Source organism: Bifidobacterium sp. ESL0682 (assembly GCF_029392815.1).
Taxonomy (GTDB): domain Bacteria; phylum Actinomycetota; class Actinomycetes; order Actinomycetales; family Bifidobacteriaceae; genus Bifidobacterium.
Map to the genome: position 1 here is coordinate 978,359 of NZ_CP113942.1, position 57,671 is coordinate 1,036,029.

At 54.2% G+C, this 57,671-nt stretch carries 44 protein-coding genes, 5 tRNA genes and 6 pseudogenes (2 of these 55 running past the window's edge); 44 read left to right on the forward strand and 11 right to left on the reverse strand.

All coding sequences use genetic code 11. From position 1 onward, the window contains the following. The 8 genes and pseudogenes from OZX57_RS04125 to pyrE form a co-directional block, all read left to right on the forward strand. Positions 1-1,319, forward strand: a pseudogene (locus OZX57_RS04125) (bifunctional [glutamine synthetase] adenylyltransferase/[glutamine synthetase]-adenylyl-L-tyrosine phosphorylase); it begins 1,887 nt to the left of the window's first position. Positions 1,320-1,574: 255 nt separating this feature from the next. Then, the gene (gene pyrB / locus OZX57_RS04130) at positions 1,575-2,531 is read left to right on the forward strand and encodes an aspartate carbamoyltransferase (protein ID WP_277162932.1); all 957 of its coding nucleotides are present in this window, start codon (positions 1,575-1,577) and stop codon (positions 2,529-2,531) included. After that, positions 2,531-2,950 (forward strand): aspartate carbamoyltransferase regulatory subunit, encoded by a 420-nt coding sequence (locus OZX57_RS04135; RefSeq protein WP_277162827.1) that lies wholly within the window; start codon positions 2,531-2,533, stop codon positions 2,948-2,950. Before pyrB ends, OZX57_RS04135 begins: the two co-directional genes overlap by 1 nt. A gap of 143 nt (positions 2,951-3,093) precedes the next feature. After that, on the forward strand, positions 3,094-4,602 hold the full coding sequence (locus OZX57_RS04140) for a dihydroorotase (protein ID WP_277162828.1): 1,509 nt from the start codon (positions 3,094-3,096) through the stop codon (positions 4,600-4,602). 99 nt (positions 4,603-4,701) lie between these two features. Continuing rightward, on the forward strand, positions 4,702-5,688 hold the full coding sequence (gene pyrF / locus OZX57_RS04145) for an orotidine-5'-phosphate decarboxylase (RefSeq protein WP_348637178.1): 987 nt from the start codon (positions 4,702-4,704) through the stop codon (positions 5,686-5,688). A gap of 160 nt (positions 5,689-5,848) precedes the next feature. Then, positions 5,849-6,667 carry a dihydroorotate dehydrogenase electron transfer subunit gene (locus OZX57_RS04150; RefSeq protein ID WP_277162933.1) on the forward strand — a complete coding sequence of 273 codons (819 nt, stop codon included), beginning with the start codon at positions 5,849-5,851 and terminating at the stop codon, positions 6,665-6,667. A gap of 38 nt (positions 6,668-6,705) precedes the next feature. After that, positions 6,706-7,661, forward strand: a pseudogene (locus tag OZX57_RS04155) (dihydroorotate dehydrogenase). Positions 7,662-7,881: 220 nt separating this feature from the next. Further along, positions 7,882-8,574, forward strand: coding sequence for an orotate phosphoribosyltransferase (gene pyrE, locus OZX57_RS04160; RefSeq protein WP_277162829.1), 693 nt, complete (start codon positions 7,882-7,884; stop codon positions 8,572-8,574). A gap of 237 nt (positions 8,575-8,811) precedes the next feature. Here pyrE and OZX57_RS04165 read toward each other — a convergent pair. The 3 genes and pseudogenes from OZX57_RS04165 to OZX57_RS04175 all read right to left on the reverse strand — a co-directional run bounded on the left by OZX57_RS04165 (position 8,812) and on the right by OZX57_RS04175 (position 10,178). Next, positions 8,812-9,011: pseudogene (locus OZX57_RS04165) on the reverse strand (helix-turn-helix transcriptional regulator). Next, a complete protein-coding gene (locus tag OZX57_RS04170) occupies positions 9,008-9,565 on the reverse strand; it encodes a hypothetical protein (protein WP_277162831.1) in 558 nt (185 codons plus the stop codon). The pseudogene OZX57_RS04165 and the gene OZX57_RS04170 overlap by 4 nt, the downstream one beginning before the upstream one ends. Positions 9,566-9,608: 43 nt before the next feature. Beyond that, positions 9,609-10,178, reverse strand: coding sequence for a hypothetical protein (locus tag OZX57_RS04175; protein ID WP_277162832.1), 570 nt, complete (start codon positions 10,176-10,178; stop codon positions 9,609-9,611). Positions 10,179-10,393: 215 nt separating this feature from the next. On the opposite strand from OZX57_RS04175, the gene OZX57_RS04180 reads away from it, so the two are divergent. Both OZX57_RS04180 and OZX57_RS04185 read left to right on the forward strand, forming a co-directional pair. Continuing rightward, entirely contained in the window at positions 10,394-10,741 is a 348-nt protein-coding gene (locus tag OZX57_RS04180) for a metalloregulator ArsR/SmtB family transcription factor (protein ID WP_277162833.1), read from the forward strand. 11 nt (positions 10,742-10,752) lie between these two features. Beyond that, a complete protein-coding gene (locus tag OZX57_RS04185) occupies positions 10,753-11,562 on the forward strand; it encodes a DUF1648 domain-containing protein (protein ID WP_277162834.1) in 810 nt (269 codons plus the stop codon). Between the two features lie 93 nt (positions 11,563-11,655). Here OZX57_RS04185 and OZX57_RS04190 read toward each other — a convergent pair whose 3' ends face one another. The 4 genes from OZX57_RS04190 to OZX57_RS04205 all read right to left on the reverse strand — a co-directional run bounded on the left by OZX57_RS04190 (position 11,656) and on the right by OZX57_RS04205 (position 17,159). Then, positions 11,656-12,579: a LysR family transcriptional regulator gene (locus tag OZX57_RS04190; RefSeq protein WP_277162835.1), complete on the reverse strand. Its 924-nt coding sequence runs from the start codon at positions 12,577-12,579 to the stop codon at positions 11,656-11,658. 113 nt (positions 12,580-12,692) lie between these two features. After that, positions 12,693-13,355 (reverse strand): HAD family phosphatase, encoded by a 663-nt coding sequence (locus OZX57_RS04195; RefSeq protein ID WP_277162934.1) that lies wholly within the window; start codon positions 13,353-13,355, stop codon positions 12,693-12,695. Between the two features lie 105 nt (positions 13,356-13,460). Then, positions 13,461-15,449, reverse strand: coding sequence for a bifunctional ADP-dependent NAD(P)H-hydrate dehydratase/NAD(P)H-hydrate epimerase (locus OZX57_RS04200; protein ID WP_277162836.1), 1,989 nt, complete (start codon positions 15,447-15,449; stop codon positions 13,461-13,463). A gap of 108 nt (positions 15,450-15,557) precedes the next feature. Further along, the gene (locus OZX57_RS04205; protein ID WP_277162837.1) at positions 15,558-17,159 is read right to left on the reverse strand and encodes an ABC-F family ATP-binding cassette domain-containing protein; all 1,602 of its coding nucleotides are present in this window, start codon (positions 17,157-17,159) and stop codon (positions 15,558-15,560) included. 763 nt (positions 17,160-17,922) lie between these two features. Between OZX57_RS04205 and uvrA the strand changes: the two are divergent. From uvrA to OZX57_RS04250, 9 genes and pseudogenes are all read left to right on the forward strand, one after another. Beyond that, positions 17,923-20,345 (forward strand): annotated as a pseudogene (uvrA, locus tag OZX57_RS04210) (excinuclease ABC subunit UvrA). Positions 20,346-20,374: 29 nt separating this feature from the next. Next, complete coding sequence (gene uvrC, locus OZX57_RS04215) at positions 20,375-22,921, forward strand: excinuclease ABC subunit UvrC (protein ID WP_277162838.1); 2,547 nt, start codon at positions 20,375-20,377, stop codon at positions 22,919-22,921. 55 nt (positions 22,922-22,976) lie between these two features. Beyond that, positions 22,977-23,948, forward strand: coding sequence for a shikimate dehydrogenase (locus tag OZX57_RS04220; protein ID WP_277162839.1), 972 nt, complete (start codon positions 22,977-22,979; stop codon positions 23,946-23,948). Positions 23,949-24,013: 65 nt separating this feature from the next. After that, positions 24,014-24,925, forward strand: a complete 912-nt coding sequence (gene rapZ / locus OZX57_RS04225; protein ID WP_277162935.1) for an RNase adapter RapZ — start codon at positions 24,014-24,016, stop codon at positions 24,923-24,925. A 208-nt stretch (positions 24,926-25,133) separates the two neighbouring features. Continuing rightward, the gene (gene whiA / locus OZX57_RS04230; RefSeq protein WP_277162840.1) at positions 25,134-26,087 is read left to right on the forward strand and encodes a DNA-binding protein WhiA; all 954 of its coding nucleotides are present in this window, start codon (positions 25,134-25,136) and stop codon (positions 26,085-26,087) included. Positions 26,088-26,331: 244 nt separating this feature from the next. After that, a complete protein-coding gene (locus tag OZX57_RS04235) occupies positions 26,332-27,537 on the forward strand; it encodes a phosphoglycerate kinase (protein WP_277162841.1) in 1,206 nt (401 codons plus the stop codon). 199 nt (positions 27,538-27,736) lie between these two features. Continuing rightward, a complete protein-coding gene (gene tpiA, locus OZX57_RS04240) occupies positions 27,737-28,540 on the forward strand; it encodes a triose-phosphate isomerase (protein WP_277162842.1) in 804 nt (267 codons plus the stop codon). A 75-nt stretch (positions 28,541-28,615) separates the two neighbouring features. After that, positions 28,616-28,867 (forward strand): preprotein translocase subunit SecG, encoded by a 252-nt coding sequence (gene secG, locus OZX57_RS04245; protein WP_277159235.1) that lies wholly within the window; start codon positions 28,616-28,618, stop codon positions 28,865-28,867. Positions 28,868-29,008: 141 nt separating this feature from the next. Further along, positions 29,009-29,800, forward strand: coding sequence for an alpha/beta hydrolase (locus OZX57_RS04250; RefSeq protein WP_277162843.1), 792 nt, complete (start codon positions 29,009-29,011; stop codon positions 29,798-29,800). Between the two features lie 166 nt (positions 29,801-29,966). Here the strand turns inward: OZX57_RS04250 and tal are convergent, their stop codons facing one another. Both tal and tkt read right to left on the reverse strand, forming a co-directional pair. Beyond that, a complete protein-coding gene (gene tal, locus OZX57_RS04255) occupies positions 29,967-31,070 on the reverse strand; it encodes a transaldolase (RefSeq protein ID WP_277162844.1) in 1,104 nt (367 codons plus the stop codon). A 119-nt stretch (positions 31,071-31,189) separates the two neighbouring features. After that, a pseudogene (gene tkt / locus OZX57_RS04260) lies at positions 31,190-33,291 on the reverse strand (transketolase). A 286-nt stretch (positions 33,292-33,577) separates the two neighbouring features. Here tkt and hrcA point away from each other — a divergent pair. Together hrcA and dnaJ are read left to right on the forward strand one after the other, a co-directional pair. Beyond that, positions 33,578-34,663, forward strand: a complete 1,086-nt coding sequence (hrcA, locus tag OZX57_RS04265) for a heat-inducible transcriptional repressor HrcA (RefSeq protein ID WP_277162845.1) — start codon at positions 33,578-33,580, stop codon at positions 34,661-34,663. 81 nt (positions 34,664-34,744) lie between these two features. Next, complete coding sequence (dnaJ, locus tag OZX57_RS04270) at positions 34,745-35,890, forward strand: molecular chaperone DnaJ (protein ID WP_277162846.1); 1,146 nt, start codon at positions 34,745-34,747, stop codon at positions 35,888-35,890. A gap of 103 nt (positions 35,891-35,993) precedes the next feature. On the opposite strand, the gene OZX57_RS04275 is transcribed toward dnaJ, so the two are convergent. After that, positions 35,994-36,785: a fructosamine kinase family protein gene (locus OZX57_RS04275; RefSeq protein ID WP_277162847.1), complete on the reverse strand. Its 792-nt coding sequence runs from the start codon at positions 36,783-36,785 to the stop codon at positions 35,994-35,996. A 268-nt stretch (positions 36,786-37,053) separates the two neighbouring features. Between OZX57_RS04275 and uppP the strand changes: the two genes are divergently transcribed. Next, complete coding sequence (uppP, locus tag OZX57_RS04280) at positions 37,054-37,968, forward strand: undecaprenyl-diphosphatase UppP (RefSeq protein WP_277162848.1); 915 nt, start codon at positions 37,054-37,056, stop codon at positions 37,966-37,968. A 138-nt stretch (positions 37,969-38,106) separates the two neighbouring features. Here uppP and OZX57_RS04285 read toward each other — a convergent pair whose 3' ends face one another. Beyond that, entirely contained in the window at positions 38,107-38,985 is an 879-nt protein-coding gene (locus tag OZX57_RS04285) for a PAC2 family protein (protein ID WP_277162849.1), read from the reverse strand. 227 nt (positions 38,986-39,212) lie between these two features. Between OZX57_RS04285 and OZX57_RS04290 the strand changes: the two genes are divergently transcribed. The 22 genes and pseudogenes from OZX57_RS04290 to OZX57_RS04395 form a co-directional block, all read left to right on the forward strand. Continuing rightward, positions 39,213-39,285: transfer RNA gene (locus OZX57_RS04290), tRNA-Gly, on the forward strand. A gap of 31 nt (positions 39,286-39,316) precedes the next feature. Next, positions 39,317-39,387: transfer RNA gene (locus tag OZX57_RS04295), tRNA-Cys, on the forward strand. A gap of 36 nt (positions 39,388-39,423) precedes the next feature. Beyond that, positions 39,424-39,496: transfer RNA gene (locus tag OZX57_RS04300), tRNA-Val, on the forward strand. Between the two features lie 49 nt (positions 39,497-39,545). Beyond that, positions 39,546-39,618, forward strand: a tRNA-Val gene (locus tag OZX57_RS04305). 116 nt (positions 39,619-39,734) lie between these two features. Beyond that, positions 39,735-40,691, forward strand: coding sequence for a cation diffusion facilitator family transporter (locus tag OZX57_RS04310; protein ID WP_277162850.1), 957 nt, complete (start codon positions 39,735-39,737; stop codon positions 40,689-40,691). 432 nt (positions 40,692-41,123) lie between these two features. Next, on the forward strand, positions 41,124-41,678 hold the full coding sequence (locus OZX57_RS04315; RefSeq protein ID WP_277162851.1) for a hypothetical protein: 555 nt from the start codon (positions 41,124-41,126) through the stop codon (positions 41,676-41,678). A 228-nt stretch (positions 41,679-41,906) separates the two neighbouring features. After that, a tRNA-Gly gene (locus OZX57_RS04320) sits at positions 41,907-41,979 on the forward strand. A 336-nt stretch (positions 41,980-42,315) separates the two neighbouring features. Then, positions 42,316-44,348, forward strand: a pseudogene (thrS, locus tag OZX57_RS04325) (threonine--tRNA ligase). A 51-nt stretch (positions 44,349-44,399) separates the two neighbouring features. Beyond that, positions 44,400-45,056: a CDP-alcohol phosphatidyltransferase family protein gene (locus OZX57_RS04330; protein ID WP_277162852.1), complete on the forward strand. Its 657-nt coding sequence runs from the start codon at positions 44,400-44,402 to the stop codon at positions 45,054-45,056. Between the two features lie 378 nt (positions 45,057-45,434). Continuing rightward, entirely contained in the window at positions 45,435-46,226 is a 792-nt protein-coding gene (locus tag OZX57_RS04335) for a phosphatidylinositol mannoside acyltransferase (protein ID WP_277162853.1), read from the forward strand. An 82-nt stretch (positions 46,227-46,308) separates the two neighbouring features. Further along, positions 46,309-47,499 carry a glycosyltransferase family 4 protein gene (locus OZX57_RS04340; protein WP_277162854.1) on the forward strand — a complete coding sequence of 397 codons (1,191 nt, stop codon included), beginning with the start codon at positions 46,309-46,311 and terminating at the stop codon, positions 47,497-47,499. Positions 47,500-47,552: 53 nt separating this feature from the next. Next, positions 47,553-48,311: a YebC/PmpR family DNA-binding transcriptional regulator gene (locus OZX57_RS04345; protein ID WP_277162855.1), complete on the forward strand. Its 759-nt coding sequence runs from the start codon at positions 47,553-47,555 to the stop codon at positions 48,309-48,311. A gap of 6 nt (positions 48,312-48,317) precedes the next feature. Next, complete coding sequence (gene ruvC, locus OZX57_RS04350; RefSeq protein ID WP_277162856.1) at positions 48,318-48,899, forward strand: crossover junction endodeoxyribonuclease RuvC; 582 nt, start codon at positions 48,318-48,320, stop codon at positions 48,897-48,899. Positions 48,900-49,057: 158 nt separating this feature from the next. Further along, entirely contained in the window at positions 49,058-49,675 is a 618-nt protein-coding gene (gene ruvA / locus OZX57_RS04355) for a Holliday junction branch migration protein RuvA (protein WP_277162857.1), read from the forward strand. Positions 49,676-49,681: 6 nt separating this feature from the next. Beyond that, a complete protein-coding gene (ruvB, locus tag OZX57_RS04360) occupies positions 49,682-50,743 on the forward strand; it encodes a Holliday junction branch migration DNA helicase RuvB (RefSeq protein ID WP_277162858.1) in 1,062 nt (353 codons plus the stop codon). A gap of 79 nt (positions 50,744-50,822) precedes the next feature. Further along, entirely contained in the window at positions 50,823-51,341 is a 519-nt protein-coding gene (yajC, locus tag OZX57_RS04365) for a preprotein translocase subunit YajC (protein WP_277162859.1), read from the forward strand. A gap of 103 nt (positions 51,342-51,444) precedes the next feature. Further along, positions 51,445-52,026 carry an adenine phosphoribosyltransferase gene (locus OZX57_RS04370; RefSeq protein WP_277162860.1) on the forward strand — a complete coding sequence of 194 codons (582 nt, stop codon included), beginning with the start codon at positions 51,445-51,447 and terminating at the stop codon, positions 52,024-52,026. Between the two features lie 62 nt (positions 52,027-52,088). After that, positions 52,089-53,282 carry an ADP-forming succinate--CoA ligase subunit beta gene (sucC, locus tag OZX57_RS04375; RefSeq protein ID WP_277162861.1) on the forward strand — a complete coding sequence of 398 codons (1,194 nt, stop codon included), beginning with the start codon at positions 52,089-52,091 and terminating at the stop codon, positions 53,280-53,282. Between the two features lies 1 nt (position 53,283). Beyond that, positions 53,284-54,219 carry a succinate--CoA ligase subunit alpha gene (gene sucD, locus OZX57_RS04380; protein ID WP_277162862.1) on the forward strand — a complete coding sequence of 312 codons (936 nt, stop codon included), beginning with the start codon at positions 53,284-53,286 and terminating at the stop codon, positions 54,217-54,219. Between the two features lie 20 nt (positions 54,220-54,239). Continuing rightward, positions 54,240-55,577, forward strand: coding sequence for a DUF6350 family protein (locus OZX57_RS04385; RefSeq protein WP_277162863.1), 1,338 nt, complete (start codon positions 54,240-54,242; stop codon positions 55,575-55,577). A gap of 38 nt (positions 55,578-55,615) precedes the next feature. Next, positions 55,616-57,286 (forward strand): bifunctional phosphoribosylaminoimidazolecarboxamide formyltransferase/IMP cyclohydrolase, encoded by a 1,671-nt coding sequence (purH, locus tag OZX57_RS04390; RefSeq protein WP_277162864.1) that lies wholly within the window; start codon positions 55,616-55,618, stop codon positions 57,284-57,286. Positions 57,287-57,388: 102 nt separating this feature from the next. Continuing rightward, positions 57,389-57,671, forward strand: partial view of a DUF3017 domain-containing protein gene (locus OZX57_RS04395; RefSeq protein ID WP_277162936.1) — the 5' portion only. The gene runs 5 nt beyond the window's last position; only the first 283 of its 288 coding nucleotides appear in the window; its start codon is at positions 57,389-57,391; the stop codon falls past the right edge of the window.

Consider the following 57,671-nt stretch of genomic DNA (forward strand, 5'->3'; position numbering starts at 1 on the left):
GAACGTTTTGGCGGCGGAAGCCAGTATCTCGGTTTCCTACGCGATTCGCCGCAGGCGCTTATCAGGCTGTGCCATATTCTTTCGAATTCAAGACTATTGGGCGATTCGCTCAACCGCTCTATCGAATCGGTGACCTGGCTGGGCGATGATGAGATGCTCATGCCACGTACCCGCGAAAGTCTCGATGTGCGGGCAAAAGCCGCTGTCTCACGCTATGCCGACAATATGAATGATTTCGCCACTTCCATCCGAGCCATGCGTCGTCATGAAATCGAACGTGTCGGCTTGGGATGGACTTCGAACGTCTTTGATGATGGTGTTGGATTGGCCGGAATGACCGACGTGTACGATGCCGCCATCGAAGCCGCGTTGCAATGGGCCATTCGCCATCAATGTGCGGCGATGAAGCTTGATACCGCTCCGGCGGCCATCGCTGTTATTGCCATGGGGCGCTACGGCGGATGCGAGGTCAACTTCTGTTCCGATGCCGATGTCATCATGATGTATCGCCCTGTACATAGCGCAGAAGGCGGAAGCGATAGTGATAGCCAAAAGATTGTCGCGGAATTCGCACGCAACGTCGTCAACGATCTGCGCAACATCCTTCAAGGTCCCGCAAGTCTTGAACCCAAGATTGACCTTGACTTCGGGTTGCGGCCGGAAGGCAAGAACGGCCCGCTCATTCGTTCCTATGAATCCTGTCGCGATTACTACACCAAATGGTATAGCACCTGGGAGTGCCAGGCGTTGCTTCGGGCTCGTTATGCTGCCGGAGACCGGCAATTGGCAGAGGATTTCCTGACTCAGCTGGCCAATCCGCTACGCTACATGGACAGGTCTTTGACCGATGAGGAGATCGGTGAGATTCGTAAGCTTAAGGCGCGCATGGAAGCGGAACGCCTGCCGCATGGTGTCAAGCGCAGTCAACATCTGAAGCTCGGTGCAGGTGGGCTTTCCGATGTCGAATGGACGGTGCAGCTGATGCAACTCGAGCATGCGGGAGAGCATGAGAGTCTGCGGGTCAGCTCAACACTCAAGGCGCTTGATGAACTCGAGAACCTGGGATATATCGAAGCCAATGATGCTGATGCGTTGCGCAAGGCATGGAAAATGCTCACCGCCGCACGCAACGGCAACTATCTGTGGGGTGCGCGACTGTCGCAGGCCGATGTGCTGCCATCCGATTTCAACGGACTCGGGGAGTGGCAACGTTCTTGGGCTACGACGCGAACCGAGGCCAATACTTCGGCAACGACATCCAGGCCGTAATGCGCCGCTGCCGCGAGGTGATGGAGCGGTTGTTCTACGGACTGGAATGATTTGGTTGTGCAGCAATCGGATTCCGGGTTATTCGCGGCATATTGCGTGCATAAGAAGCGATATTACCCGTGATTGAAGTCGGATTAGTCACTTGTACCAGACATGCTCAGACATGAGAAACGTGTGATTCGTGTCGTTGTGTGCGGGTAAGTTGTCAATGGTCACACCAAGTGGCCACCTTGGTTAAGAAAGGTGAGCCGATGTCGATAACACAAAAACCTAAAAATCCCATTGACGGGGTTGGACGATCATCGTTGGTCGGTTCCAGCGTGGTGACGTTGGACAGTATACCGATTTCCGAGATTCAATCATTGCTTGACAAGGCGCAATACATTGATTCTCATCGTAAAGAAGTGGCGAACACCTGCAATGGCCGGGTGTTGGCCACTTTGTTTTATGAGCCCAGTACACGCACGCGTCTGAGTTTTGAGACCGCGATGCTGAGGCTTGGCGGCAAGGTCATCGGCTTCGCCGGCGCCCAACTTTCCTCGGCCACCAAGGGTGAGACCATCCATGACACAGTCAAGGTCGTTTCCCAATACGCCGACCTTATTGCCATGCGCCATCCTAAGGAAGGTGCCGCGTTGGTCGCCGCACAGTCCTCCGATGTGCCGGTCATCAACGCTGGTGACGGCGGACATATGCATCCCACGCAGACCTTAGCCGATCTTTCCACCATTCAAGCAAGATTTGGACGTGTCACCGACCTGACCGTGGGCCTTTGCGGCGATCTGACGTTCGGCCGCACCGTCCATTCGCTGATTACCACGCTCTGCCGGTTCGGCAACGTCCGGTTCGTGCTCATCAGCCCCGACGAACTCAAGACTCCGCAATATGTGCTTGATTGCATCGATCAAAGCCCGACCTGCTCATACGTAGAGGCCAAAGATTTGTCTGCGGTGATTGGTGATCTCGATGTGCTCTATATGACCCGCGTCCAGAAGGAACGGTTCTTCAACGAGGATGATTACCTGCGCTTGCGCGACACCTACATCCTAGACGAAGGCAAGATGAAGCTTGCCAAGCCAACGATGGCGGTGCTGCACCCGCTGCCGCGCGTCAACGAAATCGCCAAGGAAGTCGACGACGACCCGCGCGCTGCCTACTTCGAGCAAGTGCGCCGAGGCATGCTCATGCGCATGGCGCTGGAAAGCTCGGTACTCGGCGACGAACTGCCTGGGTATGAGACGAACAAGGAGGTGTTGGCCTGATGGAAGTCACAAGCATCACCAACGGTATCATCATCGACCATGTGGACGCGGGAACTGCGCTCACCGTGTTGCACTATCTCAAGGTCGACCCGGCCACCACGAAGCTGGCGCTTATCATGAACGCCAGCAGCCACGCGCTGGGCGCCAAGGACATCATCAAACTTGAGGACGTCGAAGACCTAAGCCTCGACGCACTCGGTTTCATCGCTCCACGCGCTACCGTCAACATCGTTCGTGGCGGCAAGATTGTCGAAAAGGCCAAGCCGGAGCTGCCGCAGCATCTGGTCGGCATCATCTCGTGCAAGAATCCGCGTTGCGTGACCACTTCTGAAACGGGTTTGGAGCAACGGTTCTATCTGGCCAATGCCGAACGTCGCGAATATCGTTGCGATTACTGCGACGAGGAAGCAAAACGGTAACTAACACTGCTGTCAAGTTCATAGATTCTGTTGCACTAATGATTGGAATCCAGACGCAGGCTTGAGCGTCTGGTTGCGAGAGTAATCAAGTCAGAACATATAAGAAATAACCAATAAGCGGTTACTGATAGAACGGAATGCACATGTTGACCATTCATGACATTGCGGTATGGGATACCGGCGAACACATCGACCTCGTCGTGCCGAAAGTCGATGACGAACGCTTGCTTACTGAGTCGGGCGCTATCATTTCTGGCGATATCGACGGTTCATCGTTAATAGTGGCGCCGGGTCTTGCCGATCCGCATGTGCATTTCCGTGATCCCGGTCAGTTGGACAAGGAAACCATGATCACCGGTTCACAAGCTGCTGCTGCCGGCGGCTATACGCGTGTGCTTATCATGCCTAACACGTTGCCAGCGGCCGATGGGCGCGACATCGATGTTCAGGATGTTGTAGATGGTGGCAAGGAGCTTAAGGAAGTCGGTGTCTACAACACGCTCGATTACCTGCAACGATACGAGCAGTTGCATGATGTGAAACTGCCGGTTCGTTACGACATTTCCGTCTGTGCTTCGCTGGGACGTGCAGGAAAACTGCCGACCCAACCGGCCGATTATGAGCGATTCATGGGTGCGGCTGTACGGTCATCGCGAAGCGATGGTACAGATGCGAAGACGAGCCAGGGCGTGGATAATCCTGTCGCGGAACATCCGCTGCGAGCGATCACTGACGATGGATCGGCCATTACTAATGAGATTCTTGACGCGGTGTTTGCCGACTCGAAAGCGACAGGACTACCGGTTTTGGAGCATTGTGAGCATCATGATTCCGGTGCCATCAACGACGGAGCAGTCAGCAGGAAACTGGGTATTGCAGGTATCCCCGCCGAAACCGAATTAGCGATAGTCAATCGCGATATCGAAGCGGTGCGCCGAACGGGTGTGCACATTCATTTCCAGCATGTCTCAACCGCCGGAGCGTTCGACGCGATTCGCAAGGCCAAGGCCGAAGGCTTGCCGATTACCTGTGAGACCGCGCCGCACTATCTTGCGCTGTGTGATGAAGACATTCTCAAATATGGAGCGATGGCCAAGATGAATCCGCCGCTTCGTAGTGAAGCGGACAGGCGTGCGACGCTCGCAGCGATTGCCGACGGAACCGTCGATATGATTGCCACCGACCACGCCCCGCATACGGCAGTCGAAAAAGCGTCCGGTTTGGCCGATGCCCCCAACGGCATCATTGGATTGGAATGCGCATACGCCGTCTGTCGCAAGGTTTTGGTCGAAGGTGGTGCCATCAGTGACGAACGCTTGATCGAGCTTATGGCTTTAGCTCCCGAACGCTTGATGGGTCACACGCCAACTGATGTGGCAATGCTGCTGAATACTTCGTCGAGATGCGCAACGAAACGGATATTGGACCTGAGTCACGTCGAGCACCCGGAAAATGTGGATCTGACGTTGATTGATACTCATAATAAGTGGACTGTTGACTCGTCCCAATTCCATTCCAAAGGACGCAACACCCCATTTGACGGCTGGCAACTGACCGGTAGACCGATGGCGACGATTATCGGTTCAAAGTTGGTATTCAGCCGATTACGGGATAGTTCAGAAAGCAAACAGGACGATTCGATAAGAGTTTAAAGGGAATCAGAACTGACATATAACTGAATATAACAGTTAAAACAACTGTAATAGTCATTAATATAACAGTACCAAGAGTGCGGAAAACGAGGTAAAACAATGGATCGGCTGATTGAGGCCATCGAAGCCAAAGATAATCCCAGCATCGTCGGGTTGGACCCGACACAGGCACTCGTGCCTCCACAGGCCTGCACCATGGAGATAGAATTCAACGAAAAGGACCTTGAATCGTTCATTGAGGGATTGGGAAGGAGCAGCAATTCCGACGACCAGAGAATTCTGGCTTCAATAAACAACGCCGATGGTACGGAAGCCAAAATGAAGGTCGCCAAGGAAGCTTTGACAAGTGATCCGGCCGCTCAGATTGTTATGGGCTTTTATGAGTTCAATCGCTCCATCATCGACGCTGTGAAGGACATCGTGCCGGCTGTCAAACCGCAGATTGCTATGTACGAGGCGTACGGTTCCATCGGTTTTGATATCTACCGGCTGACCTGCAAATATGTGCAGGAGCAAGGACTGTATGTACTTGGCGATATCAAACGGGGCGATATCGGTTCAACGGCTGCGGCGTACGCTAAACATCTCACCCGCATCAACTCGCGCGAAGATGACTACAATGGCCGCCCATGGTATGAGGATGCTGTTACGGTCAATCCCTACTTTGGTACTGATGGCATTACCCCGTTCGCCGACGCGGCCAAACAAAACGACAAAGACGTATTCGCACTGGTGCGCACTTCAAACCCATCTAGCAGGGAAATCCAGGAACTTGAACTTGCTGACGGCGACAAACTGTACGAACATGTGGCCGACCTTGTGGAAGGTTGGGGTGCCGATTCCATTGGTAAGTATGGTTATTCTCGCCTTGGCGCTGTTGTCGGAGCGACCCATCCTAGGCAAGGTAGAGAGTTGCGCGAACGTATGCCGCACACCTTCTTCCTCGTCCCCGGCTATGGTGCTCAAGGTGGTACGGCTGCCGACGCCGCGCAGATGTTCGACAAGAACGGTCGTGGCGCCATCGTCAACTCGTCGCGCGGTATCATCGGCTCTTGGAAGAAATCGGGGAGTATCGCGACGATATGAGCAAGGAAGAAGCACTCGACCTGGTCGGCCGAAGTGCTCGTGCCGCAGCCATTGCGATGCGCGATGATTTGAGAAAAGCCTTGCGTCACTGAAAATCGCAACGTCCAAACCTATCAATCAATAGAATTTCAGAAGGAGAGACATGAGCTCAACTGCCTTTATGCCTACCGTTAGCTCAGAAACCGTTGAACGGCAGGCTGCTGCAGCCGGGAGGAAGCCAGGCCGGCGCACCGATGAAGTGATTGCCGCTTCGAAGTTATCCGAGGGCATCTACGAGCTGGTTATTCGCGATCCGTATGTGGCTCGAACTACCCAGCCGGCACAGTTCGTGAACCTGTATCCGGCAGATGCAACGATGGCGTTGCCCCGCCCATTCGGTGTGGCCAAGGTCGAGGGTGATGATGTGACGCTGATTTACCAGATTGTTGGAGCTGGAACGGAAAAATTTTCACTGCTTCAGGCAGGCGATGTCATTGATGTCCTCGGCCCTTTGGGCAAGCCGTTCGATACCACGAAACCTGCGAATTATGTACTTGTAGGTGGCGGGCTTGGTGTGCCTCCGTTGCTCTATGCCGCGCAAAAGCTCAGCGAGTGCAACGACGGCAGTGAGGTAACTTCGGTTTTCGGCTATCGTGATGCTCGTTTTGCCGACAATCTGGTGGAATCTTTTTCAGACAAGACTCACAGCATTGTCAACGCCGAGGGCAACGTCGTCGATCTGCTGAACGATATCGAGGACGAACTGAGCAATGCAGCGCAACCGCCGGTGATTCTTTCCTGCGGTCCGACGCCCATGATGAAAGCCGTCGCGGCCTGGGCTAGCAAACGTAATATTCCTGCACAATTGAGCCTTGAAGCGCGTATGGGCTGCGGTTATGGGGCGTGTGTGGCTTGCGTGGTCGATACGCCGAGCGGAAGGCTCAAGGTCTGCAAGGACGGCCCGGTCTTCACCACTGAAGAACTGGGCTGGGAGGCATGAGCATCATGACGAATATGCGCAACGAAAGAACCTCTGTAATGAACGAACAATCAAAACGGGCACAAGAAATGAACGTACTCGAACCTCACGAATGGCGTCACAAAACCATCGTTGCGGGAGCGGAATGGAAAAATCCTGTCGGTACTGCTTCAGGAACCTTCCAACTTGACGCCTGTGGCGACTACTACGATGTCAGTCAGATGGGTGCCATCTCCACCAAAGGCGTCTCGCCGGTGCCATGGGAAGGCAACCCGGCGCCGCGCACCGCCGAATCCCCGTCCGGTATGGTCAACGCAGTCGGTCTGCAGAATCCGGGCGTTGACCACTATCTGGTCGATGAACTGCCGCGACTCAAGAAGTTGGATGCCACGGTCATCACCAACGTCGCCGGACACAGCGACGAAGACTATGCGCAAGTGGTCGAGAAACTTGCCGATTCGCCGGCCGATATGCTGGAAATCAATGTCAGCTGCCCGAACGTCAGCCATGGCGGCATGAGCGTCGGCACCGATCCCGTGGCGTTGAGCCGACTGATTAAGCACTTGCGGACGCTGACCGACAAACCAATGATTGTCAAGCTTTCCCCGAACGTCACCGATATCGTAGAAATTGCCCACGCGGCGGTCGATGCCGGTGCTGACGCGCTGAGCCTTATCAACACGCTGGTCGGCATGCGTATCGACATCAATACGGGCAAGCCAATCATCGCCAACCGCACCGGTGGCGTCTCCGGCCCGGCCATTTTCCCGATTGCCCTAAGCTTCGTCTGGCGCGTGCGCCAGGCCATCCCTGACATCCCGATTATCGGCATTGGTGGCATCGACTCGGGGAGAAGGCGCTGGAATATCTTTATGCCGGAGCCAATGCCGTTGAAGTCGGTGCCGCCGCGCTGGTCGATCCGACCGCCCCGATGCGCGTTGCCCGTGAGCTTGATGATTTACTTGATTCACGTCCTGATCTTGCGGCGAAATTGGCCAAAGGGCAGACTTGGTGAGTTGGGCAGGTGCTCAATGCGTGAATCGGATTGCAGCATCGATGTCTCATTGAGCGCATTCAAGCGAGGAGTGAACCCGACAGCATCACTTTAAATGCTTAACATCGCGTTTATTGCAGAGTGAAGTCGAAACAGGCAAAAACGCAATACATATTAAGAAAGATTGATTATGACAACGAATGGTACCAAGAACAGTTCAAAACAACCAGGAGAGTCATCTATGACCCCAATCGATCAGCGTTTCACCGAGTTCCTGCTTGAATCCGGAGCGTTAAAATTCGGTGATTTCACGTTGAAATCCGGTCGTCAGTCGCCTTACTTCATCAACGCGGGTGCATTCAACGACGGACGTAAGATTGCGACGTTGGGCGCGTTCTATGCAGAAAAGATTATTTCGGCTATCGCTGCGGGCAAGCTTCCAAAGGGCATCGCCACGATTTTCGGGCCTGCTTATAAAGGTATTCCGCTTGCGGTTTCCACTTCCATCGCGTTGACGAGTATGCATGGCATGGAGATTGGTTATACCTTTGACCGCAAGGAAAAGAAAGATCACGGCGATGGCGGCATACTCGTAGGAACCCCGCTTGAAGACGGCATGAAAGTCCTGTTGGTCGATGACGTAATGACCGCTGGTACAGCTGTCCGTGAGGTCGTCCCTAAGCTCAAGGCTGCTGCGAACGTCGATATTGTAGGATTGGTACTTTCGGTTGACCGCATGGAAAAGACCAAGGATTCCGACATTTCAGCAGTCAAATCAGTCGAGCGGGAATTCGGTTTCCCCGTACTCTCCATTGCCAACGTTCGTGAGATTTTCGCTGCAGCTTCTCGCATGGTCACTGTCGACGGCAAACCGCTGCTCAGTGATGATGTCAAAGCGCGCGCCGATGAGTATTTGAAACGATATGGCGCCTGATTTCGATGGGTTACGCCATCGTTAGACGTGATGGTTGACGTTAAATCTTGTGCATAAGGCCAAGTGCTAGGTCATCGCGGGTTACTGCAAAATCTCATCGACAACATCATCTACGCATTGAAGAAGAATTGGACGAGTTTCTTATAGGTGAGGCTGCCTTGATAAATCGCGAAGCATGAATATGCATGAGTTTTGCGATTTATCAGGCAGCCTCACGGGTGAACGTGACAGGAAACGTTATTCATCTGATCCTGGATCGAAAATATCCTCGATGGAACAGTCAAACAATTCGGCCAACCGAAACGCCAGCGGTAGGGAAGGGTCGAAACGGCCTTTTCTATGGAGATGATGGTCTGACGACTTACGCCGACGGCCTGTGCCAATGCTTCCTGTGAAAGATGGCGTTGCTCGCGAAGTTGCGGAAGGTCGTTCTTCATTCCGTATCCTTTTTGCGGAATACGAAGTAGGAGCAAGTGCCGGTAATGATTCCGACGATTTCAAGTATCAACAGCGCTCCTGCAGCCGTGGTTGCAGGAATAGGTTTATCGTAGAACGCTACCAGCATGACCAATATTACGTTGGCAAACAGTATTCCGATAAGGGCTGCGGCCATAGCTTTTGTACGCCAGGTGTCTTCCACGTTCTCTTCGGGATGAGGGATTGCGCCGGTAATAGTGCTTCTGTCTACGAGTGCTGCCCAGCAGAAACAAACGCTGCAGCCGCCTACCAATACGGCCATCAATATGACAAAAGTCCAATCGTTGAACTGGGTTGGTTTTCTCATGAGAAAAGCCACGACTCCTGTCAACAGGCCGAAGGCGATTCCCACAAGGAACGATATACTCCAAAGTGCGACTTTTCCTCCTCCGAAAACGGTGCGTGTTCCGAAAACACTAGTTTTCGGTAATGCCGCTGTAGAGGTAGTCGTCGTATCGCCTGTATTCGCTGATTCGACAGGCAAGTCATCTGTTTTCTGCTCTTGAGTACTCATAAAATCTCTTCCCTTGTTTTTCGTTCGTGCCGAAAATAGTTCATCATGCGTTTTTGAACGCTAAGTAGGCATATCTGCCGGCAGAAATAAGGAATCCAACTATCAGGCTTACGGCTACAGCGAGATAGGCTATCTTTACATCAATAGGGTTGGCCGCAAATTTAAGAACAAAAAGGACTACAAAATCGCTGATGATCATTGCGTCGAAGCCCCAGCTCTTTGCGCTTTCAAACCATGAATGTTCGATGTTCTCTTCGCTGGCGACTTCGGGACTGGCTCCTTTTATGGTACGTTTGTCGGCTAGGGCGTCCAAAACAAACATGCTAGCAAGGATTGCAATTCCGACGCCACTGATGATGCCCGCGACCAATCGGTCTTTGCCCAGGTTGGTGTTGAGCAGGAACACGGCTACACCAACAATCAGCCCAAGGACGCATCCGATGACCAAGGAAGTGCCCCAAAGTGCCGCCTTTCCTCCTCCGAAAACCGTGCGGTTTCCGAATTTGCTGGTCCGTAAGGTGTCTGTTTTTGTCATTTTTGCGTCGTTGCCGGCATTTTCCGTAGGTTTATTGTCGGTTTCATCGAATGAAGTGAGATTTTTGATATTCATCATGCCTCCCTTGTTTTTCCTTGACTGATTTGCTCATTACTTTAGTAAAGCAAACTTTACTATGTAAAAGAAACTGTACATCGTTAGTCAAGGACTGTCAATTTTGATGAAATATATTTCAAAATAAGTTGAAATAAAAATAGAAACGATATATTCTATCTATATATTTCAAATCAATTTGAAATATATGAGTCATTGAATTGACGAAAAGAGGGGATATGGGTGTACAGACTACGTTGTCAGCGCTGTCCGATCCCGCGCGACGCGAGATTCTCCAGCTCCTGCGGCAAAGGGTCATGAACGCTGGGGAACTCGCAGAAGCCACCGGATTGTCGGCTTCTAGACTTTCCTATCATCTGCGCAAGTTGCGGGAAGCCGAGCTGGTGACGGATAGCCGCGACGGCACGACCATCTGGTATGAGCCGAATCTGACCGTTCTCGACGACACCATTGTCTGGATGAAAGAGCTGCAACGCAGCAATGCCGTTTCTAAGGCTTCCCGATACAAAGCGAAGCCAATAGAAAAAGGGAAACGTTATCCAAGGTTCACAAGAAGTGGCGGCTGAGGCGGTGAGAAATGAGAAAGCACAGAGATAAGAAAATCAAAGCTCAAAAATCGAGTGAGGATAAATCCACGGATATCGAGCAACGTACCAGCTGGAAAGCAGTGATAGCCGGTGCGAAAAAGCAAAATATAGCGATGGTACTTCTCGGTTTGTTGCCACTGATAATCGTTCTGCTCGCTTTGCCGTATTTGCCAGATATCGTGCCGGCACATTACAACGCCAGTGGTGAGTTGGACCGTTGGAGCAGCAAATATGAAGAGCTCATTTTACCTCTGCTTATGTTGTTGATATGTGTATGTTGGTTGTTCGGTGAGATCCCTCTTGAGCGTTCAGCGCATAAAAAGTCGAATTCGGAAATGAATCCGCAAACGACGATACGAGTGTGGGCTATCGGCGGATGCTGCATGTTCGCGGTGTCTACCATTATGACTATCTGGGAGATTGCAGACTGCTTCAGTAGGGGAGGAACGGCGTCTAATATACCGTTGAATCCGATTGTGAACGTTGCTACTGGTTTCGTCTTCATCGTTATTGGAAATGTCTTGCCAAACACAAAGCCGAACAGATGGTCTGGTATGCGTATGCGTGGAGCCTTCAAAAGCCGGGAGTCCTGGCGGCGTTGCCAGCGTTTTGGCGGGCTGGAATTTATTATTGGCGGTGTTGCTCTGATACTTATCGGTATCGTCGCACATTCATCCCACTTCATTGAATTATTTGCTGTCCTTGCTGTCGGTTTGGTCATAGTAGCTGTATTTGCCGTCTACAGTTCCTACGCCGGCAAGAAATACGGAGACGTTGGCGGGACAATCAACAAGAAATAATAATGAAGCATAACTAGGTAAACCGGTCTTTCCAACCGGCCGTATCTTAGAAACGGCTATGAAATATCTCTAATGGAATTGCTCGGAAGTTGGTTACTCAATCAGCTTGTAGCCGTGGCTGGCGATGACGGACTTGAGTTTAGCGAGGTAGCTTTCGGCGGCGTTGGAGAGGTTGGCGCGTTCGTTGGTGATCCAGCCGACCAGCATGGTCTCGTCGGTGTCGAGCGGGACGGTGACGATTTTCTCGTTGTTGAGGTCGCCGTTGTCAATGCCGGTACAGATGGTGTAGCCGTTGAGCCCGATGATGAAGTTCAGAATCGTGGCGCGGTCGGTGACGGTGATGAGCTTGGGAGAGTCCTTCGGCCAGACGGCCTCTTCGGCGAAGTAGAAGCTTCCCTCCTCGCCTTGCTCGTATTGAATGAACGGATACGGCTTGAGGTCGTTCATCGTTACTTTCTCTTTAGATGCAAGCGGGTTGTCGCGTGAGATAAAGACGTGCAGCGGTGCACGGAACAACGGGTGGAACTCGAGGTGCTTGCCGCGCAGCAGTTTGCCGATGACGTCCTTGTTGAAATCGGAAAGGTAGAGGATGCCGATTTCGGAAAGCATGTTGGCGACCGAATCGATGATGTCGCGTGTGCGGGTCTCGCGGATGGTGAATTCGTATTCATCGGATTCGATGGAATTGATCATTTCCACAAACGCTTCAACGGCGAACATGTAGTGCTGCGTGGAGACGCTGCACAGCTGCTTGCGCGGCTTGGCGTGCTTGTAGCGTTCTTCCATCAACTCAGCTTGATCAAGCACTTGGCGTGCGTAAGTAAGGAATTCAGCACCGTCGACCGTCAACGCAATGCCTTGCGACGAGCGGGTGAAGATCTCGATACCCATCTCGTGCTCGAGTTCCTTGACCGACGAACTCAACGCTGGTTGGGAAACATACAGCTCGTGCGAGGCCTCGTTCATCGAGCCGCACTCCACGATTTTGACGATATATTTCAGCTGCAGCAGTGTCATATCTAAAGTTTATAGCAAAGCATGTATCGCGCAGATTAACTTATAACGGTTGCTGATGTCGTCGCCAATATGAGGATGACAATGCCTCAAAGTTGTGAGCATTGCGGACACAGTCAGATTGTTACGCCCAGACGCTTCAGTTCCTTGCGAGCATCTGAAGCATTCTGAAAGTGTATTCCCTGGATACCAACAGCTTTAGCGCCGTCCACATTGGCCTGCGTATCGTCAAAGAACACGGTCTGCGCAGCGTCAAGGCCGAAACGGTTCAAAGCAAGATTGAAAATATCGGCATTGGGCTTATGCATCTTTTCAATGCCGGACACGACGGTGCCTTGTAGCAGACGTTCGATTTGTGGGAACTTTTCGAAGGCGAAGTGGAATGTTTCGCCCGACCAGTTCGTCAGTCCCCACACGCTGTAGCCGGCTTGGCGCAGATCAGCCAGCAGATTTTCCATCCCGTCGATAATCTGGGGAAGGGCATCATCGTAATGGTCGATGTAGTAGCTGAACATCACGGCCAAGTCATCACCGTATTGCTCGCGGTAATCCTTGATGACATCGGCAAAATCCTCGCCTGCGTCCATGCGGGCCTCGGCTGCGAAGAATCCGTAGACATCATCTTCGTCAGCACATAAGGTATCAACAACCTTCTGTGGGAAATGACCTTGGAGACATGGCCGATAATTCAACTCAAGCAGCACACCGCAGAAGTCGAACATGACATCATGGATTCTGCCGTCGTGATTGGCGGCGCCATTGTTTCCTGACTGGTTCATCATTATCTCCTGCTCATTGTTCGTTCCGACTTCATCGATCGTTGTTGTGAAAATTGTTCATTGAGCATTCCCGAAGGGAAACCGTCGTTCAGGAATGCTCAATATCTAGTTCTGCAGTAATTCTTCAAATGTCTTCGGCAATGCATCAATGACGTCTGTAGCTACAATCGGATGCCCTGGTTTGCCGTTCGGCGTTATCGAACCATCTGCATCGAAGATCTCCGGCGGTTCCCAGCCGTGTTGGTCGGACTCAGAGGCCAGACTCGCGGCGTAACCGTGGATGTAGCTTGCGCTGGCAGCCGTCATGATATCAAGGCTCGGGTCGTGTTGCATCTGTTCCTCACCTTGCTGTGCGAGCATGCCGGCCATAATTCCTGCAAGCACATCGCCGGCTCCGGCGGTTGCCAGCCATGCCGGTCCGCTTCCGGAAATGAGCGTTGTGGTCATCTTGCGTGTTCCATCCGCATTTGTGGGTCCGGCTTCAACATCAGTCGGCATGCTGGCGACATTTGAATCGCCGACAACAATGGTCACGGCGCCTTTGAGCAGCACGGTCGCTCCGGTCAGTTCATGCGCACGCTTCGCCCAACGCCATGGTTCTGCCGTAACGGCTTTCGCATCCACGTTTTCGCCGCGAAGGCGCAGCAATGCCGCAAGCTCGGCGGCGTGTGGAGTGATGATGACATGCGCCGGCACATGTTCCGGCAGCAAATCGAGCGCACCTGCATCGACGCAAATCGGCGGCATGGTCCAGGGCTCACTGTTGTAGTCGATATTCTGATCGGCGTCACCCCAGACGGTTCCGGTATGTCCTGATGCGTATGTTGTCTCTTCTTTTTGCGAACCATTAACGAGAGTTTCGGTCTCGTTTGCAGCCGCAGAGGAATCCTCATCGGGCAATGCATAATGCTTGAGCAGTGCTGCAATAGCCTCGCGCTGGCCGTCGGAACCGTTTGCACTGTGTCTGCCGGAATTCTGGCCATCGTTCTCGCTCAATGCCTCTGCTGTAGGAACGCCGGAGCCGACGGCCCAAGCCTCAACACGTCCTTTGCCGATGACGATTTCGGGAGCATTTCTCAGCACCATGTCGGATGCGTTCATCGGCCCCATATAACGGACCATGCCGATATTGGAGCGTACGGCTGCGCCGGAGCTCAGCACAGCGGCGCCGGGATATTTGGCCGAACCGGTAATGAGACCGGCAACACCTCTGGAATACTTGGAATCGGATGGTTTCGGCAGCCGTATCATGCTGCCGGCGGTGTCGTCGATGGAGGAAACGACGGGGTAGGCGTAGGTAATGTCGAAGCCGAAATCAACCAGGACGATACGGCCGCAGGCAAAACTAGCAGGCGGCAACATCGCACATGGCTTCATCGCTCCGAACATCACCGTGACGTCAGCCGGAATATAGCTGCCGGGCAGCGTGCCATCATCCACTCCGACTCCTGAAGGCGTATCGATGGCGACCACCAGCGGCCTCTGCTTTTGTCCGTTGTTGGCGACAGAGCTCGGCATCTCCGCTTCTGTCCCATCGTCGTTGGTGGGATGGAGGATATTCGCCATGGTCGCGGCAGGTCCGCGCAAGGCTCCTTGCACGCCGATACCGGTCATTGCGTCAAGCACAATATCGGCCTGTTGCGTCAATTCGATGGCCGCCTGCAGACGTTCTCCCGCTTCTCCTGCGCTGAAACCGGCTGAGACGCCAGGAATGTTCGCTTCAGCATTGACAATCAGCAACCGCCCGCCACTACGAGTGAATGCGAGCAAACCTTGCAGATGCAACGACTTCCCGACGGCAATGGCGGTGACCTGTGCACCCGCCCGAGCCAACTGCGCGGCAGCATACAAGCCGTCTCCGCCGTTGTCTCCGGCACCGGCAAGCAGCACGACTCTCGCTTCAGCGATATCGATGTCATGCTCGTCAAGCAGTTCAGCCGTCACTCTTGCCGCAGCCGAGGCGGCCATGCGCATCAGCGGAACGCCCTGATCCAGCAGCGGACGTTCCATACCGCGTACGGTTTCGACACTGTAAGCTCGTCGTTGGAGCATTGACTTGCGCATCAGTTCCTTCATTGTTACCTCGTCCATCATGCGCCTTCCGCTTTACCTGATTCTGTATCAGAGGAGCGGCAAACAATAATGTCTACCGCTCCTTATCTGTTGATGTCTAATATCGTAGCTTACTTGTTACGTCTGCCGTTATTCTTCGGCTACCAAATCAAGGTAGTCATCGCTCCACAGATCCTCGTCTCCGTCCGGCATCAGCAGCACGCGCTCGGGATTGAGCGCCTTGACCGCGCCCTCGTCGTGGGTGACCAGAATGATGGCGCCCTCGTACTTGGCGATGGCCTTGAGAATCTCATCGCGCGAGACCGGGTCGAGGTTGTTGGTCGGTTCGTCGAGCAACAGCACGTTCGCGCGTGAAGTCACCAATGTCGCCAGTGCAAGCCTGGTCTGTTCGCCGCCGGAAAGTACTTTGGCTGGCTTGAATGCATCGTCACCGGAGAAGAGGAAACTGCCGAGGATGGAGCGGGCCTGGGTGTCGTCCAGATCGGGAGCGACGTGCTGTAGATTCTCAAGCACGGTCGCATCCATTTCCAACGTATCGTGTTCCTGTGCGAAATAGCCGATCTTGCAACCGTGGCCGTAAACGACCTCGCCGAGATCGGGCTTGTCCTCTCCGGCCAGAATGCGCAGTGTCGTGGTCTTGCCGGCGCCGTTGTAGCCCAGAATGACCACACGCGAGCCTTTGTCGATGGCCAGATTGATACCGTTAAACACGATGTTCGAGCCGAAGGCCTTGGAAATGTCCTTGGCCATGATTGGCGTCTTGCCGCAAGGCGCCGGCTCCGGGAAACGGATGTCGGCGACCTTCTCCTGACGCTCCGCCTCGCTGGTCTCTGAAAGCAGGCGTTCCGCGCGACGCATCATATTCTGTGCGGCGACGGCCTTGGTAGCCTTGGCATGCAAGCGAATGCCTTGCTTCATCAGACGTGAGGCCTTCTTCTCGGCCACCTCGCGCTCGCGGCGACGACGCTCCTCGTCCACTGCACGCTGTTTCAGATAGGCTTTCCATCCCAACGAATACATATCGATCTGTGCGGTCTGCGCGTCCAGATGCCAGATCTTGTTGACCACTTCATCCAGCAGTTCGGTGGAGTGGGAGATGACGAGGAATCCGCCTTCAAAACGCTTCAGGTAACCACGCAGCCACTCAATGGAGTCGGCATCCAAATGGTTGGTGGGCTCATCAAGAATGAGCGTATCAGCGTCGGAGAAAAGAATGCGGGCCAATTCGATGCGTCGCTTCTGTCCGCCGGAGAGCGTGCCGATTGGCTGCTGCATCACGTCATTGGGAAGACCAAGGCTCGCCGCCATGGAAATCGCCTCGGACTGCGCCGCATAACCGCCGGCCTTGTCGAAAGCCTGCATGGCCTTGTCGTATTTATCCATGGCCTTTTCCATGATTTTCGGATTTTCGTTGGTCATTTCCTTTTCGGCCTTGCGAATACGCTTGATGATACTGGCGATGTCGCGAGCGCTCATCATGCGATCGAGTGCGGTCTGCTCGGGGTCGTCGGCATGGGTGTCCTGCGGCAGATAGCCGAGCTCGCCGGAGATGCGCACCTTGCCGGCCGTGGGGAGCAGATCACCGGTGATGACGCGGGTGAGGGTGGTCTTGCCGGCGCCATTTCGACCGACCAAGCCGATCTTGTCGCCCTTGCTTACATGAAAATCAGTGGGATTGAGCAGCGTCCGTGCCCCGATCTGAATTTCCAGCCCTTGCGCCTCGATTGCCATACCTTGTTACCTGTCCTGTTGTGTGATCACGAAATTTCGGCAAATATACCAACATGCCATCATAGCGATACCGCTCCATTTCGATTTTCGCTACCATTATCGAACAATTGTTCGAACCGTCCACTATGATGGGTTATCCTACAGTGGAGCATTCGGCATCAAGCGGAGGTAAGCATTGGCAACAGCATCGACGGCGCACAAATCCAAGGAAACCGAGGAACCATCGGCAAGTGTTGTGGCGCAGAAGTTGATGGACAGCGATTCGTTCCTGTCCCAGGAAATCGCGAAGGCGCCGCTGCGCAAGACCGGCAATTCGCTGGTGGCGGACATCTCCCACATTCCCAGCGATTTGAAGATTACGATTCAGGGCGCTCGCGAACATAATCTGAAGAACGTCGACCTCGCCGTCCCGCGTAACCGCATGGTGGTGTTCACCGGACTTTCCGGTTCCGGCAAATCCTCGTTGGCGTTCGATACATTGTTCGCCGAAGGGCAGAGGCGTTATGTTGAATCGCTGAGCGCCTACGCCCGTCAGTTCCTGGGGCAGATGGACAAGCCCGATGTCGATTTCATCGAAGGTCTGAGTCCTGCCGTTTCCATCGATCAGAAGACCACCAACCGCAACCCGCGTTCCACGGTCGGCACAATCACCGAAATCTATGATTACCTGCGTCTGCTGTTCTCGCGTACAGGTATTCCGCATTGCCCGGTCTGCGGTGAGGTCGTCAGTGCCCAGACGCCGCAGCAGATGGTCGATACGCTGATGAAGAAGCCGGACAAGACCCGCTTCCAGATTCTGGCACCGGTCGTCCGCGGTCGCAAAGGCGAATTCGAGGACCTGCTCGAGCTGCTGCGCGGCGATGGCTATTCGCGTGCGCTGATTGACGGCGAAATGCGTCAGCTTTCCGATGACATCAAACTGACCAAGCAGAAAAAGCACACCATTGAAGTTGTGGTCGACCGTCTGGTCATCAAGGACGGTATTCGCCAGCGTCTTACCGATTCCATCGAAACCGCACTGAAACTTGCCAAAGGCATCGTCGTCATCGATTACGTTGATCTGGACGAGAAGGATCCGAATCGCCGCGAGCCTTTCAGCGAGAAGCGTTCATGCCCGAACGGCCATCAGCTCGAACTCGACGAGATTGAGCCCCGTACCTTCTCCTTCAACGCCCCTTACGGTGCCTGCCCTGACTGTGACGGCATCGGCTATAAGCTGGAGATCGACCCGGAACTGGTCATTCCCGACCCGAGCAAATCGCTGAACGAGAATGCGATCGAACCTTGGGGCATGACCAAGGGAACCGGTGATTACTATCGTCACGTTCTCGAAGGCCTGGGCGAGGAGATGGGCTTTAGCCTCGACACCCCTTGGAAGGACCTGCCCAAAAAGTCCAGCAGGCCGTTATGTATGGCCATGACTTCAAGGTAAACGTCTCGTACCGCAATCGTTGGGGCCGGCTTCGCGAATATAGCACTGGTTTCGAAGGCGTGGTGCGCACGCTCATGCGTCGCCATGATGAGACCGACTCCGACCAGATGAAGCTCTATTACGAGTCCTACATGCGTGAGGTGCCCTGCCAGACCTGCCAAGGCAAGCGTCTGCGTCCCGAAGTGCTGGCGGTCACCGTCGACGGCAAGTCCATCGCCGACGTCTGCGACATGCCGGTCGAACGCAGCCTCAAATGGGTGCGCTCGCTGAAGCTCGAAGGGTCTGCGGCGCTTATCGCAGGTGAGGTCCTGAAGGAAATCCGTTCACGTCTCGGATTCATGAACGATGTCGGGCTGAATTATTTGACGCTGTCCCGTGCCGCCAAAACGCTTTCCGGTGGTGAAGCTCAGCGCATCCGCCTGGCCACCCAAATCGGCAGCGGTCTGGTCGGAGTCATGTATGTGCTCGATGAGCCTTCCATTGGTTTGCACCAGCGCGACAACGAACGTCTTATCAAGACCTTGCATCATCTCCGTGATCTCGGCAACACGCTGATTGTGGTCGAGCATGATCAGGAAACCATCGAAAAGGCCGACTGGCTGGTCGATATTGGCCCAGGTGCCGGTGAAAAAGGCGGCGAGGTCGTGTATTCAGGGCCTGCTGCGCATGTGGTAGATGCTCCTCGTTCCATTACCGGTGATTACATTGCTGGGCGAAAAATGATTGAGGTGCCGAAGAAACGGCGTAAAACCGACAAGAATCGTCAACTCAAGGTTGTTGGAGCTCGTGAAAACAACCTTAAGAACATCAATGTTTCCATTCCTCTTGGCGTGATGACCTGCATTACCGGTGTTTCCGGTTCCGGCAAGTCGACGTTGATCAATTCGATTCTCTACCCGTCGTTGGCCGATAAACTCAATGGCGCACGCATCGTTCCGGGCAAGCACACCCGAGTTGAAGGGATTGACCAGTGCGATAAGGTCATCCACGTCGACCAGAACCCGATTGGCCGCACTCCGCGAAGCAACCCTGCCACCTATACCGGTGTGTGGGACAAGATTCGTCAGCTCTTTGCCAAGACACCTGAGGCACAGGTCCGCGGCTATGGTCCTGGACGCTTCTCGTTTAATGTCAAAGGCGGTCGTTGCGAGGCCTGCCATGGCGACGGCACCATCAAGATTGAGATGAACTTCCTGCCTGACGTCTACGTGGAATGCGAGGAATGCCACGGCAAGCGCTACAACCGTGAGACGCTCGAAGTGAAGTACAACGGCAAGTCGGTCGCCGACGTGCTTAATATGCCTATTTCCGAAGCCGCTGATTTCTTTAAGGCGTACACCGGAATCTCTCGCTATCTCGACACGTTGGTCGATGTTGGCCTTGGCTATATTCGTCTTGGACAACCGGCGACCACGCTTTCCGGCGGTGAATCACAGCGAGTAAAGCTCGCCACCGAATTGCAGCGTCGTTCCACAGGCCGCACGGTCTACATTCTCGACGAACCGACAACAGGCCTGCATTTCGAAGATGTCCGCAAGCTGTTGCAGGTTCTGCAGGGCCTGGTCGACAAGGGCAACACGGTCATCGTCATCGAGCACAACCTTGATGTGGTCAAGTCCGCGGACTGGATCATTGATCTTGGCCCTGAAGGCGGCGACGGCGGTGGCACCATCGTCACGCAGGGCACGCCGGAACATGTGGCCAAGTGCGAAAAGAGCTGGACGGGCAAATATCTCGGTCCTATGCTCAAGTGAGCTCGTTCGATAGTTGTGAAAGGTAGGCAATGGCGGTAACGGCAGGAAAGCAGGGCAATGGTGATAGTACTGGCTGGCGCAAGGCAACGCGCAAGCTGGGGGACACCCGCGATCTGTTTCGTCCTGCCACCAGCGATATCCCCACCGATCCGGGTGTCTATAAATGGCGTGACGGTGACGGCAGAGTCATCTATGTTGGCAAAGCCAAGAACCTGCGCAACCGCCTCACCTTCTATTTCCAACCGCTGAGTGAGCTGCATCCACGTACGCAGAACATGGTGCTGACCGCGCGTAGTCTTGAATGGACGGTGGTCGGCACCGAGCTTGAAGCGCTTACGCTCGAATACACATGGATCAAGGAATTCGATCCGCGCTTCAACGTCGTATTCCGAGACGATAAGACTTACCCATATCTGGCGGTTTCATTGGGTGAAAAGTATCCTCGCGTTTGGGTGACACGCAACCGCAAGCGTCGGGATACGCGCTACTTCGGGCCCTACGCAAAGGCTTGGGATTTGCGTCACAGCCTCGACAAACTGCTCAAGGCATTCCCAGTGCGGACTTGCTCGAAAAATGTGTTTAACCGTGCAAAAATGACCGACCGCCCGTGTCTGCTGGCTTCCATCGGGAAATGTTCGGCTCCTTGCGTCGGTCGGATCAGTGAGGAAGACCATCGTCGGATGTGCGAACGGTTGGTCGGTGTGCTCACAGGGCGTTACGGCACTTCGTTCATTGCGGGACTGACCAAGGAAATGAAGCAGGCCAGTGACGACATGGAATTTGAAAAGGCCGCGCGTCTACGCGATCAGATTTCCATGCTGAAAACCGTTTCCGAGCAAAACGCGGTCGTTTTCGATCAGGATGTCGACGCCGATGTATTCGGCATGGAATCCGATGAGCTCGAGGCTTCGGTTCATGCCTTCTTCGTCCGTTCCGGTTCCATCCGCGGTGAACGAAACTGGAGCGTCAAACGTGTAGAGGATATCGACGATTCGGACCTGATAGCCGATCTCATTACCCAGGTCTATTCCGATTTGATGGGGGAGACCGACAGTCAGGCCAGCACGCCCTTGAATTTGCCCAGTAACGGCGAAGAGTTGTTGGAGCAGAACGGTGATGTTTCTGCGGATTCCGACAACTCCACTGATTTCTTTGGCACGCATGATTCTGACAAAGTTTCGGCATCGACTAATAGCGCCATTGACATCGTTGAACGCCGTGATGCATTAGGAGCAACCCAAAGCATCACCGCCACTGATAGTCTTTCGCGCGCGCAGGCGACGCATACCCGCCGTGAACGCCAAATGCAGACTGGTCGTAGCGATTTGCTGGCGCCTATTTCGCCGGTCCCAAGGGAAGTATTGGTTCCGATTGAACCGGCTCGTCGTGAAGAGTTGGAGGAATGGCTCAGTGGTCTGCGCGGCGCGGCCGTCACCATTCGCGTGCCGAGCCGTGGCGAGAAAAAGACGTTGATGGACCGGGCCAACAGCAACGCGAAACAGGCGTTGCAGCGCAGCAAGATGAGCCGTATCAGCGACATCGGTGCTCGTACCCAGGCGATGAACGACGTGGCCAAGGCGTTGGGCTTGAGCGAATCTCCGTTGCGCATCGAAGGATACGATATCTCCAATACCATCGGTGGCATCTACCAGGTCGCCTCAATGGTGGTTTTCGAAGATGCCATCGCCAAGAAGTCCGAATACCGACGTTTTGCCATTCGCGGCGATGACGGTAAAGGCGCGCTTGATGATTTGAGCGCTATGTATGAGACACTCACGCGTAGGTTCCGTCACGGCAACATCGCCGGTGATACCGGTGAAAGCATCGACAATGAGAAACGCATCGAGCAGGCAGAGGGAACGTCCCACAACCAATCGGTGCAGGTCGGACATGAAATTCACACCGATGCCCATGAGCTTGATTCCGATACTGTTGCCGAAATGCCAATCCAACAGTTTTCTCCGAATCAATCGCAGAAAACTGAAGAAAACGACCATAGCGTTAATCATGATTCGACCAATCGTGGTGTAGATTCAGAAACCGAAGGCCTGACCAGTGCTGATGCTGTCGTACAGCAGGACACACATCCACGTCATTTCGCTTACAAGCCGAACTTGATTGTGGTCGACGGCGGCAAGCCCCAAGTCGAAATCGCCGCCAAAGCCTTGAAAGATTGTGGCGTCGATGATGTGGCAGTCTGCGGCTTGGCCAAGAGACTCGAAGAGGTCTGGATACCGGGCGAGGATTATCCGCTTATTCTCAAGCGTCAATCAGAAGGCATGTATCTGTTGCAACGTGTCCGCGACGAATCCCATCGCTTCGCCATCACCTATCATCGGAAGTCCCGTCGCAAAGGCGCCCTCCGCTCCGCTCTCGACGACATCCCTGGCATCGGCGAAAGCTACCAGAAGAAACTATTGCGTGCGTTCGGCTCGGTGAAGGGCATACGCAACGCGAGCATCGAGGAACTTGAAGGGGTCAATGGCATCGGCAAAGCCAAGGCTCAAGCCATCTATACCGCCCTTCATCGAGACGAAAAACAGGACATTCCAACATCTGGTTCTGTGGGTGCTTAAGCAACTATTAACGTAATTTCGATAGTATAGAACCTGGGAAAAGGAGTGGCAGAGAATGTCTGAGGTCATACATCATCATTGTGCGGTGTTGGGTAAGCCGATAGAGCACTCTCTTTCTCCTGTGTTGCATAATACTGCCTACCACGCGTTGGGGTTGGATGATTGGCTCTACACCAAAGTCGAGGTCGGCGAAGCCGATTTGGACGCTTTTCTAAGAGCGCTGGACCCTTCCTGGGCAGGGCTGAGTCTCACCATGCCATTGAAACGAACCATTCAGCCGTATGGTGTTCCAAACGATCGGTGGTCACGGATGCTTCACGTGGCTAATACAGCGATTTTTTCATGGAGAGATTCATCGCAGAAGCCTGATATCAAGCTCTACAATACCGATGTCGAAGGCATTGAGCGAGCATTCACCCATAGCTGGGAGACCGGTGGCACCGTGACAAATTCAACATCATCCGGTGATAGCAATCAGTCGGGAAAATCTTCCAAAGGCGCTAGAGCTGTCATTCTGGGCAACGGCAATACCGCGCTTTCTTCGTTGGCCGCCTGTACGGAACTTCACGTTCCAGGAATCGGTTCGATTGGCCAAGTCACCGTCTGCGCAAGACACAAACACGAAAACGACCCGATGGGACAATTGGCGCAATCAGCATACGGTCAGAAGATCGATTATGTCCAGGTTCCGCTGATAGAGGCTCCAGAGATGCTTCATCAGGCCGATATCGTCATCAATACCATTCCTGCTCATGGAGCTGATGAAACGGCACAACGATTGCAGGATAGTTTGATGAAGCATCAGCACAATCTGTCCGGTCGCACATTGTTGGATGTGGTCTACGATCCGCGCCCGACGAAGCTTATGCAAGTGTGGCGGAATGCCGGAGGAACGGCCATTGGTGGTGAGGAGATGCTGCTCTATCAGGCCATAGCTCAGGTCAAGCTGATGACGGCAGGGGCGAATATTATAAGAACGGCAGATTTTGAAGAGGCGATGAGAAGCGCCTTACAGGAGGCACTGTGAGTTCGGATATACAAGGGTCGGAGGATACCGGCAATCAGGTCGAGAAAACCGATATTAATGAAGGAATCGGCCAATCATCCGCACCTTCTGCCGATGAGCCGAAACCTGCCAAGGAATTCGAAGTCATGCTGATCACCGGTATGAGCGGAGCCGGACGTTCGCATGCAGCGGATTGTGTCGAAGACATGGGTTGGTATGTCGTTGACAACCTGCCTCCCAAACTTTTGATTCCACTTGTCGACATGATGACCTCTTCCGGCTCGAAAGTCCATAAGCTTGCAGCCGTCATTGACGTGCGTTCACGAAGTTATTTTGACGATCTTTCAGCAGTGCTGAGCCATTTGGACGATCTTGGTGTACGCACGCATGTTCTTTTCCTTGACGCCAGCGATAAGGTTCTTGTGCAACGCTATGAGTCCGTGCGTCGTCCTCATCCGCTCCAGCACGGCAATCGTCTCATCGACGGGATACGTGAAGAACGCGAACTGCTTGGGAATTTAAAAGAGCATGCAGACACAGTCATCGACACCTCGAATCTGAGCATTCACCAGCTTTCGACGAAGCTCTATGAGTCTCTTATCGGCAGTGGTGCGACAACTGTTTCCGTTCACATCTTCAGTTTCGGTTTCAAATACGGCATTCCACTCGACGCAGATTTCGTCGCTGATGTACGTTTCCTGCCGAACCCCTATTGGGTGCCGAGTCTGCGGGAGCTTACCGGACAGGACAAACCGGTAAGTGATTATGTCCTTTCCAACGAGAGTGCCAAGGAATTCCTAGATGCCTACGAGAAGGCCATCCTGGTTGCCATCTCCGGTTACGCTCAGGAAGATAAGCATTATGTCACTATTGCCGTTGGCTGTACGGGCGGTCAGCATCGTTCCGTTGCCATCAGCAATGAGCTGGCACAACGGCTTCGTGCACATGGGCTTTCGGTGACGGTTTCGGCCCGGGAGCTGCATCGTCATGAGAGATAATGAAGCAAGAGGCCTTGAAATCAGCCGTGTGAGCGGCGTCGTTACGTGATTATCCAAGCATGGACGTAAAAATAGGCACGGGGAAGTAAAACGCTGGATTCTTGTCCAAGTCATTCGCTATCACAGATAGCCGTAGCATTGCGTGAGACGACTCCGTTTAATGTTTCAATTACACTTATATGAAGAACGGGAAGTAGGAGGTTGGGCTTTGGCTCTTCTGAACGAGGTCAAAAGCGAGCTGGCAAGCGTGGAGACAGATTTGCCGGCTGCAAAAATGGCACAGGCCGCAACAATGATGCGGTTTGGGGGAGGACTGCGTCCCGTTGACAACAAAGCCGTCATCCGTGCACAATTCGATTCGCTTGAGGCGACCGAATGGCTTCGCAAAACCATTTCACAATATTTTCAGCGCGAAGCAAAAGTAACCAGGATCACCAGGCAGACTCCGAACGGAGTGGTGCAACGTTATGACTTGTTGGTGGAGCGAGGTGCTACCGCCTTGGCTCTGCAGACCGGTTTGCTCGATCGTCGCATGCATTTGGTCAAAGGTTTGCCAGCAGAAGTCATCAGCGGCAACATCGCTCAGGTGAAGGCCGCTTGGCGCGGCGCTTTTCTTGCCCGAGGAATGATTTCAGACCCAGGCAAGTCTTGCTATCTCGAAATTATCTGCCCATCCCATGAAACGGTCACCGCCTTGCAAGGTGCGGCTCGTAGGTTGGGTATCACTGCTCAGGCGCGTATGGTCCGTAGCTCCGAGCGCATTACTTTGCGCGACTCGGATTCCATCGAGCGCATGCTGATGCTGATGGGCGCGCCCCGTTCCGCTCGCGAATGGACCGGCAAGCGTACCGATGGCGAAGCTCGTGGAAAAGCGAACCGTCTGGCTAACTTCGACGACGCGAACATGCGTCGTAGTGCCAAGGCTGCGGCTGAGGCGACGCAAAAGGTCAAGCAGGCGTTTGAGATTCTGGGTGACGATATCCCTGAAAATCTCAAGGCTGCCGGCGATCTGAGACTCAAGCACACCGATGCCAGTCTTGAAGAGCTCGGACGTTTGGCCGATCCTCCGATCACCAAGGATGCCATTGCCGGGCGTATTCGTCGTCTGCTCCAGCTTGCAACCAAAACCCAGCGGGCGCAGGCGCAACAGCAGGCCGAATGACAAGGTCTCCGTTTCTCGGTTTCTGACATGAGCTTAGGTAAATTCGCTGTTTATTGATTCGATAAATTATGTGAACGCTCACAATTTTTGAATGTTTTTACGGAAAAATGTCTGCGAAAAGCAGTTTTGTTGTTGGGCGAGGAATGTACCATAGCAAGTGACATAGGTCATAACTTTGTACTCTTTTCTTAGCCGAAAAGCCAATAAATTCGGCCGAGAGTGGTTTTTCAACGAAAGGATACCAATGAGGACACTCAAGGATTTGGGAGATCTGAAAGGCAAGAAGGTTCTTGTCCGTGCTGATTTCAACGTGCCGCTGAAGGGCACCACCATTACCGACGACGGTCGTATCCGCGCCGCACTGCCGACGATCAAGGAACTGCGCGCCGACGGCGCCAAGGTCATCCTGATGGCCCATCTCGGCCGTCCGAAGGGCAAGGTCGTCCCTGAGCTTTCGCTGGCGCCTGTCGCCAAGCGCTTGGGCGAGCTGCTGGGCATCGATGTGACGCTGGCAGAGGATACTTACGGTCCTGATGCACAGGCTAAGGTTGCCGCTATGCAGGACGGCGATGTCGTCCTGCTGCAGAACGTGCGTTACAACCCCGAAGAAACCAGCAAGGATGACGCCGAGCGCGCCGCCTATGCCAAGAAGATCGCCGCTTTGGGTGATGTCTTCGTTTCTGATGGCTTCGGTGTCGTCCACCGCGCGCAGGGTTCCGACTACGATGTGGCCGCCGACTTGCCCAGTGCAGCCGGCAAGCTCATCGAGAAGGAAGTCAAGGCGCTTTCTCGTGCCACCGAAAACCCGGAGCGCCCCTTCACCGTCGTGCTCGGCGGCTCGAAGGTCTCCGACAAACTCGGTGTCATCGAGAATCTGCTCAAGAAGGCCGACCGTCTGCTTATCGGCGGCGGCATGGCTTATACTTTCCTCGCGGCAAAGGGCTATGAGATTGGTACCTCTCTTCTCGAGAAGGATCAGATCGAGACCGTCAAGGGTTACATGGATGAGGCTGAGAAGAACGGTGTTGAGCTGATTCTCCCCGTCGATGTCGTGGTCAACAAGGGCTTCCCTGATGGCAACACCCCGGTGAACCCGGAAGTCGTCGACGCGGACAAGATTCCTGCCGACAAGATGGGTCTCGATATTGGCCCGAAGACCCAGAAGCTCTTCCACGACAAGATCGTCGATTCCAAGACGGTCGTGTGGAATGGTCCTGCTGGCGTGTTTGAGGTCGAGCAGTTCCAGGCCGGTACCAAGGCTGTCGCCCAGGGCATGGTCGACGCGACCGCCAAGGGTGCCTTCACCATCGTCGGCGGCGGCGACTCCGCTTCCGCAGTGCGTAACCTCGGCTTCCCTGAGGACGGCTTCTCTCACATCTCCACCGGTGGCGGCGCTTCCCTCGAGTTCCTCGAAGGCAAGACCCTGCCTGGTCTCAAGGTGCTTGAGTAATTGATTCAGGATTGTTGGTGGTGGTCGCGAAGGCTGAGTAGCCGAGGTGCGCTACACTACTAACAGGAATGTTTGCGGACATGCCGTTTGGTATGTCCGCATTCTTTTTGACCGTTGAATGGTCATGATTATGGATGGCATCGGTCATGTCGATTCGAGACCGATGAACATAGGCTCCGCACATGGGGAAAGGAAAACAATGTCCTCTGCACGTATTCCGTTGGTGGCTGGCAACTGGAAGATGAATTTCGATCATCTTGAAGCCACATATTTCGTGCAGAAACTTGTCTGGCTCCTTCGCGATGCCCATTTCGACTATAAACGTTGCGAAGTGGCGCTGATGCCTTCTTTCACTTCGCTTCGTAGCGTACAGGTGCTGGTCGAAGCCGATCATTTGAAAATCAACTACGGTGCTCAATCGGTATCCGTTACCAATCAGGGAGCCTTCACCGGCGATGTCTCCGCCGACATGCTTGCTCAGCTCAAATGCAAATACGTCATTGTCGGTCACTCCGAACGGCGTAAGTACCATCCCGAGGACGATGCCAACATCGTCGACCAGGTGCGTGCTGTACTGACCGCAGGCATGCAGCCCATCCTGTGTGTAGGCGAAAGCATGGAGGAACGCAGGCAGGGCATAGAGCTTGATTTCGCGGTTGGACAGGTCCACGATGTCACCCGAGATCTCTCCGATGAGGAAGCGTCCAAACTCATCATTGCTTACGAGCCCGTGTGGGCTATCGGCACCGGACTGGTAGCGACTCCTGAAAGCGCTCAGGACGCGGCGAAGGCGATTCGCAGCAACCTCCATGAGACGTTCGGTTCTAAAGTCTCTGACGCGGTTCGTATCCTCTACGGCGGCTCGGTGACCTCGAAGAATGCGGTCGAGCTCATCAGCCAGCCCGATGTTGACGGATTCCTCATCGGCGGTGCCTCTCTTGACGCAGACGAATTGGCCAAGATCTGCAGACTTACGTTGAAAACCGTGACCGCTGCCCGCTGATAACCGAACATTTTCCGTACTTTGCGTTATACTTATTAACTAGTGTTTCGAACTGGAGGTTCAACTGTGTCGACAATGGCAATCGTCAAGCTGGTTCTGCAAATCATCCTTGTTATCTTCAGCATTCTGTTGACGCTGCTGATTCTTATGCACAAGGGCAAGGGCGGCGGCCTTTCCGATATGTTTGGTGGCGGTCTCACCCAGAACGCAGGTACCTCCGGCGTCGCGGAAAAGAACCTGAATCGCTGGACGATCATCATCGCCCTGCTTTGGGTCGCTATCATCATTGCCTTGGGCCTGATGACCAAGTTCAATCTGATTAAGTAATCATCTGAATATTCGTATTGATGCGTTTCATGATGTTTCATGAAACGCATTTTTCATTGTTGGCATCTCTGAGCGGTTTATAGACTTTAGAGTCCAAGTCGTTTAAGTGCTGATTGATGCTTGAGATAAACAGGAGTAGTTATGCAGCCTGAAGCATATACGGTTGTCAGGGGAGAAGGGCTGCCCATCATCATCGCCCACGGCATGGGTGTGGACCATCGTTCTCTTATCATGCTTGATGATGCGTTTCCTCAAGGTACACAACGTATCTATATAGATCTACCCGGTTATGGTCAGACGCCGGCACTGCCCGGAATCGGCGGTCTTCCCGAACTTGCAGAGTGGTTGATGAATGCGGTCAACGAGTTGGTTGGAAGCAACAAACGTTTTGCTTTACTCGGTAATTCCATGGGTGGAGCATTGGCCAGAGATGTTCTGTCTCGCGAACCAAAGCGGGTCGCAGGGCTGGCTCTGATTGCGACTGTGGTCGATCCCGTAATGTCGCATCGTCATCTGGCTGAACATGTCATCAGCAATGCCAATCCAGACCTGACCCACAATCTGCCTCAGGATAAGGTCATCGATTTTGTCACTATGGGCGTCAATCAGTCTTTTGATGCCTGGCGCCGTTACCAGCGTTATATTCTTCCGGGAACCAAGCTCTGCGACCGTGATGCCAACGCCAAGCTCAGCCAGCGCTATTGGCTTGACGGCGACCCCGAACAGCGCTTGGGAACCTACACTGGCCCCACACTCATCATCACCGGCAAAGAGGATCAGGTCGTAGGCCACGAGGACCAGAAAGCTCTGCTTCCGCACTATCCCAATGCTGTCTACAAAGTCATCGACCCGGCCGGCCACAACATCCACATCGACCAGCCCGAAGCCGTAAAGACACTCCTCGCTGAGTGGTCCAACAAGCTATTACACTAGTCTGTCTTTTTATTCGCTGGCAGAAAGAGTCTCCTTTTGGAGACATAAGTGTGGGGCTGCCGATATGCATTGTTCTGGCGTAAGCTTGGCCGAACGGCCTTGAGTGTCCAGAACAATGCATATCGGCAGCCCCACACGACTACCCATTAAAGGGAACTAGCCAAAATCAGCCATTGACGCGGTCGATGCCGGCCTGGGTGTCGGCGAGAACCGAATCCCAAGAGGCGATGAACTTGGCAACGCCGTCGGCTTCGAGCTCGTCGGTGACATCCTTGATGTTGATACCGAGAGCGGCGAGCTTGTCCATCACGGCCTGGCTCTCCTCATAGGTGCCTTCGATGCTCGGCTTGCCGTCACCGTGGTCGGCGAGGGCGTTGAGCGTCTTTTCCGGCATGGTGTTGACAACGTCGGGAGCAACGAGCTCATCGACGTACATGCAGTCGGAGTAAGCGGCGTTCTTGGTGCCGGTGGAGGCCCACAGCGGACGCTGCTTCTTGGCACCCTTGGCCTCAAGCGCAGGCCAGCGAGGATCGGATGCGAACTTCTCTTGCCAAAGCTTGTAGGCGAGACGGGCGTTGGCCACAGCGGCCTTGCCTTCCAGAGCCTTCGCTTCGTCGGAGCCGTTGGCTTCGAGCAGCTTGTCCACAGCGGTGTCGACACGAGAGACGAAGAATGAAGCGACCGAAGCCATGTGCTTCAGATCGTGGCCGTTCTTTGCAGCCTGCTCCATGCCGGCGATGTAGGCATCCATGACCTGCTCATAGCGCTCGAGCGAGAAGATCAGCGTCACATTGACGGAGATGCCCTTGGCGAGCGTGGCAGTGATGGCCGGCAGACCTTCGAGAGTTGCCGGAATCTTGATCAGAGCGTTCGGACGATCGACCATCTTCCACAGCAGCTCGGCCTGCTTCTCAGTGTTCTCAGTGTCGTGGGCCAGACGAGGATCGACCTCGATGGACACGCGGCCGTCAACGTAATCGGTCTTCTCGGCGACTTCGCGGAAGATGTCGGTGGCGTTGCGCACATCGGTGGTGGTCAGCTCGCGTACGGCGTCCTCGACGTTGATCTTGCCGAGTTCCTTGAGCTGTTCGTCGTAAGGTCCGACCTGAGCCAGAGCCTTCTGGAAGATGGACGGGTTGGTGGTCACGCCAACGACGTTCTTGGTCTTGATGAGTTCCTGCAGATTGCCGGAGGTGATGCGGGTGCGATCAAGGTCGTCAAGCCAGATCGAAACACCAGAATCACTGGTACGCTGTGTTGCTTCTGTCATATCTTTATCTCCTTATTCCAATATCGGTATTGGAACGTCTTTTTATATTCAAAGCGGTGCGGACGTTCGCGGTTCTTACGAAATTCGCGCACCGCCGCACCGCTTATCTATTATTGAGGTCAGGCCTCGCGAGCCTCTTCGATGGAGGCTTCCGCGGCTTCGACCACGTGCTCGGCAGTGATGCCGAGATCGATCATGTTCTGAGCGCCGTCGCCCTGCAGGCCGAAACGCTCGATGGAAATCGGCTTGCCGTAGCTGCCAAGGTACTTGTACCAAGGCTGAGCAACGCCGGCTTCGATGGAGACACGGGCACGAACGGACTTCGGCAGCACGGCTTCCTTGTAGTCGTCGTCCTGTTCCTCGAACCATTCCATGGACGGCATGGAGACCACGCGGGCCTTGATGCCCTTGTCGGCGAGCATCTTGGCGCCCTCGACAGCCCACTGGACTTCGGAACCGGTGGCCATGATGATGACATCAGGCTCACCATCGGTGTCGACGAGGATGTAAGCACCCTTGCGCACGCCGTCACGCGCCTTCTCGGCGGTCTCGGCAAGTGCCGGCACACCCTGACGGGTCAGGATCATCGCGGTCGGCAGCGTGTTCTTCTTCTCGAAGAAGTAACGGTAGGCCTCGGCGGTCTCGAACTCGTCGGCAGGACGCACGACTTCCATATCAGGCATGGCGCGGAAGGCCGCGAGATGCTCAATCGGCTGATGGGTCGGGCCGTCTTCGCCGAGGGCCACGGAATCATGGCTCCAGACATAGAGGTTCGGAAGCTTCATCAGCGCGGCAAGACGCACGGCCGGACGCTCGTAATCCGAGAACTGGAAGAACGTGCCGCCGAATGGACGGGTATCGCTGCCCAGAAGAATGCCGTTGGTGATGGCGCCCATGGCGAACTCGCGCACGCCGAAGTGCAGCTGACGGCCGTACTTGCTGGCTTCGGGCCAGGTACGGGTCTCGTCGGCCTTGGGGCCGAAGGTCTCAGCGCCGTTGATGTCGGTCTTGTTGGAGCCACCGAGATCGGCGGAGCCGCCCCAGAGTTCCGGCATGACCTTGGCGATGGCATTGAGGACCTGGCCGGAGGACTTACGGGTTGCGGCCTGATCGCCGGCTGCGAAGCTCTTTTCGACCTCGTCGATGGCCTCGTCAAAGCCTTCGGGAAGCTTGTGGGCCTTGATGCGGTCATAGAGCTTGGACTGCTCAGGGTTGGCTTTGCGCCAGGCGGCGAGCTTCTCGTCCCATTCCTTGTGAGCCTCGAGGCCGCGGTCGGCGACCTTGCGAGCATGGGCGAGGGCCTCTTCGTCGACAGGGAAGTCGACGTCGGGGTCGAAGCCGAGAACCTTCTTCAGACCGGCGACGGCTTCCGCACCCAGCTTGGAGCCGTGGGCGGATTCGTCGTTGGTCTTGCCCGGAGTCGGCCAAGCCATCAGGGTATCGACCTTGATGAACTTCGGACGATCGGTGACCTGCTCGGCCTTGTCGAGCGCCGCGGCAAGAGCTGCGGTGTCTTCCTTATAGGAGCCGTCGGGCTGGATGAAGCTGACTTCGTCGGTGTACCAGCCATAGGACTCATAGCGCTTGAGGATATCCTCGGAGAAGGTGAGCTTGGTGTCGCCTTCGATCTGAATGTGGTTGGCATCGAAGATCACGGTGAGATTGCCGAGACGTTCATTGCCGGCGAGCGAGGAAGCCTCCGAAGAGACGCCTTCCTCAACGTCGCCTTCGCCGCAGATAACCCAGACCTTGTGGTCGAAGGGCGAGGTGCCTTCTGGTGCGTTCGGGTCGAGCAGACCGCGCTCAAAACGCTGACCGTAGGCGAAGCCAACAGCCGAGGCAAGACCTTGGCCAAGTGGGCCGGTGGTCATTTCCAGGCCCGGAGTCAGACCGACTTCAGGATGGCCCGGGGTGCGCGTATCGGCACCACCGCGGAAGTACTTGAGATCATCGATGGTCAGGCCGTAGCCGGAGAAATAAAGCTGCACATACTGCGTCAGCGATGCATGGCCGCCGGAAAGGATGAAGCGATCACGTCCGTCCCAGTGAGGATCGTTGGGATCGTGCTTGATGTAATGCTGATAAAGTGTGTAGGCGATAGGAGCCAGGGAGATGGGGAGCCCGGGTGGCCGCTGCCAGCCCGTTCAACCGCGTCTGCGGAGAGCACCTTCGCCATCTTGACGGCGCGCTCGTCCAAATCCGACCATGTGAAATCGGTCATAGGTTTTACTTTCCTTCCAATATTCTGGATGCTGCAAACACGGCTTATTCCGCGCCGCAGAGCACCCTCACATTGCCCTTTTATGCTAACTTTAAGAGCCGACGAAAAGTTAAGTTTTGAACACGTTTGATTTGTTTTGTTCTGTTAGCGTTCACGTAAATAACACGGCGTGTTCGTTCGAATCTTCTGAGAGTGGAACCGTTAGCACTCTCGACTCAGGAGTGCTAATACATTGATATACTAATTATTGTATAGATAACACTGGTGACCATGGAAGGAGGGCCAAATGACACAGCCAAGACGCATGCTGGTGCTGAGGGCCGTGGTCGAGGATTATATTCGTTCGCAGGAGCCCGTCGGATCGACGGCCCTGGCGAAGGCGCATAACTTGGGGGTAAGCTCGGCGACCATTCGCAATGACATGTCCGCGTTGGAGGATGAGGGCTATCTCATCCAGCCGCACACTTCTGCAGGTCGTGTTCCCACAGAGCGCGGATATCGTTATTTCGTCGACCGCTTGGCCACTGTCGTGCATCTGAGTGAGGCTCAGCGACGGGGTATCACCACGTTCCTTTCCGGCTCCGCAAGCCTGCAGGACACCTTGCAGCGTGCCGCAAGGCTCTTGGCCAATATCACCGGGCAGGTCGCGGTGGTCTCTTCGCCTGCGCTTTCCAAATCGAAGCTGCGGCGTATCGAAATCGTACCGTTGAATGCTGTGACCATGCTGGTTGTCATCATTACGGATTCGGGATCGGTGGCCCAGCACACCTTTACCTTAAGCGAGATACCAAGTGCCACGACGTTGACGAAGTTCTCCGAACTGGTCAACGCGCAATGCATGGATATGCCGTTGGTTCAGGCGGCTCAACGCATTCGCTCGATTATTGCCGTTCCGGAATACCGTTCGGTACGCATCTTGGGTGAAAGACTTGCCAAAACCGTCGAATCAATGGCGCATGACGAAGGAACTGGTCAGATGTACGTGGCCGGCACTTCGCAACTTGCCCACATGCAGTCGCAGACCGATCTCGGTCCGCTGTTCGATGCGCTTGAGGAACAGGTGGTCATCATGCGTCTGATGAATAACCTCAGCGAGGAAGGCAAAGATGTGGGAGTGGCTATCGGGTCTGAGACCAGAACCCCGGGCCTGATTCATGCTTCCGTCGTCTCGTCTGGTTACGGACGCAGCAGTGAAACCGGGGATGGACTTAAAGAGACCGTCAAAGAAAATGAAACGGAAACAAGCCCGCATCCGGTGGCTTTTGTCGGTTCCATCGGGCCGACGCACATGGACTATGCTGCGACCATTACCGCGGTGCGTGCCGTGGCAAAGTATCTGACTGATCTGATAGCACAGGATGAGGCGGCTTAGTATTCCAAGGCTTATGACACAATAACGGACAGAACGTAACATAAACGTTATATTGCGAATTTACACATTCAAGGGATTTCAGTGGCAGAAACAGATTATTATGAAGTGCTGGGTGTCGAGCGCACGGCCAGTGATGATGAGATCAAAAAAGCCTATCGCAAGATGAGCCGCAAGTATCATCCGGACATCGCCGGTCCTGAGTTCGAGGACAAATTTAAGGAAGTCAACAACGCCTATGAGGTGTTGTCCGATTCAGACAAGCGGCGTATGTATGATTCCGGCGTCGATCCCAATGATCCCAATGCCTCGGCGGGCTTCTCATCTGCCGGTTTCGGCGATATGGGCGATATCTTCGGTCAGTTCTTCGGCAATGCGTTCGGTGGCGGCTCACAAGGCCCGACACCACGTACACAGCCTGGGCGCGATGCACTGTCCAGTGCTTCCATTGCCTTGAAGACCGCGGTCTTCGGTGGTACTGCCCATGTCAAGATCAATACGTTCGGCCTGTGCCCGAAATGCAGCGGAACAGGCACCTCCAATGGTGAGAAACCGGTCACTTGCCCGGATTGCAACGGACAAGGCATGCGTCAGCAAGTTAAGCGCACCATGCTGGGCCAAATGATGACCACGGCACCGTGCGATCGTTGCGAGGGCCATGGAACCATTATCGAGCATCCCTGCCCGACCTGTCAGGGTCATGGTCGCGTTCGTACCTCTCGTGATGTCGGGGTGACTATTCCTGCCGGCATCGCAGACAACACCCGTCTACGCCTGGCCAATCAGGGCGAAGTAGGCGAAGGTGGCGGAGCCGCAGGCGATCTCTATATTGACATCCGCATCAAACCCGACAAGCAGTTCACGCGCGAGGGCGACGATCTGCACTGCTGGATTCAGATTCCCATGAGCTGGGCCGTGCTTGGCCACGATATGGATATCGACACGTTCGACGGCAGACAGACCATCAGCATACCGGAAGGCTGCCAGCCGGAGGAAACGGTACCGTTGAAGGGCCTTGGTGTCGCGAAAGTCAAGCACCCTGAGGAGCGTGGCGACCTGGTTGCTCACATGAGCATCCATATCCCCACAAAACTTAACGACGGGGAACGCAAACTCATGGAGCAATTCAGCCAAAGCCACGATGCGGACGCATCGCAGGTGAAGCAAAGCTCACGTCCATCGACGAATCGCAAGGGCTTCTTCGACAAGATTAAGGATGCCCTCCACTAAAATTTGACTTAGTAGAGCTAAAAGATAGTAAGAAAGGCACCGCCATCCAGAGGTTTGGATGGCGGTGCCTTTGTCTTGTGATATTACGGGCAATAATTGGCAGCTAGGCCAGCAACGAGCGACACATCGCCCGGTATTCACTGACGTAGCCTCCGCCGAAGAAGACACAATGGCCGGCGATCGGATAGAGCTGCCAGATGGTTGTCCTGTCGGCGAATCCTTTCTTCAATGGATGAGCCGATTCATAACCGTCGATGATTTCGTCGAGATAAGGCATCCCGAAAAGATTGAGCATGGCCAGATCCTCTTCGCGATGCCCGCCATGTGCGGCCGGATCGATAAGCACGGCTTCTGTCTCACCGGAATCCTTGGTCCACATCACGTTGCCGCTCCAGAGGTCTCCGTGTACGCGGGCAGGTTTGTCTTGTGCCGCCGGTCCAAGCAGATCGGGCAATGCATCGATGACTTCCTTGGTCATGGCCAGATCCTTGTCGTCGAGTTCTCCGCGTTTGATGCCGAGCCTGACCATCGGGAGCAGCCGGCCTTCACCCAGGTAATCGATGGGGTTCGTCCATTCTCCGGTATCCATCGGCACCGGGTCCTGCAAAGGCCCGAAATAGCAGACCCCGTCATATCCGGCCGGAGCGGAACCGAAATAGTCGGCTTCTGCATCGTGCATGTGGGCCAGCGCAGCACCGAAATCGTGCGCGGCCTTCGGCGTGGGGGAGCAGGAGTACACCTGTTCGATGTCGAGCCAGTCTTCGCCCCAATCATAGACATCGACGACGCGGGGTCCACCCTGAGCCTGTGCTTCACCGAGCCATTTGAGGCCTTTGCCCTCGCATTCGAAGAATCCCTTTGGCGCGAACGCCCTGCTTTTACGATATTTTGCCATGATGTTACCCTTCGTTTGCTTTCAACGACCCATTGAAATCCAGTAACTGGTTGTCATGTCGGATTTCGTTGGTTTGTTCGCCCGGCGGGCATCGGTCTACCCGCCTTCATTGTGTGAGCGATGTGCGACAATTGAACGTTTTGACCTATGTTGTTCCGGTTCGGTGGGTAATCTGGTCTCATCACATACGAACCCTTGCCAGTGGCCGGTTACCACAGATGAATGATTGTCGTATATTCTACGGTGAGGATACGCACAAAGAGGGATTATGAATTTCTTCCAAGCCATCGTTTTGGGACTGGTCCAGGCGCTTACCGAATATCTGCCGGTGTCTTCGAGCGCGCATATCCGAATCGTCGGCGAACTGATGCTGCACTCCGATCCGGGAGCAGCGTTCACGGCCATCATCCAGTTGGGTACCGAACTTGCAGTCATCCTCTATTTCCGTCGTGACATCGTCAACATTCTTTCGCATTGGTTCGGCTGTTTGTTCGGTCATCATGGCACAGACCTGAAGTCCCGGCTCGGCAAAGGCGACCGCGACGCCACCTTCGGCTGGTACATCATCATCGGCACCATCCCAATCCTTGTTGCCGGTCTGTTGTTCCAGAGAACCATCGAGACCACGTTGCGCAACCTCTGGATTACCGTCACTGTGCTCCTGCTGTTCGGCATCCTTCTGTGGGTGGTCGATGCGAGGTCGCCCGAACGTAAAACCGTCAGAGAAATGAACTGGAAGGACGCGCTGCTTTTCGGTGTCGGCCAGATGCTGGCGCTCATCCCTGGCGTTTCCCGTTCTGGTGGCACCATCACCTTCGGTCGTGCGATGGGTTATACGCGTGAAGACGCGGTTCGCGTCAGCTTCATCATGGCCATTCCGGCCGTTTTCGGTTCAGGCATTCTGGAGACGGTCAAGGCCGTAGGAAACTACCAAAGCGAACCGAATTTCCCGGGCTGGGGCGCGACATTGGCAGCGATGGTCGTCAGCTTCATTGTCGGCTATTTTGTTATTATCGCGTTCTTGAAATTCGTTTCAACGTTCTCATACAAGGCTTTTGCGATTTATCGTATCGCCATTGCCGTGGTAGTCGCGATTCTTCTGATTGCCGGCGTACTTCAGGCGTCACCAGCGGCGGCTCAGGCTGTTGCAGCGGCGATTCAGCCGGTTATTGCATCAATCTGACACAGCGCAAATTGCTTAATTTTATGAAGATTGAGTAAAATCGGAATGGTAAAGGCGCCTGGCAATCAATGATTGCCAGGCGCCTTTACCATTCCAGAAAATCTAGCTGCTTGTCAGTGAGCAAAGACTGGAAATGGTTTAGTCTTCGATGTGCGAGAGAAATTCCTCGGCTTCCTGTGCAATCTCATCGCCTCGTGGCACTGTTCCATCGCCTAGCTGGTTGAGTTGCTGGTCGAGGTCATAGTTCGTCTCAAGGTGGCGAATATAGCTCTTTAGATCGTCATTGCAGTTGGAAAGTACGTCAGCCTGTGCTTTCCATTCCACAGCCTGCTGTGGCAAGGTTCCGGTATTGAGCTGGACACCCAGAATCTTGGAAAGTCTGCTGAGTATTTGCAGTGTTCCCTGTGGGCACTCGTCTCCGGCAAGATATTGCGGCACACATACCCACATCGAATTGGTATCGAATCCTTCCTGCTCGGCTACCATATCCAGCACGGTAGGGATACCTACAGGGCCGTCATAGGGGTTACGGCCGTTGTTGTGGGTTGCCGAATCTTTTACCGCGCCGCCGCGGATGCTTGATTCGCCCCGTCTCAGTGCTGATTCATCAACTGGCAACGGACGGGTGTGCGGGCAATCGGCGAACATTGAGCCCAACGTGACGATTTCACTGACGTCAAGTTCATCGGCAATGCGTAGGCTGCTGCGGCAATAATCAATCCAACGGTAATTGGGTTCGGGCGCGATTTGCGCGTAGAGGCGCACGCCGGGTTCAATGGTGATTTCATAGAAGGTCGTCTGCGGCCAGATGATGCGAGGCTGGCCAGTGACATGGCAGATCATGGGGCGGGCTGCCTGCAGATCGTAATAGCTGTCGGTGCGGATGTGCCTGATTTCCCGTGATTCATAATTGGCTATCAGATGGCGGATTACATTGGTCGCCGCCTGGCTGGCGTCATTCCAGCCTTCGAAGGCGCAGACCATAATGGGCTTCGACGATTTCGCTTCCGTTGTCATGTGTTCTAATGTAGCCTGTGAAAACCTTGAAATCTGAGGCCTTATGCCATTGGTGAATGAGTTTCGCCTACCAGAGTAGAAACAAGATATTTAGGGAAACAGGCGATTGTGTCTCATAAACACAAAAACGTTGATATTCCCGCGCGACACGCAAGAGTTGTCAAAAGTACGGAGAGCGTATATAGTTATCTCTCGTGCTTCGGTGTGGTTCTCCACATTAAAGCTTTGCGGACATAGCTTAGTTGGTAAAGCGCGACCTTGCCAAGGTCGAGAGCGCGGGTTCGAGTCCCGTTGTCCGCTCTAGGTCCGAGGAGTTGTAAACGAACCTTACGGTGGGTTAGCCAATCGGTTAGGCAGCGGCCTGCAAAGCCGTATAGACGAGTTCGACTCTCGTACCCACCTCGGAAGATGAACGGAAGTTCTGATTCCAAACAACCTGGGCGGTTGGCGCAGAGGCTAGCGCACTTCCCTGACACGGAAGGGGTCACAAGTTCGAATCTTGTATCGCCCACGAAGACCGGAGGAAACTCCGGTTTTTGTTTCATAATTGAATGTTGATCGGGTGATTAGCGCAGCGGTTAGCGCACTTCCCTCACACGGAAGGGGTCGCTGGTTCGATTCCAGCATCACCCACGTTTTTCTTTTTTGTTCTTATTTATTTTTCACCACTTATTCATCCTATGGGTCAGTGTTTCTATCTACAATCAGAATCAATAGTTTATTATTCGTTGACGAGCAAGGAATAGAATATGGCAAGTGCTTCGGTAAAGACGGCGTTGTTGGCGAATGTCGGAGTGGCGGTCGCCAAAGGACTCGCCGCTGTGTTCACCGGCTCATCGGCGATGCTTTCAGAGGCCGTCCATTCCGTGGCGGATTGCGCCAACGAATTGGTGCTCATGGTTGGCGGCAAGGCCGCCGCGAAATCGGACAAGGACCATCCTTTCGGTCTGTATCGTGCCAAATATCTTGCTTCGTTCCTTGTGGCAACCTTGTTGTTCTTCGTTGGCGGCTGGTTCTCATCTTCACAGAGCTTTGAAAAACTTGTCGGATTGAGCAATGGGTCGTTGCCGAGGAGTGTCGAATCCGTTGAATTGCTGGCTTCCTTGGCGGTTATCGTTGTATCCGCCTGTCTGGAAGGCTATGGCTTGCACACCTCGATTCACGAAGCCCGCGAGCGTATGGAACGATTGCAGGTCGGCCATATGCGTCTGTTCACGTTCTGGCGCAACACTAAAAGCGCGGAGCTTGCCTCGGTGATGATGGAAGACACCCTTGCGCTGGTAGGGCTGGTGTTCGCAGGAGCGGGCATGGTGATGGCTCTGATTACCGGTGATGAGCTCTGGGATGCTGTAGGCGGCCTGTGCGTAGGCATCATCTTGATTGTTGGTGCCGTTGCGCTGGGCTTCAAATCAGGTTCGTTGCTTATCGGCGAAGCGGTGGAACCGGTGATGGTCGACCGTATACGTCAAGCAGTCGAAGAAACGCCAGGCGTCGACCGGTTGATTAACATGCAAGCCATGCATATGGCCGAAGACGACATTCTGCTGTGCCTGAAGGTGCAGACCTCCAAGCTCGACCGTGATTACGATGTCGAAACCATCAACAAAATCGAATCCGCCGTACGCAAGGCCTTGCCGTTCTATCGTTTTGAAATCTATGTAGAACCTGACTTGTATCGAAAGCCTAAAGAAGTCGAACAGCATTGACAAGACAATAAGCGTGATAATTCCGTTTTGTGCCTATTTCGGATGCTATCGAGCTGCTGACATCTTGTGGCAGGAAAGCCTGGCAGGTTAATTCTGCCCTGAGCGGGCATCTTTTCGAACAATGCAATTATAGTTGGCAGCCATGTGCAGATTGCTTGGATATTGCGTCAATGCAGCTCAATTGAGTTTGCAAGATATTCTGGGGGATACCGATACCGCGGATTTTCGCAGGCTCAGTGAGATTCATAAGGACGGCTGGGGCCTGTCTCTGAAAGGTTGCGCAGGTGACGGCATATCCCAATTGTCGGAGGAACGTACCTACCACACCACGATTGCCGCCTATGCCGATTCGATGTTTTCCTCTTTAGCCGCTGTGCCCGCACAATCGGCATTGTGGCATTTCCGGTGGGGAGCCCAGGCATTGCCGGGGTCATGGAGAATCAGCAGCCGTTTGCGTTTGATGGTATTGACTTCATCCACAATGGCCATATCGTCGACGCCGACAATGTCACTGTTCTCGATAATCCTGATTTTGAAGTAGATCGCGACATTGTCGAATCCATCAGCGTCCACAGCGATTCGGCAATCTTTTTCGCAGTCATCGTGGGGTATACCCGTCAGGGCATGAATCTCAGCGATGCGGTATTGCATGCTGTAGCAAAGATGCGAGAAACATATCCAGACTCAAGTTACAACTGCATTGTGCGTGATGCCGAGGAGATGGTTGCCGTTCAGGCCGTCCATGGAGGAAAGACCTTGCCGGAGATCACGAAATTCTACAATGATTATGGTTGGACTGGTCAAGGTGACGACTACTCAGTCATGCGTTTCCGCGATATCAGAGACGGCAAGAACCAAGGGTTAGGGGTATTGGTCGCAAGTTCCGGATTCCGTCAGGATGCAAATGATGGCTGGCGTGAGATGGGCAATAACACCATGTTGGTGGCCTCACGTTTGACCGGGAAATATTTCCTGCGTTCATTGTGATGTATCTGAGGCAGGTCTTCACAGTCGTAATAACGACACTCATATCACAAGTCTTGTCTCTGCAGATTTTTTAGGTATGATGCGTTCGACAACTTAAGAGGTAATTGAGAGGTAATCGTGTGGGCGCACATCTGTGGTTGTTTGAATAAATGGATGGCTCTTTCACGCAACGCGCCGATGATTTGCAAGATGAGCCATGTGCCTGTATATTTTCTCTCTGTTGTCTTTGCGGACATAGCTTAGTTGGTAAAGCGCGACCTTGCCAAGGTCGAGAGCGCGGGTTCGAGTCCCGTTGTCCGCTCTCTTTATTTATTTCCATTTCTGATAGCATCGAAGTATGATGCAGGCTTCATACATTATTGTTCTAGTGCTTCTGGTCTCCAAAAGAGCGTCGAGCATAATCAGTGCGCTAATCCATAACGAGTGATGCAGGTCTTAGCCGCGCTTGAACAGAATATTAGGAACCCATAGCGTGAAAGTGTACCGGAACGTCGTATGTCCCAAGTTTCCTTTGCGGGCATCCAGCAGTTTTATTGGCATTTCCTATGTCTGTGTCGTCTCATAACCTAAGATACGTTGATTACCGTCCAGGCCTGCCCCTAGTAACGCGGGCCCTGAAAGCAAAGGACACTATACCATGGCTGAACAAACCATCTCCATCACACTCAACGGCACGGCAAAGGAGGTGGAAGCCACTCAGACCGGCACCGATCTTTTCGCCGATGACAAGAACATCATCGCCGTCCGTCTCAATGGCAAGCCACGTGACCTTTACACTCCGCTTCACGACGGCGATGCCGTCGAACCCATCGCTTTGGACAGCGAGGACGGCTTGGCGATCATGCGCCATTCCGCTACGCACGTCATGGCACAGGCGGTTCAGGAGATTCGTCCGGATGCCAAACTCGGCATCGGTCCGGCCATCGAAAATGGCTTCTACTATGATTTTGACGTCGACAAGCCCTTCACTCCCGATGATCTGAAGGAAATCGACAAGCGCATGAAGCGCATCATCAAGTCTTCCCAGTCGTTCCGCCGTCGTGTGGTCAGCGAGGACGAGGCGAAGGCCGAAGAGGCCGACCAGCCTTACAAGCTGGAGCTCATCGGCAAGAAGAAGGAAGACATCGACGAGACCGTCGGCACGGAAGTGCCGAATCAGGGCGAAATCACGATGTACGACAACCTTGACCGTGATGGCAATGTCGTTTGGAAAGATCTCTGCCAAGGCCCGCACCTGCCTAACACCCGTTATATCAAGGCGTTCAAGCTGGAACGTACCGCCGCTGCTTACTGGCTTGGCGACGAGCACAACCCGTCGATGCAGCGCATCTATGGCACGGCCTGGGCTTCCAAGGAAGATTTGAAGGCCTATCAGGCACGTATGGAAGAAGCGGCCAAGCGCGACCACCGCAAGCTCGGCGCCGAGATGGATCTCTTCTCCTTCCCGGAGGAGATCGGACCTGGCCTGCCCGTCTTCCATCCGAAGGGCGGCGCGATCATCAACGCTATGGAGGATTACTCCCGCGAGATGCACCGCAAGGCCGGCTACAGCTTCGTGCAGACCCCTCACATCACCAAGGGCGGCCTCTACGAGACTAGTGGCCACCTGCAGTGGTACAAGGACGGCATGTTCCCCCGATGCATCTCGATGAGGAAGTAGACGAGAACGGCAACGTCACCAAGCAGGGCTTCGACTACTACCTGAAGCCGATGAACTGCCCGATGCACAACCTCATCTTCAAGTCCCGCCAGCGCTCCTACAAGGAACTGCCGCTGCGCCTCTTCGAGTTCGGCACCGTCTACCGCTATGAGAAGAGCGGCGAGGTCCACGGACTGACCCGAGTGCGTGGCTTGACGCAGGATGACTCCCACATTTATTGCACCCGCGACCAGATGAAGGGCGAGCTCAAGTCCATTCTGAACTTCGTGCTGCAGGTGCTGAAGGATTACGGTCTCAACGACTTCTATCTCGAGCTCTCCACCAAGGACGAGAAGAAGTTCGTGGGCTCCGACGAGATCTGGACGGAGGCGACGGACACGTTGCGCGAAGTGGCCGAAGACTCTGGCCTTGACCTCGTGGCCGATCCGGGTGGGGCTGCATTCTACGGCCCGAAGATCTCCGTGCAGGCACGCGACGCCATCGGCCGTACCTGGCAGGTCTCGACCATTCAGCTCGACTTCAACCTGCCCGAGCGCTTCAAGCTCGAGTACATCGCCAAGGACGGTACCCATCAGCGCCCGGTGATGATTCACCGCGCCCTGTTCGGCTCCATAGAGCGTTTCTTCGCCATCCTGCTCGAGCACTATGCCGGTGCATTCCCGGTCTGGCTCGCTCCGGTTCAGGTCACGGGCATCCCGGTGGCCGACGAGTTCGCGCCGCATCTGCAGAAGTTCATCGACTCCCTGACTCAGGAAACGGTGCGCTGCGAGATGGACACCTCTGACGATCGTTTCGGCAAGAAGATTCGCAATGCCTCCAAGTCCAAGGTGCCGTTCACGCTGATTGTCGGCGAGGATGATGTCAACAAGAACGCGGTCAGCTTCCGTTTCCGTGACGGCAGCCAGCTTAACGGCGTGCCCGTCGATGAGGCCAAGGCCGATATTCTCAAGGTCATCAAGTCTCGCGCCCAGGTCAACAACGCCGAGGATTTCGCTGAAGCGACCAAGTAACGATCCAATAAGTTATAAGACAAAAGAAAACCGCCGAGGAAAAGCGTAAGTATGCTTGAGAAACTACGACCACCGTTCAAACGCCTTATCGCGCCGCTAGCCAAGCTGTTAGTGGCGATGGGATTCACGGCGAACGCGGTGACCATCGTCGGAGCCATCGGCACGATTATCGTGGCCATCGCCACGGGAATCACCGGCTGGCTCATCCCTGGTTCCATACTTATGGCTATCCTTGCGGCATTCGATTCACTCGACGGCTCGGTCGCGGCGTTGACCACGGGAGGCACCAAATTCGGTGCATTCCTTGATTCAACGCTCGACCGCATCGCCGACTGGGCTGTTCTTTTCGCTGTAGTGCTTTATTTCCTGTTGCACGGCGGCATGTCGATCGCGTCCGGCTCCATCGATATGGACGATATCATTGGCTGGATCGGCATCGGAGCGTCGATGTATGCGATGATGACCTCATTCGTCACCTCCTATGCACGTGCCCGCGCAGAATCAGTGGGTTATGAGGCCAAAAACGGTATCGCTACAAGAAGCGACCGCCTCGTCATCATCCTCGTTGGCATGTTATTGACCGGCATTATCGGCGACGTAAGGTGGCTTATGGCGTTTATCGTCATTCTGGCCATATTAGGAACAATTACCGTGTTCCAACGTATCTTTGAAGTACGTAGGCAGATGAAAGCCGACGGAGCAATCTGATTGTCGCAAAACCTGTCTTACATTTCTCCTTGGAATGCGAGACAGGTTTTTGTATAGCCATTTGCTTGTTGACCGGTCTGCCTGAGATTTACCTGATGTATTTCAGTAATTGATTCAACTGACCGGCCTACCGTCAGCGCTCCATACACACCTGAAAGACCCTTACCAACATGTTCGATAATTTCCTCGTATTTCTGGCCAAACACCCAAGAATTGTTCCCGAACCATTGTTGCGAGGCCTTTTTCTTTTAGCTGCAGACATCTGCTGGTTGCTGCATATCGGGGAGTGAAACAACTCGAACGCAATCTTCGTCATGTCCTTGAATCGCGTGATGGGTCAGTTTCAAAAAGGATCTGCGTAAAGCAAGCCACCGCGGTATGCGCTCGTATTTCACCTACTTTGCCGAAGCCATGACTGTCGGAGGCCATTCTGACGAACGATTACTCGCACGTGCCAGACCGATCGGCCCCGGTCTGCCAATCTGTAAGGAACTGGTACATGACAATCCAGGCAGTGCGCCCATGGCCATCAGCCATCAGGGCAACTGGGATTACGAGGGATTTCTTGCCGCCAATGTTCTCGCGCCGGTAACGGTGACGGCTGAACGACTCGCCAACAAAAAGCTGCTGGATACATTCATCGAGATACGTAAACGCATGGATATCACCGTGCTGCTTACCGGTCAGCCCCATCTCATCGAGCAGCTGGAAGATGCTCTGGCCAAGCCGCACGTTTTGGTGCCGTTGCTCGCCGATCGGGATCTGAGCCGTCACGGTGAGTTCGTTCATGCTTTCGGCTCCACCATCAGGGTGGCACGCGGGCCCGCCACATTGGCGCTTGATACCGGAAAGCCGTTATTCGTGGTCAATATGTTCCGCGAGAAGTTGCACGGCGAAGCCAGGCGCAAGGCCGGCATCGGCTATGGTTATGTCGTCGACATCAGCGCACCAGTGGATATCGATCGATTTCGCGATTTGCCGCGTGAAGAGGCCATTCACGCCATCAGCCAGGCCTGGGTGGATGTGTGGAGCCGTGACATTTCAGCGCATCCAGAAGATTGGCACATGCTCCAGCCGATTTTCATCGAAGATCTGGATATGTCACGGCTTAAAGATGTCCCTGAAGATGTCAAGGCCGAATTATCGAAAATCAGCAAACCAACAAAATAAAGTAAGTCTACACGTTTCCATGATTGCCGTCACTGATGGAAATGCATGTCGAAATACGGCATCTATGACAGAATGAAGAATCATGTCGTATGTAGAATCCAATGAAACCAGTCAGCATCCCGACCCGCTTCATGGCAGAAAACTGAATGTCGGAATCATTTCTCCGTACTCATTCGAAACGCCAGGCGGCGTGCAGTTCCATATCAGGGATTTCGCCGAAGAACTGATGAAGCGCGGGCACAAGGTATCGGTATTGGCACCCGGCCGACGCACGCGGGACATGCCGCTTTGGGTGACGACCAACGATTCCTCGTTCTCCATTCCCTATAACGGATCGGTTGCACGCCTGAGCTATTTCGGCTTCGTCGGCCCACGCACCCGTCGTTGGGTCAAACAGGGGCATTTCGACATCGTTCATCTGCATGAGCCGGAAACGCCGTCGCTGAGCCACAAACCGTTGACGATGCATCATCATCCTCCGTTTGTGGGCACATTCCATGCAGCATTTGATCCATATCCGTTGGCATTGCGCATTTTCCAAGGATATTTGCGCAAGTATTTGTCGCCGCTTTCTGCGGGAATCTGTGTCTCTGATGCAGCCAAGAAGGTGGTCGATCATTATGCTCCGCGCAACATCGAATATAATGTCATTCCCAATGGCATCAATTGCAAGTTCTTCGCCAATGCAGAGCCAAAATCTGCCTGGCTCGGGACCAAGGAAGAACCGACCATTGGGTTCCTGGGCCGTATGGGGGAGTCGCGCAAAGGATTTGCCATCTTTGCACGCGCCGCAAACGACATCATCAAACAGTATCCTTCTGCACGTTTCCTGTGCGCTGGAACCGGCGAGCAGGACGCCATGAAGATACTGAGCAAGATTGATTCAAGCGGGACGTTGGCCAAGCGTTTCGAGTTCCTCGGGCGCATCAGCGACAAAGACAAGGCACGGTTCTACAAATCGCTCGATGTCTATGTTGCGCCACAGACCGGAGGGGAGAGCTTCGGCATCGTCTTGGTGGAAGCCATGGCCGCTTCGTGTGCGGTGGTTTCCAGCGATTTGGATGCCTTCGCCGCGGTCGCACAGGGTGGTGGTGATGCAGCGTTGTTCACCAATGGTGATGGTCATGATTGCGCCCGTCAGGTTCTTTCTCTGCTCGATGATCCGCAACGCCGTGAACGGCTACAGCAATCGGGCTTTGAGAGGTCCAAGCAATACGATTGGCCTGTGGTGGCAGACCGGGTTTTGGAAGTCTACGCCCGTGTATTGTCGTGAAACCGCTTTAAAATTGTTACGTTTAACGTATTCGTATACCTGCTAGGAGCAATATGTCAGGGCATTCCAAGTGGGCGACCACTAAAAACAAGAAGGCCGCCATTGATTCGAAGCGCGGCAAGCTGTTCGCCAAACTCATCAAGAACATCGAAATCGCAGCACGTCTGGGCGGCGGCGACCCCGACGGCAATCCGACACTGTATGATGCCATCGTCAAGGCCAAGAAGTCTTCGATGCCTGCCGACAACATCAAGCGCGCCATCAAGCGCGGATCCGGTGCCGAAGCCGGTGCCGCCGATTACGAGAGCATCAACTACGAAGGCTATGCGCCCGCAGGCGTGGGCCTCATCATCGAGTGCCTCACCGACAACCGCAACCGTGCGGCCGCCGAAGTGCGTTCTACGCTGACCAAGGGCAACGGCTCATTGGCCACCTCCGGTTCCGTAAGCTTCAACTTCGAGCGCAAGGGCCAGATTGTGGTGCCTTCCGATGGTCTCGATTATGACAAGGTTTTCGAAATCGCCGCCGAAGCCGGTGCCGAGGATGTCAAGGACGAGGATGAGGTCTACACCGTCATCACTGCTCCCGAAGACATGGTTGCGGTGCGCGAGGCTCTGCAGAAGGCCAGCATCGACTATGATTCGGCCGATTTGGTGATGATTCCCAAGACTGAAGTGGATTTGAGCCTTGAGGATGCGCAGAAGGTCTCCAAGCTCATCGACAATCTCGATGACCTCGACGATGTGCAGAACATCTACAGCAACTGGACGGCCTCTGACGAGGTCATGGAACAGCTGGCTGCAGAGGAGTAAGCTGCTGTGATTATCCTTGGCGTCGACCCCGGGCTTACACGTTGCGGGGTCGGTGTGATTGAAGCCGACGCATCGCGCCGGCTTTCTTTTGTTCATGTCGATGTTGTGCGCAGCGACCCGCATATTTCGCAGGATCTGCGTCTGTTGGCCATCTATAACGGGCTCGTAGCCAAGATTGATAGGTTTTCACCCGATACCGTTTCCATTGAACGCGTGTTCGCGCAGGAAAATCGCAATACCGTACTTGGAACCGCCCAGGCTGCAGGACTGGCAATGCTTGCCGCGGCACAACGTGGTATCCCTGTTGCCCTGCACACGCCTACCGAAGCCAAAATGGCCGTGACTGGCAATGGCAGGGCGGAAAAGATACAGGTCGAGCGTATGGTCGCCCGGATCCTCAATCTGAACGAAATTCCACAGCCGGCCGATGCCGCTGATGCCCTTGCTCAGGCGATATGCCACGCGTTAAGGCCCTCAGGAGCGCTTCAGGGTGGGGAACGCGAGCAACATCTCACCTTGGCGCAACGGCAATGGACGAAGGCCCAGCAGCATGCCAAGAAACGCCATAGCGTCGATAGGGGCATGTAAGGTATCGAACAGATGTTCGAATACTCTGGGTACCAGATAATGTCTTACCTGACTTATGGCCAAATCGCTTGCGGGCGAATGGAAAGTCTTCGAAGATCGCAAGTGCCAGTTAACTATATGCTGCCGGAATCCGCGGCAAGACAGTGCGGGAGTAACGAATGATAGGAATGCTCAACGGCAGGGTCGAATCTGTCGAATCTGACGCCGCGCTCATCGATGTGAACGGTGTGGGTTACGAAGTACGTATGCCGGCAACCGAGCTTTCTGCATTGCATTGTGGGCAAGAGGCCAAAGTGTTCACTTCTCTTAATGTTTCGCAGGATGCCATCGCACTCTACGGATTCTTGTCTCAATCGTCAAAGCGCATGTTTCTTCAATTGCAGAAGGTTAGCGGCATCGGCCCGCGCGTGGCATTGTCGCTGCTCTCCACTCTGCCTCCAGAAAAGCTCGCAAAAACGGTGATGGATGGCGATGCTGCCGCATTGGCCAAGGCACCGGGACTCGGCAAAAAAGGCGCGCAGAAAATCATCCTTGAACTTCGCGGCTCGATTAATCTCGATGAGATCGAAAGCGGACACGCCTCGGACGAGCCTGACTATGACAACGGCACGATGCAGGTCATCGAAGGACTTGTTTCCTTGGGCTGGCGCGAAAACGACGCGGTGCATGCCGTCACCACGGTTTGCAAAGAACATGGCATCAAGACACCTCTTGCTGCATCTGATATTCCTAATGTTCTCAAAATGGCACTGACATCCTTGGATCGGGGGCGGTAAATCATCATGTCTGAAACACAGGTTTCACAGTCCAACATTGGCGCCGATGAGGAATCGCTGCGCATGATTTCTTCCGAACCGATCGGCAATGAACCGGTTAGCGACGAGGAACTGCGTCCTCGGGCGCTTGAAGGCTTTATCGGACAGCCGCTGCTTAAGGCGCAATTGCAGCTGTTTTTGGACGCCGCAAGAAAACGTGACGTGCCGCCCGACCATATTCTGCTTGCCGGCCCTCCAGGACTCGGCAAGACGACGTTGGCCATGATTGTGGCGAACGAATTGCAGGTGCCGATTCGTGTGACTTCGGGACCGGCCATCCAGCATGCCGGCGATCTTGCCTCGATTCTCAGTTCGTTGGATGAAGGCGAGGTGCTCTTCATCGATGAGATTCATCGCTTACCCCGTCCCGCCGAAGAGCTGCTGTACATCGCTATGGAGGATTTCCGTGTCGACGTGATGGTCGGCAAAGGCCCAGGAGCGTCTTCCATCCCACTGACCCTGCCACGCTTCACCGTTATCGGAGCCACCACACGCGAAGGCATGCTTCCGTCGCCGTTGCGGGCACGTTTCGGTTTTACCGCTCACCTGGATTTCTATCCTCATGAGGAACTTGAACGACTGATTGAACGCAGTGCCGGAGTGCTGGGCATCAACTTGGCTGAAGGCAGTGCCAAACAACTTTCTTTGCGTAGCCGAGGAACACCTCGTATCGCCAACCGTCTTCTGCGTCGAGTACGTGATTGGGCGATTGTGCACGATCTCGATCTAATTGGACCCGATGACGTTCAGGCAGCTCTTGAGCTCTATCAGATTGATTCGGAGGGCCTTGACCGTCTTGATTTGGCAGTGCTCAACGCCATCGTCAAGAATTTCGATGGAGGTCCCGTCGGGCTCAACAATCTTTCCGCAATGGTCGGCGAGGAATCCGAAACCGTGGAAACCGTGTGCGAGCCATATCTGGTGCGTGAAGGTTTTCTTGTGCGCACGCCAAAAGGCCGTGTCGCGACTGAAAAAGCATGGCAGCATTTGGGGTTAGTCCCTAAAGATGATGTCAATAAGTTATTCTAAAATCCGATACGTTAGGTATGTAAGAGAGTTGGTCATATAGCTGACCGGCGTCTGAAAATCCGTTCGATGGGAGTCCCAAGTGCCCGGTGGCAGTAATTCAATTTTTCTTATAGTTCTTATCGTATTGATGGTTGCCATGATGTGGTGGTCGTCACGTAAGCAGAAGCAGCAGCAGAGCAAAGTTCAGGATTTCCGCGCTTCTCTTCAGCCCGGACAGCTGGTCCAGACCATCGGCGGTATTATCGGCAGTGTTGTTTCAGTCGATGAAAAGTACGAGGAAATCGTCATCGATTCCGAGGGTTCCAAGCTTCGTTTCACGTTCCGTGCCATCAGCAAGACTTATGTGCGTCCGGCCTTCGTCGACGATGATGAGGTCGATGAAGACGGCAATCCGATTGCTCCGCAGGACGAAGATTCGGCCTCTGAAGCGCAGACAGATGCAACCGGTCAGTCTTCAGTCAACGGGAATGACGAAGCTCAGAAGCCGTTTGACAGTGATGTGGATTCAGCAAACGATGAGGAAGACTCAAAATCTACGGATGAGGCTTCAACAGACGGCAGCGATGAAACAGGCGAGAAGGCTGACGCCGAACAATAACAACTTTTCAGATCAGATGGCCTGTTTGAGCGTTGTATGATATACATCGCTCAACCATCTGTTTCATTCACCGACAACAACAGCAGTAGTAAAGGCTTGGCACATGACTCATTCGGACATCACCCTCACAGGGCTCAACAAGGTAGGGGCTGAAGACGCCCAATATGTGGCCTCGTTGATTCGTACCATTCCTGGATTCCCCAAGGAAGGTGTGTTGTTCCGTGACTTCATTCCTGTTTTGGCTGATCCTCGCGGTTTTTCCATCTTGATGAAGGCGCTTGAGCTGGCTTTGCCTGTTCCTGCCGATTCCTTTGATTATGTCGCCGGTCTCGAGGCTCGAGGATTCCTGATCGGTACGCCACTTGCGGCGCAATTGGGCAAGGGATTCCTTGCTGTTCGCAAGGCCGGCAAATTGCCCCCTGAGACGATGGCTCAGAGCTATTCCCTTGAATATGGCGAGGCAACAGTCGAAATCGAAAAGAACGCCATCAAGCCTGGCGACAAGGTGCTTATTGTCGACGATTTGATGGCCACTGGAGGCACCGCTAAGGCTGCTGCCGACCTGATTGTTAAGGCCGGTGGGGAGGTCGTCGGTTTCAGCTTTGTGATGGAGCTGATCGGGCTTTCCGGACGTGATGACTTCGGTGATTCGCCGATTAGTTCTTTGATGACGATGCCGGCCTGACTTTCTGCCTTTATTCGAAGAATGCTAGTTGAGAAGAAGTAACGAACAAGTAAGAGGATTCTATGGATCTCTATGAATATCAGGCACGACAGCTTCTTGAGGAGCAGGGGATTGACACGCCGCACGGTATCTTTGCTCAGAATTCGCACGAAGTTGCCGAAGCGGCTGACAAGATAGGCTATCCTTGCGTCATCAAGGCCCAGGTTCGTACCGGTCATCGTGGTCAAGCAGGTGGTGTGAAACTGGCCAAGGACCAGGACGAAGCCATTCTTTCATCGGAACAGATTCTTCCGATGACTATCCGGGGCCACAAGGTCAGCGGTGTCTTGGTTGCCGAGGCCAAGAACGTACTTCATGAGTATTATGTCTCCATTTCACTGGATCGTTCATCACGAGATTTTGATGTGCTGGCCACTGCCAACGGTGGTACCGAAGTCGAGGAGATTGCGAAAGAGCATCCTGAATCCGTGAAGCGGCTGCATATCAGCGCCCTCGAGGACTTTGATATCGAAGCTGCTCGCAAGATGGCTGAATCCATCGGTTTCTACCATGCCGATGTCGATCAGGCTGCCGATGTGCTGCTCAAGATGTGGAAATGCTTCAAAGACAATGACGCAACGCTGGTGGAAATCAATCCTCTCGCCAAAATCGGCGATCCGGATGACGAATCCACCAAAAAGCTTTGCGCGCTCGACGCGAAAATCTCGCTCGACGACAACGCGGCATTCCGTCATGACGATTGGAAGCGTTTCGCTGATACTTCGCATACTGATCTTTTCGAAGAGCGAGCCAAACAGCACGGTTTGCATTATGTCCACCTCAAAGGCGAAGTCGGTGTCATCGGCAACGGGGCAGGACTGGTGATGAGTTCTCTGGACGCGGTTTCCGGAGCCGGCGAGGAACAGGGCAGTGGCGTCAAGCCTGCCAACTTCCTCGATATTGGCGGAGGTGCTTCAGCAGAAGTCATGAGCACCAGCCTTTCCATCGTACTTTCCGATCCACAGGTCGAATCGGTGTTTGTTAACGTCTACGGTGGTATCACGGCATGCGATGAAGTGGCCCGCGGCATTCTTGCAGCCCTTGATGAGCTGAATGCATCCAAGCCGATTGTGGTTCGTTTCGACGGCAATGCGGCTCAAGAGGGCCTGAAGATTCTCAAGGACGCCGATAATCCGAACATCCATGTCAGTGACACCATGGAGAAGGCAGCAGCACAAGCGGCAAGACTCGCGGAGCCTGGCAAGGAGACCAACTGATATGGCACTGTTTATCGAAGACAACGCACCGGTCATCGTTCAAGGTATGACAGGGCACCAAGGCATGACCCATACCGGTCGTATGCTCAATGCCGGCACTCATATCGTCGGCGGTGTCAATCCGCGCAAGGCGGGGCAGGAAGTCACCTTCCATATCGATGAGACCGATAAGGATCTTAACATTCCCGTTTACGCCACTTGCAGTGAGGCCAAGGAAGCCACCGGCGCCAAAGCCAGTGTAATTTTCGTGCCGCCACGGTTCGCCAAAAGCGCCATGCTCGAGGCCATTGAAGCCGATATTGAGCTCATTGTGGTCATTACCGAAGGCATTCCGGTGGCAGATACAGCCTACTGTGTGGAACTGGCATTGCAGAAGGGCATCAGGATTATCGGCCCCAACTGCCCGGGGCTGTTGAAGCTTCCGGAATCTGCGGACGCATCGGATAAAGGCATCAATCTTGGTATCATCCCGGATGGCATCGTCTCTTCCGGTCCGCTCGGTCTGGTTTCCAAATCCGGTACACTCACCTATCAGTTGATGGGCGAACTCGCAGATATTGGTTTTACAGCCTGTCTCGGTGTCGGTGGCGATCCGATTGTCGGTACGACGCTGGTTGAAGCGTTGCAGCAGTTCGAAGCCGATGACAACACCAAAGCCGTGATGATGATTGGCGAAATCGGCGGCAATGCTGAGCAGGACGCTGCGGCTTGGGCCAAAGAACACATGAGCAAGCCCGTCGTCGCCTATATCGCCGGCTTCACCGCCCCCGAAGGTAAGCAGATGGGACATGCTGGAGCGATTGTCTCCGGAGGCAAGGGCACAGCCCAAGACAAGAAGAATGCACTGGAAGAGGCAGGCATACCTGTCGGTAAGACTCCTGGGCAGGCAGCGCAGTTGCTACGCGAAATCGTGAATGGTGGTACCCCACAGGCATGAGCAAAAGCCGGCGACCATGGTTGAAAGGGCTGGTGATAGCCCTAGGCGGATCGATGATATTCACGATCACGCTAGGCCTGTTCATGGCTCTCACCCTGCTGATGATATCGATGGAAGAAGGCGGCGGAACCCTTTCCAATTTTTCGGTTTCGCTGACTTTGGCAGTGGCTTTGCTGTGCCAGGGAGCAGGATTTCATGCCAGCTCAATTACGGTCACCATCATTCCGCTGCTGCTGACCGCATTGTTGATATGGCTTGTGGCCTGGCTGACTCGTAAGCTATCCACCAGTCCGAAAGCGTATGTAGCCGGATTGCTGAGCTGGGTTGCCATTATGTGGATTTTTACCCAGAACGTCGTCGTGTTGCTCGAAGACCCCGTTTGGATGGTGCTTGCCAAGACGGCAATCTTCTTCACCCTTGGGTTTTTGATAGGTGCGATCCCTGGATCGTCCATGACGAAAACCATCGGGAAATTCATCACGGACAATGTCTCTAAACGCTTGTCAGATTCGTTGAAACTCGGGTTGCTCAATGCAGTGATTCTCATCCTTGGCTATCTCGTCATCGGCTTGATAACGGTTATAGTCTGGGCAGTCACCAATCAGAGCGCCATGGTACGAGTCTTCAACCTGGCGAACATGCAAACAGGCTCACGCATTATGACTACGATATGCACCCTGGGTTGGCTGCCCAATCTTTGTCTATGGGCGCTCTCGTGGCTGTTTGGCAGTGGGTTCTCCATCGGAGACCTTGCCAGTTTTTCGCTGTGGCATGACCATGCCTTGGGTCTTCCTGCAGTACCGGTTTTCGCCATATTTCCTCAAGCTCTTTCCAATGACACGCTCAGGCTTTGCCTGATGGCCATTCCCTTGGTCTGTGGATGCCTTCTTACGCTCGTTGAGCTGTTCCTGCCCCGCTGTTTCGCCATCGGAGCCGGCAAACCTGATGAAGCGTTCAACGTCGGCAAAACGATCGGACAATTTGTTTATCCTATCCTCTCGTTCTGCCTGACCAGTGGCTTGATGGCGATTGTCATGAATATTCTGTTCACTCTTTCATCCGGAGCATTGGGGCAGCACCGTTTGGCACATGTTGGTGTCGATACGATAGCATCGTCTCGCGTGGTGTGCTTGCCGAGTACCTTGGGATTCTCATTGGCTTGGCTCATTTCCGTCGTCGTGATCGCACTGGTGTTCGCATCGCGCATGTTGTTCGACTATCTGCGCTCTCGCAATGCTGCAGATGCAATGCAAGGCGACGATAATTCTTCGGCTGACCATTCTATTACTGCCGTTTCAGCAGAAACAACCGATGGCATTGGACAGACGGCGATGGACTCAGCCGCTGAGAAACCATAACGATTTTGTAATTCACCATAACCACTAGGGAGCAGCAGATGACAGACACAAACCGTTCTATACGGCGCGCTTTGGTCTCGGTTTACGACAAAACAGGCATTGAGGGCTTAGCTGATGCCTTTGTCAAAGCAGGCACAGAAGTCGTCTCCACCGGCTCGACCGCAAAACGCCTTGCCGAGCTAGGTGTCACAGTAACCGAAGTCGAACAGGTAACCGGGTTCCCTGAAAGTCTCGGCGGTCGTGTCAAAACCCTGGACCCGCATATTCATGCAGGCATCTTGGCCGATATGACTAATCCGGCGCAAGAACAGGAACTTCAATCCCTCGGCATCAAGCCCTTTGATCTTGTGGTGGTGAATCTGTATCCCTTCGCCGATACCGTTCGTTCGGGGGCATCGCCAGCCGATATCATCGAGAAAATCGACATCGGTGGCCCTTCAATGATTCGCGGGGCGGCAAAGAACAGTGCCAGCGTGGCCGTCGTTACCGACCCAGCCGAATATGGGCTGGCCGCACAACGCGTGGCCGACGGTACAGGATTCTCGCTCGAGGAGCGCCATTGGCTGGCCGCAAAGGCATTCGAAACTACAGCGGCTTATGACGCGACCATCGCAGAGTGGACGCACAATCATTGGACCAAGCCAAGTAGTTTGGACAAAAGTAGCTCAAATACAGGCGAGGCACAGACAGTCGAGAACATCCAACAGCAAGCCAACCAAAAGGCTGACAGCAATGCGTCGTTCCCAGCACACATGACACGTACATGGGATTACGTACATCAGCTCCGTTATGGCGAGAATCCGCACCAGCAGGCGAGCCTGTACGTCGATGCGCTCGATCAGACAGGATTCGCCCACGCTGAGCAGCTGGGCGGCAAACCCATGAGCTACAACAACTATGTTGACGCCGATGCCGCATGGCGGGCTATTTGGGACTTTGCCCCTCAAATCGCCGTAGCCGTGTGCAAGCACAACAATCCCTGTGGCCTCGCCATTGGCAAGACCGTGGCCGAAGCACATCTCAAGGCACATGCCTGCGACCCGATGAGCGCTTATGGTGGTGTCATCGCGGCCAACACGACAGTGACTCTGGAAATGGCGCAGAATGTACGTCCTATTTTCACCGAGGTAATCGTCGCCCCGGATTACGAGCCTGAGGCTCTGGAGCTGCTGAAAGCGCATAAGAAGAACCTACGCATTCTCAAGGTGAAGCAACGTCCGCATACCGATATTCAATTCCGTCAGATTGATGGCGGCATCCTCGTACAATCCATTGACAAGATCGACGCTCCCGGAGACCATGTCGAAACATGGAACTTGGTGTCTGGAGAGGCAGCCGATGCGCAGACACTCAAGGATCTGGCCTTCGCCTGGAGAGCCATCCGTTGCGTGAAATCAAATGCCGTATTACTGGCACATGACGAAGCAACTGTGGGCATTGGCATGGGTCAGGTCAATCGTGTGGATTCCTGTCATCTCGCCGTAGAACGAGCCAATACGCTCGCCGACGGAGCCAATCGTTCCAGCGGTTCCGTCGCAGCCTCCGACGCGTTCTTCCCGTTCGCAGATGGTGCAGAAGCACTGATTGATGCCGGTGTGAAAGCAATCGTGCAGCCAGGAGGTTCGATCCGCGATAAGGAAGTGATCGAGGCAGCGCAAAAACGTGGCATCACGATGTATTTGACCGGGACCCGGCACTTCTTCCACTGAGCGGAAACCCCATTAGGGAATAATCGAGAATTCAAAAATACCGGTACGTGGCTAAACTGGCTCACGTACCGGTATTTTATTCTTTGATGCAAAGGAAAGATGATGGCCGACAAGCACCCCTATGTTTCAGAAGCTCACGAAGGTAAACCCGTCTTCGAATGGGGCGTGCTCATCGTTGTAGTCATTTCAGCCATATTGGCTGCATTGGGATACACAATGGCCGCCACAGCGATATTCGCTGCGACGGCCATCATCACGAGCCTGATCCGTTTGATTCTCAAAGACCGTAGTCCTTGGAAAATCCGATCAGTAGGTTTCGATACCTTCATAGGTATCGCCTTGGGAATCGGATTGCTGGTTGTTTATTTCAGCATCCAACTTCTGA

Excerpts from the sequence above, each read along its gene's own strand:
- OZX57_RS04135 (WP_277162827.1), top strand. The coding sequence starts at position 2,531 with ATGGAAGTCACAAGCATCACCAACGGTATCATCATCGACCATGTGGAC.
- OZX57_RS04140 (WP_277162828.1), top strand. The coding sequence starts at position 3,094 with ATGTTGACCATTCATGACATTGCGGTATGGGATACCGGCGAACACATC.
- pyrF (WP_348637178.1), top strand. The coding sequence starts at position 4,702 with ATGGATCGGCTGATTGAGGCCATCGAAGCCAAAGATAATCCCAGCATC.
- OZX57_RS04150 (WP_277162933.1), top strand. The coding sequence starts at position 5,849 with ATGCCTACCGTTAGCTCAGAAACCGTTGAACGGCAGGCTGCTGCAGCC.
- pyrE (WP_277162829.1), top strand. The coding sequence starts at position 7,882 with ATGACCCCAATCGATCAGCGTTTCACCGAGTTCCTGCTTGAATCCGGA.
- OZX57_RS04170 (WP_277162831.1), bottom strand. The coding sequence starts at position 9,565 with ATGAGTACTCAAGAGCAGAAAACAGATGACTTGCCTGTCGAATCAGCG.
- OZX57_RS04175 (WP_277162832.1), bottom strand. The coding sequence starts at position 10,178 with ATGATGAATATCAAAAATCTCACTTCATTCGATGAAACCGACAATAAA.
- OZX57_RS04180 (WP_277162833.1), top strand. The coding sequence starts at position 10,394 with ATGGGTGTACAGACTACGTTGTCAGCGCTGTCCGATCCCGCGCGACGC.
- OZX57_RS04185 (WP_277162834.1), top strand. The coding sequence starts at position 10,753 with ATGAGAAAGCACAGAGATAAGAAAATCAAAGCTCAAAAATCGAGTGAG.
- OZX57_RS04190 (WP_277162835.1), bottom strand. The coding sequence starts at position 12,579 with ATGACACTGCTGCAGCTGAAATATATCGTCAAAATCGTGGAGTGCGGC.
- OZX57_RS04195 (WP_277162934.1), bottom strand. The coding sequence starts at position 13,355 with ATGAACCAGTCAGGAAACAATGGCGCCGCCAATCACGACGGCAGAATC.
- OZX57_RS04200 (WP_277162836.1), bottom strand. The coding sequence starts at position 15,449 with ATGATGGACGAGGTAACAATGAAGGAACTGATGCGCAAGTCAATGCTC.
- OZX57_RS04205 (WP_277162837.1), bottom strand. The coding sequence starts at position 17,159 with ATGGCAATCGAGGCGCAAGGGCTGGAAATTCAGATCGGGGCACGGACG.
- uvrC (WP_277162838.1), top strand. The coding sequence starts at position 20,375 with ATGGCGGTAACGGCAGGAAAGCAGGGCAATGGTGATAGTACTGGCTGG.
- OZX57_RS04220 (WP_277162839.1), top strand. The coding sequence starts at position 22,977 with ATGTCTGAGGTCATACATCATCATTGTGCGGTGTTGGGTAAGCCGATA.
- OZX57_RS04235 (WP_277162841.1), top strand. The coding sequence starts at position 26,332 with ATGAGGACACTCAAGGATTTGGGAGATCTGAAAGGCAAGAAGGTTCTT.
- tpiA (WP_277162842.1), top strand. The coding sequence starts at position 27,737 with ATGTCCTCTGCACGTATTCCGTTGGTGGCTGGCAACTGGAAGATGAAT.
- secG (WP_277159235.1), top strand. The coding sequence starts at position 28,616 with ATGGCAATCGTCAAGCTGGTTCTGCAAATCATCCTTGTTATCTTCAGC.
- OZX57_RS04250 (WP_277162843.1), top strand. The coding sequence starts at position 29,009 with ATGCAGCCTGAAGCATATACGGTTGTCAGGGGAGAAGGGCTGCCCATC.
- tal (WP_277162844.1), bottom strand. The coding sequence starts at position 31,070 with ATGACAGAAGCAACACAGCGTACCAGTGATTCTGGTGTTTCGATCTGG.
- hrcA (WP_277162845.1), top strand. The coding sequence starts at position 33,578 with ATGACACAGCCAAGACGCATGCTGGTGCTGAGGGCCGTGGTCGAGGAT.
- OZX57_RS04275 (WP_277162847.1), bottom strand. The coding sequence starts at position 36,785 with ATGGCAAAATATCGTAAAAGCAGGGCGTTCGCGCCAAAGGGATTCTTC.
- uppP (WP_277162848.1), top strand. The coding sequence starts at position 37,054 with ATGAATTTCTTCCAAGCCATCGTTTTGGGACTGGTCCAGGCGCTTACC.
- OZX57_RS04285 (WP_277162849.1), bottom strand. The coding sequence starts at position 38,985 with ATGACAACGGAAGCGAAATCGTCGAAGCCCATTATGGTCTGCGCCTTC.
- OZX57_RS04310 (WP_277162850.1), top strand. The coding sequence starts at position 39,735 with ATGGCAAGTGCTTCGGTAAAGACGGCGTTGTTGGCGAATGTCGGAGTG.
- OZX57_RS04315 (WP_277162851.1), top strand. The coding sequence starts at position 41,124 with ATGGAGAATCAGCAGCCGTTTGCGTTTGATGGTATTGACTTCATCCAC.
- OZX57_RS04330 (WP_277162852.1), top strand. The coding sequence starts at position 44,400 with ATGCTTGAGAAACTACGACCACCGTTCAAACGCCTTATCGCGCCGCTA.
- OZX57_RS04335 (WP_277162853.1), top strand. The coding sequence starts at position 45,435 with ATGCGCTCGTATTTCACCTACTTTGCCGAAGCCATGACTGTCGGAGGC.
- OZX57_RS04340 (WP_277162854.1), top strand. The coding sequence starts at position 46,309 with ATGTCGTATGTAGAATCCAATGAAACCAGTCAGCATCCCGACCCGCTT.
- OZX57_RS04345 (WP_277162855.1), top strand. The coding sequence starts at position 47,553 with ATGTCAGGGCATTCCAAGTGGGCGACCACTAAAAACAAGAAGGCCGCC.
- ruvA (WP_277162857.1), top strand. The coding sequence starts at position 49,058 with ATGATAGGAATGCTCAACGGCAGGGTCGAATCTGTCGAATCTGACGCC.
- ruvB (WP_277162858.1), top strand. The coding sequence starts at position 49,682 with ATGTCTGAAACACAGGTTTCACAGTCCAACATTGGCGCCGATGAGGAA.
- OZX57_RS04370 (WP_277162860.1), top strand. The coding sequence starts at position 51,445 with ATGACTCATTCGGACATCACCCTCACAGGGCTCAACAAGGTAGGGGCT.
- sucC (WP_277162861.1), top strand. The coding sequence starts at position 52,089 with ATGGATCTCTATGAATATCAGGCACGACAGCTTCTTGAGGAGCAGGGG.
- sucD (WP_277162862.1), top strand. The coding sequence starts at position 53,284 with ATGGCACTGTTTATCGAAGACAACGCACCGGTCATCGTTCAAGGTATG.
- purH (WP_277162864.1), top strand. The coding sequence starts at position 55,616 with ATGACAGACACAAACCGTTCTATACGGCGCGCTTTGGTCTCGGTTTAC.